Here is a 57,671-nt window from a genome sequence, read left to right on the forward strand (position 1 = left end):
TGTCCTTCGTCGCCCCGTCGCCGGTGCTGGCCGGCAAGGCCGACGACACGCTGAACATCGCCTGGGCCGGCGAACTGCCCACGCTCGACCGCTACTTCAACGTCCTGCGCGAAGGCGAACTCGTCGCCCGCATGGTCTTCGACTCGCTGCTGACCGTCGATCCGCAGACCTTCGACTACAAGCCGTTGCTGGCGTCCTCGTACCGCTTCGCCGACAACCGGACGATCGAGTTCGAACTGCGCCGGGACGTGCGCTTCCACGACGGCCAGCCGTTCGACGCCGACGACGTGGTCTACACGCTGAACCTGATGGCCGACCCGGCGACCAGGGTTCTCAGCCGCCAGAACGTCGACTGGATCGAGAAGGTCGAGAAGATCGACTCCCACAAGGTGCGCCTGATCATGAAGGCGCCGACGCCGCTGGCCCTGGAGTATCTGGCCGGGCCGCTGCTGATCTATCCGCACGGCTACTATTCCAAGGTCGGCAGCCAGGGCATGGGCCTGCGGCCGGTCGGCACCGGCCCCTACAAGGTGACCGCCTTCGATCCCGGCAAGCGCATCGTCTTCGAGGCCAACCGCGACTATTTCGACGGCAGCCCCAAGGGCCGCCCGGCCATCGGCCGCGTCGTCCAGCGCACCATTCCCGACCAGAACACCCAGATCGCCGAGCTGCTCAGCGGCGGCGTCGATTGGATCTGGAACGTGCCCAACGACCAGGCGGCCAAGCTCGCGGCGATGCCCAACGTCGTGGTGCAGAACGCGCAGACCATGCGCTTCGGCTATCTGGCGTTCGACGCCTCCAACCGCACCGGCCACGCCGCAGCGGTCAACGACGCCCGGGTCCGGCAGGCGATCGCCCATTCCATCGACCGCAAGACGATCGTCAAGCGGCTGGTCCGCGGCGCCTCGGAGGTTATCGACGCTGTCTGCTTCCCCACCCAGTTCGGCTGCACCCAGCAGGTCGCCACCTACGACTACGACCCTGCCAAGGCGAAGGCGCTGCTGGCCGAGGCCGGCTATCCCAACGGCCTCGACATCGAGTTCCACGCCTACCGCGACCGTCCCGTCGCCGAGGCGATGATCGGCTACATGAAGGCCGTCGGCATCAACGCCAAGCTCACCTACCTGCAGTACGAGGCGCTGCGGGACAAGGTTTTCAGCGGCGAGATCGACTTCACCTTCATGTCCTGGGGCTCCTATTCGATCAACGACGCGGCGGCCAGCGTCAGCCAGTTCTTCAAGGGCTCGAAGGACGACTACGCCCGCGACCCGCAGGTGATCGGCTGGCTGGAGGGTGCGGATTCCGCGGTGGACCCGGCGGTGCGCAAGGATCTCTACGGCAAGGCGCTGCGCCGCATCGCCGAACAGGCCTACTGGCTGCCGCTGTTCACCTACAACGTCAACTACGTCCACAGCAAGGACATCGCCTTTACCCCGACGGCGGACGAGATCCCGCGCTTCTATGCGGTGACCTGGAAGTAAACCGGGCACCCTCCGCCTTCATCTCCCTTCATTGGAGTCCGCCATGCTGGCCTACAGCTTGAAGCGTCTGCTTCTGGCCGTGCTGGTCGCCGTCACGGTTTCCGTCGGATCCTTCGTCCTGCTGCGCGCGGCGGGGGATCCGGCGGTGGCCATGGCCGGCCATTCCGCCACGGCGTCCGACATCGAGTTCATCCGCGAAACCTACGGCTTCAACCGGCCCCTGGCCGTCCAGTACGCCGACTGGCTGGTCAAGGCGCTGCAGGGCGATTTCGGGGAAAGCCTGTATTTCCGCATGCCGGTCAGCCGCATGCTGGCCGACAAGCTGCCGACCACCATGACGCTGGGCGGGCTGGCGCTGGCCTTCGCGCTGTGCGTCGGGCTGCCGCTCGGCATTGTCGCGGCGATCCGCCCCAACAGCTGGATCGACCGCACGGCGCTCCTGGTCTCCGTCGTCGGGCAGGCGATGCCGACCTTCTGGTTCGCCCTGGTGCTGGTGGTGCTGTTCAGCATCACCTTTCCGCTGCTGCCGCCGTCGGGCTCGGGAAGCTGGAAACACTTCGTCATGCCGACCGTGGTGCTCGGCTACTACGCCACCCCGGCGATCATGCGGCTGACGCGGGCGGGCATGCTGGAGGTGCTGGCCTCCGACTACATCCGCACGGCGCGGGCCAAGGGGCTGCACCCGGCGGTGGTCCTGCTCAAGCACGCCCTGCGCAACGCCGTCATCCCGGTGGTCAGCCTGTCGGCGGTGCAGTTCGGCTTCATGCTGGGCGGCTCGGTGGTGGTGGAGACGGTGTTCGCGCTGCACGGCACCGGCCAGCTCGCCTGGGAATCGATCAGCCGCTCGGACCTGCCGACGGTGCAGGCCATCGTGCTGGTGCTCTCCGGCCTCTACGTCGTCCTCAGCCTGATCGCCGACCTTCTCAACGCGTGGCTCGACCCGCGCATCCGGGTGGCTTGAATGACCATGACCGAAACCGTCCGGGCACCGGCCGCTCCGGCCGCCGCTCCGCCGCCGCCGACCCCCGGGCAGATCCTGCGCCGCCGCATCCTCGGCCACTGGAGTCTGCTGGGCGGGCTCGCCGTGCTCGGCCTGATCCTCCTGCTCGCCGTGCTGGCTCCCCTCGTCTCGCCCGACGATCCCTACCGGCAGGATCTCGTGGAGCGGCTGGTGCCGCCGGTGTGGAACGCCGAGGGAAGCTGGGCCCACCCGTTCGGCACCGACCACCTCGGCCGCGACTATCTCAGCCGGCTGCTGTACGGCGCCCGCGTGTCGCTGCTGATCGGCTTCGCCGCGGCGCTCGGCTCCGGGGTGATCGGCACGGCGCTCGGCATCTGCGCCGGCTATTTCCGCGGGCGCGTCGATATGCTGGTGACCTTTCTGGTGACCGTGCGGTTGTCCACCCCGGTGGTGCTGGTGGCGCTGGCGGTGGTGGCGCTGTTCGGCGGCTCGCTGGAGGTGGTCATCCTGGTGTTGAGCGCACTGCTGTGGGATCGCTTCGCCATCGTCATGCGCACCTCCACCATCCAGGCCACCAGCCAGGACTATGTGCTGGCGGCGCAGGCGGTGGGCTGCTCGGTGCCGCGCATCGTCTTCGGCGAGATCCTGCCGAACGTGCTCAACAACCTCATCATCGTCGCCACGCTGGAGATGGCGCACGCCATCCTGCTGGAAGCGGCGCTGTCGTTCCTCGGCCTGGGCGTGCAGCCGCCGCTGCCGTCCTGGGGCCTGATGGTCGCCGAGGGGCGCGCCAACCTCTTCTTCGAACCCTGGCTCATCGCCATTCCGGGCGTCGCCCTGTTCCTGCTGGTGCTGGCCATCAATCTGGTCGGCGACGGCATCCGCGACGTTACCGCCCCGGACGGCCGCACGTGAGGTCCCCGTCATGACCCCCATCCTCGACGTCGAAGGGCTGTGCGTCGATATCCCGACGCCGGCCGGAACCCTGCACGCCGTCCGCGATGTCTCCTTCCAGGTCGGCAAGGGCGAGATCCTCTGCATCGTCGGCGAGTCCGGCTGCGGAAAGTCGCTGACCTCGCTGGCTCTCATGGACCTGCTGCCGGCGCGCGCCCGGCGCGGTGCCCGGCGGCTGTCCTTCGCCGGCACCGACCTGGGCACCCTGTCGCCCCGGGCGATGCGCAGCCTGCGCGGCAACCGCATGGCGATGATCTTCCAGGAGCCGATGACCTCGCTCAACCCGGCCTTCACCATCGGCAACCAGATGGCCGAGGCGCTGCGCTGCCACGCCCGCGTCAGCACGGCCGAGGCGCGCGAGCGGGCGGCCGAGCTGCTGGCGCTGGTCGGCGTTCCCGCCGGGCGGGATCGGCTGAACCAGTACCCGCACCAGCTTTCCGGCGGCCTGCGGCAGCGGGTGATGATCGCCATGGCGCTGATGGGCTCGCCCGACCTGCTCATCGCCGACGAGCCGACGACCGCGCTGGACGTCACCATCCAGGCGCAGATCCTGCACCTGCTGGAGGAACTGCGCGACCGCACCGGGCTGTCGATCATCCTCATCACCCACGACCTCGGCGTCGTGGCCCAGCTCGCCGACCGGGTTGTCGTCATGTACGCCGGTTCGGTGGTGGAGGAGGGGCCGGTGGACGCGGTTTTCGGCCAGCCGGCCCATCCCTACACGCGGGGCCTGCTGGACTGCGTTCCGGTTCCCGGACGCACGCCGCCGGGCTCGCTCCTGGGCTCGATCCCCGGCGTCGTGCCGAGCCTGATCGGCGCGATCCCCGGCTGCCCCTTCGCGGCCCGGTGCGGCTTCGCCTCGGACGCCTGTCTGACCCGTCCCCCACCCCTGCGGCCGGCCGGCGCCGGCCGCAGCTTCCGTTGCGTCCTGGAGGGCTCGGCATGATCCCCGTCACCATTCCCGGCCCGGAGCGGGCCCTGTCCACCCAAGCCGTCCTCGAACTGCGGGGCGTCAGCCACACCTTTCAGGTCCGCCGCTCGCCGTTCCGCCGGAGCGTGCCGCTGCGCGCGGTGGACGACGTGTCGCTGTGCGTGCACCGGGGCGAGGTGCTGGGGCTGGTCGGCGAGTCCGGCTGCGGCAAGAGCACCTTGTCCAGGATCCTGCTGGGCCTCCTGCCGCCCAGCGCCGGCGAGGTGCTGCTCGACGGCGCCGCGGTGGCGGGGACCGGGCAGGCGGCGTTCGCCCGGCGGGTCCAGCCGGTGTTCCAGGATCCCTATTCGTCGCTGAACCCGCGCAAGACCGTCGCTCAGATCATCGGCCTGCCGCTGGCGGTGCACGGCATCGGCGACCGTGCGGGCCGGCGTCAGGCGGTCGCCGCCATGCTCGACCGCGTCGGGCTGCCGCGGCGCGTCCTGGACACCTACCCCAAGCAGCTTTCCGGCGGCCAGCGGCAGCGCGTCGCCATCGCCCGCGCCCTGATCATGCGCCCCGAGGTGGTGGTCTGCGACGAGCCGACCTCGGCCCTTGACGTCTCGGTGCAGGCACAGATCCTCAACCTGCTGATCGAGCTGCGCCGCGAGTTCGACCTCGGCATGCTGATGATCAGCCACAACCTCGCGGTCATCGAGCACATGGCGACCTGGATCGCCGTCATGTATCTCGGCCGCATCGTCGAATCCGGGCCGACCCGCGCGATCTTCGAGCAGCCGCGGCATCCCTACACGCGGGCGCTGCTCCAGTCGGTGCTGACGACCGTTCCCGGCCACGGCATCCCCGATCCGTTGCCGGGAACCGCGATCCCCAACCCGGTGGACCGCCCGTCCGGCTGCGCCTTCCACCCGCGCTGCCCGCTGGCGACCGACCAGTGCCGCACCGTCCCGCCGCCGCGCGCCGCCGGCGCCGGCCGCGGCGGGTTCGTCGAGTGCCATCTGTCCCCGGCCGGCGGCGCGGAGGCAACATGACCATGACTTGGGGCAACTACGGCGGTCCGCACGCCCTCGTCACCGACGAGCGCCACATCCCGGCCAAGGATGCCGGAATCCAGCTCTACCTGCGCAACAAGCGCCCCGCCGGCGCCGCGGCGTTCGGGCCGGAGCGCACGGTGCTGCTGGTGCACGGCTCCAGCTACCCGGCCCACACCGCCTTCGACCTGGCCCTCGACGGCATGTCGTGGATGGACTACATCGCCGGACGGGGCTTCGACGTCCATTGCCTGGACCTGCGCGGCTTCGGGCGCTCCACCCGCCCGCCGGAAATGGACCGCGCCGCCGCCGCGGGGGAGCCGGTCGTGGACACCCGCACCGCCCTGCGCGACGTCGCCGCCGCCGTGGAGCACATCCTGGAGAGCCGCTCCATCGACCGGCTCTGCCTGATCGGCTGGTCGTGGGGCGCCACGCTGGTCGGCGCCTACACCGCCGAGCACGGCGAGCGCGTGGAACGGCTGGTGCTCTACGCCCCGCAATGGCTGCGCGACACCCCGCACCCGGCGGGCGGCCGCACGCCGCTGGGCGCCTACCGCACCATCACGCGGGCGGACGCCCGGCAGCGCTGGCTGTCCGGCGTGCCGGAGGACCGGCGGGACGCGCTGGTGCCGCCGGCGTGGTTCGACGCCTGGGCCAGCGCGACTTTCGCCTCCGACGCCGTGGGCGCGGCGCAGGAGCCGCCGGTCATCCGCGCCCCGAACGGGAACATCGCGGACTCCATGACCTACTGGTGCTCCGGGCGGCCGCTCTACGACCCCGGGCGGATCCAGGCCCCCACGCTGGTGGTGGTCGGCGCCTGGGATGCCGACACCCCGGTCGCAATGGCCGAGCAGGTCTTCCGGGGGCTGGGGGCGTCCCATCGCCGCATGGTGGTGATCGGCGACGCCACCCATACCGTCCTGCTGGAGCGCAACCGCATGCAGCTGTTCGGCGAGACGCAACTTTTCCTCGAAGAGCAGGGGTGAGGCGATGAGGATCGTCGTCGCCCCGGACTCCTTCAAGGGATCGCTGAGCGCCGCCGGGGCGGCGGCGGCGATCGCCCGCGGCCTGGCCGCGGTGCTGCCCGACGCGGAGGTGGTCACGCTTCCCATGGCCGACGGCGGGGAGGGCACCGTCGATGCCTTTCTCGCTCTCCTCGGCGGCGTGCGGAAAGCCGTCACGGTGGGGGATCCCTTCGGCCGGCCGGTCGAGGCCGGTTTCGGCTGGATGCCCGACGCCCGGCTGGCGGTGATCGAGGTTGCTGCGGCATCCGGGCTGCCGTTGCTCGCCGGCGAGCGTTTGGATCCCTTGCGCGCCTCGACGTTCGGGACCGGGCAACTCGTCCGCGCGGCGCTCGATCTGGGCGCGCAGGCCATCATCATCGGTCTCGGCGGCAGCGCCACCGTCGATGGCGGCAGCGGTTTCCTGGAGGCGCTCGGCGCCCGCTTCCTCGATGCCGGCGGGCAGCCGCTGCGGGGATCCGGTGGCGCCCTGCCGCGCATCGCCCGCGTCGATCTCGCGGGCCTCGATGGCCGCCTGCATCAGGTGGCCATCACCTCGGCCTGTGATGTCACCAACCCACTCCTTGGGCCGGCGGGCGCGGTGCGGGTCTTCGGCCCGCAGAAGGGCGCCGATGCGGAAGCGCAGGACGCGCTGGAGGCCGGCATGGCCCGCTATGCGGACGCGGTGTGTGCGGCGGTCAGCCGCGACGCGCGCGCGATGGCAGGCGCCGGTGCGGCCGGCGGCCTCGGCTTCGCGCTTGCGGGGGTTCTGGGGGCGGACCTCGCCAGCGGCTTCACGCTCATCGCCGATCTCGGCCGCCTGCGCGCGGTGATCGCGTCCGCCGATCTGGTGGTGACGGGCGAGGGGCGGCTCGACACGCAATCGCTCGGCGGCAAGGTGCCGGTGGGCGTGGCGCGCCTCGCCGCGCCGGCTGGCGTGCCGGTGGTGGCCTTCGCCGGCAGCCTTGCCGGCGACGTGGACGCCTTCCGCGGGGAAGGCATCACGCTGGCGCTGCCCATCGTTGACGCCCCGATGCCCCTGGAGCGGGCCATGGCCGACGCCGAAGCCCTGCTGGAAAGGGCGGCCAGCCGTTTTGCCCGGGCGCTCGCGCTGGGGCATGGCCTGGGGCGTGCGCCATGATCCCCGGGCGGCGTTTCTGATGGCGCTTGTACCGCCACGCGGCGTACGGCGGTGGCCAGACGCATCGGCATCAAGAAAGCGAAGGTTGGACTTGCCCTGGAAAAGTGGAGAGCCATTTGCTCGCAGTCAGGCAAGCCGCCTCGAACTGGATGGGGCTTTTGTAACCCAAGGCAGTATGGCGCCGCTTGGGATTATCGAAACCGTCGATGAATATGCCAACCGCACATTCGGCTTGCCATCGTGACAGAAAAACCATTCTCCAGATCAGCTCAGATTTCAGGATTTTCTGATGCTCGTCCGAACAATATTGACTGCTCCCGTCGGAGTGATGCACCAGACCGGGTTCTGGCACGCAGCAAGGCTGTTATCGCCAGGTTCTTCTTCATATGGTCGCTGACCGCCCAGCCAACCACACGCCGTGAGTAGAGGTCGATCACCACGGCCAGGGACAGCCACCCCTGCGCCGCCCGCAGGACACACCCGCTGCTTTCAATTCAGCATTCAGGCGGGGGCTCCCGCAGGTCTCATGCGAAAGTTTGAAACGATGACGGATATGCGCCAGCAAAACCATGTCAGCATGGTGCCGAAGATTCCGACGTGATCTTCGTCGGCTTCACACCAACACCTCCATCAGACCAAAATTTTAGGCCGATGGCTCTCCACTTTTCCAGGGAAAGTCCATTCCGCGTCTTGGCGATCGCGCAGGCGGCGCAGCAGATCGGCCTGCTTTTCCTCGGGTGAGGTCCACATCCCGAGCTTTGCCGCCGTCAACTGCGCAAGGAGCTCGGCGAACTGCCCGGTCTTGATGCTGGACGTCATGCTATGCCAGAAAGCCGAAATTGGATGAGAGCGCCACACGATTTCTCCCGCTGGTAGGTTGGAGAGGTCATCCCCTTAAAGAAAGCGAAGTGATTACCATATTGTGCCCATGAAACGAGAGACGGGCCGGCAAGCCGACCCGTTTCCACGTTAGACATCCGAGAATGTGGCTGTTGATTTTCCTTGGGTTTCTTTGCGCCGGATTTAGCGTAAAACTCTAGCGCCCCCAACGAAATCAACAACTTACATCAAACGGAGTAATACATCTTGTACTCGATCGGGTGCGGCATGGTTTCGAAGGCCATCAGCTCTTCGGTGCGCAGGTCGATGTAGGACTCGATGAAGTCCTTCGTGAAGACATCGCCCTTCTGCAGGAAGGCGCTGTCGGCACGCAGGCTGTCGAGCGCTTCACGCAGCGAACCGCAGACGGTCGGAACCTGGGCCAGCTCTTCCGGCGGCAGGTCGTACAGGTTCTTGTCCATGGCATCGCCGGGATGGATCTTGTTCTGGATACCATCCAGGCCGGCCATCAGCATGGCGGCGAAGGCCAGATACGGGTTGGCCGACGGATCGGGGAAGCGGACTTCCACGCGCTTGCCCTTCGGCGAGGCCACGTACGGGATACGGCAGGAGGCCGAACGGTTGCGGGCCGAGTAGGCCAGCAGCACCGGGGCTTCATAGCCGGGGACCAGACGCTTGTAGCTGTTGGTCGAGGGGTTGGTGAAGGCGTTCAGCGCCTTGGCATGCTTGATGATGCCGCCGATGTAGTACAGCGCCAGCTCCGACAGGTCGGCGTACTGGTTGCCGGCGAACAGCGGCTGGCCGTCCTTCCAGATCGACTGGTGGCAGTGCATGCCCGAGCCGTTGTCGCCGAACACCGGCTTCGGCATGAAGGTCGCGGTCTTGCCGTACGCATGCGCGACGTTGTGCACGACGTACTTGTAGTACTGCATGTTGTCGGCGGTGCGGACCAGCGTGTCGAACTTGATGCCCAGTTCGTGCTGCGAGGCCGCCACTTCATGGTGGTGCTTTTCGACCGGCACGCCCATTTCGGCCAGCACGCTCAGCATTTCGGCGCGCAGGTCGTTGGCGCTGTCCACCGGCGGAACCGGGAAGTAGCCGCCCTTGATGCCCGGGCGGTGACCCAGGTTGCCTTCCGGATAGTCGCGGCCGGAGGTGTAGGGGCCTTCTTCCGAGTTGAACTCGTAGGAGACCTTGTGCATGTCCACCTGGAACTTCACGTCGTCGAAGACGAAGAATTCGGCTTCGGGACCGAAGAACACGGTGTCGCCGATGCCGGCGGAAGCGGTGTACTTCTCAGCGGCCTTGGCGATGCCGCGCGGGCAGCGGGCGTAGTTCTGGCCGGTGGAGGGTTCCAGCACGTCGCACAGGATGTTCAGCGTCGGCTGGGCGGCGAACGGGTCCATGATGGCGGTGGAGGCGTCGAGCTTCAGGATCATGTCCGACTCGTTGATCGCCTTCCAGCCGGCGATCGACGAACCGTCGAACATGATGCCGTCCTCGAAAACGTCCTCATCGATCGTCGAGACGTGCTGGGCGGTGTGATGCAGCTTGCCCCGCGGATCCGTGAAGCGGAGGTCCACGTACTTGACGTCGTGTTCCTTAATCAGGTCGAAGACCTTGCTGATGTCGGACATGTCTTATTTTCCACGCTGGTAAGGACGTTTTTGGTACCCGCCCGCGTCGCGTCCGCCCGCCGGTCCCGGCGGAATGCCGCGGGGCCTCAGTCGGGAACGGGTGACGGCGCGTGCGGGCGCTTTATGTCATGCCTTGCCCCGCCGTACAACGAGCCTTTGCCGGCCCGTGGAAAAAGCGGGGGAACCCGTGTGCATGCGGACGGGATGCCCGGCGGGGCGGGATCAGATGGCGTCGTTCCCCTTTTCGCCGGTGCGGATGCGGATCACCTCTTCAACCGGCGTCACGAAGATCTTGCCGTCACCGATGCGGCCCGTGTGGGCGGCCTGCTGGATCGCCTCGATCGCGCGCTCGACCAGGGTGTCTTCCATCACCACCTCGATCTTCACCTTCGGCAGAAAGTCCACGACGTATTCCGCGCCGCGGTAAAGCTCGGTGTGGCCCTTCTGGCGGCCGAAGCCCTTGGCCTCGGTGACGGTGATCCCCTTGATCCCGACTTCGTGAAGGGCCTCCTTCACCTCGTCGAGCTTGAACGGCTTGATGATGGCTTCGATCTTCTTCATGGGTCTCTCGTGTACGAGGTGCCAACGCCAGCGGGCGCCGTCCGCGCCGCGCCGGCATCCTGAACCGTTGCATGGATCGTGCCACATCGGGCCGTGGGGCGCGGTGCCAGCCCCAGGCCGTTTGTGGGTGTTCATGCCACCGGGATCGGCAGTCGTGTGCCGACGGATGAAGCGAAGTGAATATTATTTAGGCAAAAGACGCAAGCTGGCCGCACCGCCGCCCGAACAGAAAGTTAAACCGCCCAGACCCGCGCAAGCTCCGTTCCGGCGGAAAAAATGCGCCTTCGAAAAAACAGGGCTTGACCGCCCGGCGAAACTGTCGCATAAGCCCGCCCACGGCGGCGGTGGTAGCTCAGTTGGTAGAGCTCTCGGTTGTGGTCCGAGTGGTCGTGGGTTCGAGTCCCATCCATCGCCCCATCTTCTTCTGATTGCGGTTCGGCGCTTGGCGCATGAAACCGCAGGCACGGCCCTGGATAAGCGGTATTCCATCCGCAATCCGGGGTTTTTGTGTTTTTCACCTTGTGTTCCGCTATAGTCATTCATCCCGTTCCAACCGCAGGCAAAGGGGTGACCGTTGTTCCGAGAGAACAGGCTGAAGCGCACGCTGGCCGCCGGACGCCCGGCGCTGGGGTGCTGGCTGGACATGGCAAGCCCGGTCGCGGCGGAGATCATCGGGCTGGCCGGCTATGATTTCGTGGTGATCGACCACGAACACGGGCCGGGCACGCTGGCCGACGGGCAGCATCTGCTCCAGGCGCTGTCGGGCACCGCGGCCACGGCGGTGATGCGGGTGCCATCCAACGACCCCGTCTATCTCAAGCGCGCGCTCGATCTGGGGGTGGAGGGGATCATGGTCCCCTCGGTCAATTCCGCCGACGAGGCGCGGGCGGTGGTGGCCGCCTGCCGCTACCCGCCCGCCGGCATCCGCGGGGCGGCCTACGGCATGGCCCGCGGCGCCGATTACGGGCTGGCGGGCACCCGCTACCGCGACACAGCCGCCGACGAGTTGTTCATCATCTGCCAGATCGAAACCGCGGATGCGGTGGCGGCGGTGCCGGACATCGCCGCGGTGCCGGGGGTGGATTGCCTGTTCATCGGCCCCTACGACCTGTCGGGCAGCATCGGGCGGCTGGGCCGCTTCGACGAGCCCGAGGTGGCGGTCCTGCTGGACCGGGCGGAGCGGGCCATTCTGAACACCGGCACCGTTTACGGCACCATCCCGGTGCCGGGGCGGCCCATGGAAACCCTGCTGGAGCGCGGCTGCCGGCTGGTGGTGGCCGGCGGCGACATCGGGTTCGTGCGCCAGGGCGCCGTGGCGCAGGTGGAGGCGTTCCGCCGCGCCGTGGAGGAACGATGACGGGCGGAACGGAACTTCTGACCACCGGCCAGATGGGGCGGGCCGACGCGCTGGCCATGGAAAGCGGCGTGCCGGGGCCGGTGCTGATGGACAACGCCGGCACGGCGGTGGCCTCCGCCATCCTGGCGCGGTGGAGCCGGCGCCCGGTGGTGGTGCTGTGCGGTCCCGGCAACAACGGCGGCGACGGCTTCGTCATCGCCCGCCGGCTGACGGAGGCCGGGTGGCCGGTGCGGCTGGGTCTTCTGGGCGACCGCGGGCGGCTGGCCGGCGATGCCGCCGGGGCCGCGGCGCTGTGGACCGGCAGCGTGGAGGCCGCCACGCCGGCCCTGCTGGCCGCCGACCCGGCGGCGGGCGAGCCGCTGGTGGTGGACGCCCTGTTCGGGGCCGGGCTGTCGCGCCCGCTGGACGGCATGGCGCTGGGGCTGGTGCGGGCCATGGCCGGGCGCACGGTGGTGGCGGTGGATGTGCCCAGCGGCGTGCATGGCGACACGGGTGCGGTGCTGGGCGATGCGCCCACGGCGGCGCTGACCGTCACCTTCTTCCGGCCCAAGCCGGGGCACCGGCTGCTGCCGGGGCGGCTGCGCTGCGGCGAACTGGTGGTGGCCGACATCGGCATTCCGCCCGCCGTGCTCGATGTCATCGGCCCGCGGCAATGGGACAACGGCCCGGCCCTGTGGGGCGCGCGCTATCCCTGGCCGGCGCCCGACGGGCACAAATTCGCCCGCGGCCACGCGCTGGTGCTGGGCGGCGGGCGCATGACCGGCGCGGCGCGGCTGGCGGCGCGGGCCGCCTTGCGCGTGGGGGCCGGGCTGGTGACGGTGGCGTGCCCGGCGGCGGCGTTTCCCATCTATGCCGCCGGCTCCCCCAGCCTGCTGATCGAGCCCTTGGGGGAAGAGGGGGATTTCGCCGCCCTGCTGGCCGACACCCGCCGCAACGCCCTGCTGCTCGGCCCTGGTGCCGGGCGGACGCCGGCGGTGCGGCGGCAGGTGCTGGCGGCGGTGGGCAGCGGGCGGGGGTGCGTGCTGGACGCCGACGCGCTCAGCGTCTTCGCCCCCGATCCGGCGGCCCTGCTGAACCGGCTGCACGGGGCGTGCGTGCTGACGCCCCACGACGGCGAATACGCCCGCCTGTTCCCCGGAGTGACGGCGGACGGGCCGGCGGGCGACCGGCTGGCGCGGGCGCGGGCGGCGGCGGAGCGCTGCGGGGCGGTGGTCCTGCTCAAGGGGGCCGACACGGTGATTGCCGCCGCCGACGGGCGGGCGGCCATCAACGCCAACGCCCCCCCCGATCTGGCGACCGCCGGGGCGGGGGACGTGCTGGCCGGGCTGATCGCCGGGCTGCTGGCCCAGGGCATGGACGCCTTCGGCGCGGCGTGCGCCGGGGCGTGGCTGCATGGGGCGGCGGCGGCGGTCTTCGGCCCCGGCCTGATTGCCGAAGACCTGCCCGACACGCTGCCCGCCGTGCTGCGGGCGCTGAAGGCGGGAAAGCCGGTTCAGCCGGCCTGAACGGTGCAGGTCAGGCCCAGCATTTCCGCCGTGTTGGCCACCGCCGACAGGCAGGCGTCGGCGCGGTCCGGCGGCAACGACACCGCGAAGCGGATGACGTAGCGCCCGTCCTCGCCGCCGGGCAGGGTCTGGGCCTCCAGCCGCACGATGTTGGCGGTGGACTGGGTGAAGATCTCCGACAGGCGGGCGATCAGCCCCGGCTGGTCGCCGCCGCTCACCTCGATCCGGTGGGTGACCAGCCCCAGCGGGCCGGGGTTGGGGTCATAGGTGAAGGGGGTGACGGTCAGCCGCGCCCCGTCCAGTTCCGTCAGCGCCGACAGACTGTCGGTCAGCGCCGCCACCGTCAGCCCGTCCGGCAATTCGCACACCGCCGAGAAATCCGCCCCCTGGCCCAGGGCGGCGAAGCTGACGTCGCGCAGGTTCACCCCCTGCTCGAACAGAGCGCCGGTCACCGCCGACACCAGCCCCACCCGGTCGGGGCCCAGCACCGACACCAGAGCCACCGATTCCGTCGATTTGGTCATTCTCTTTTCCTCCCGTTGGCCGGTTTCAGGGCAGCGAGTATCCCCGATCCGGCGGCGGGAGGGGATAGGAATCCTTGCCGGCGGGGCATGGCTAGCATTGCCGTTCGACCGCCCGGGCGCAGTCGATGGCCATCGAGACGTCATAGCTTACAACGCTGAATTTCACGAAAGCCCCGATGATACGGGTGATGGGGTCATTGTCCTGATGAAGCATCGCGGTGCCGATGCCCGACAGGGCGCCACGAAATGCCGATCCCAGAACGGCGTCGAGATCGATGGTCCCGTTTTGCAGGCCGGACGACGCGGCGCTGCACACGGCCGCTGCCGCGCCGCCGGTCAAGATCACATTGCTTTCGGATTTCGTTTCCAAAAAGCTCTGGCACGCCGTTTCGCCCACCAGTGCGACGTAGCACAGGGCCTGCCGTTTGGATATTTCCGCTGGGGCGCATCGGTGGCTGACGGATGGCGGGCGATAGGACACGGCGGGTTGCACGGCCGGAGGCTGGACATGGGGTGGCTGTTCGACGCTCCGTGGTAACTCATCCTGGCTGTGGTACAGCCTCAGGGTGTAGCGGTCTCCCCGGGTGACTATAGGTTCTTCCGCCGCACTGTCCCGGGCTGCCGCCATGATGGCAGCGAGGACCACAGCGGCTTCGGAGGATGTGTAGGGGCCTGATGACACGGCATACCAGCCATTGAGCGCCAGCAGCACCAGATAGGGCTCGGGTTGCGGGGCCCTGTGTTGCAAGGACCGGGCAATTTCGACCGCATCGTCGGCGGATGACCGGCTGGCCACCTGTACCCAGCGCATGCCATCCCGTGCCCATGCGCCGGGTGTAAGGGGCAGGCTGGCAAGGGAGTCGAGCGCCGTCTTTCGTCCGCGGTAGGCGGATTCGATGCAGGACGCGTCCACCGAGCCGTAGCCGGTCCGGCATCGTGTGTTCCGGTCTTGAATCCAGCGGATCTGCCCCTTTTTCAACAGGTCGGCATCGCTGGGGGACAGGGTGCGGATGTAGCTGCGGTAGGACGCGCTCATCTCGCGGTCCAGAAAAGACAGATCCCGATTGTGACAGACGAACACTTCGACGGCATCGCTCACGGCGGTGCAATCGTAGCTGGGGGAATAGGTTTGGGCATGGGCCAGTCCGGCGATGCCCAGGAACAAGGCCGTCAAAAGGCAGAGGAAACCATACATGCGTCCGCCCCACGTTCTGAGAGTGCCATGGCGGAAGGTATCATTTTCAGAAGATGATATTAATGGTTAATATACTTTTGAGAGATGTTGTGGGCCAAGAAAAACCTTCCGGTATTCTCTTCTTCAAGCATCGAAACCAAAGGGGATGGATATCCTGACCGGGCGGCTGGGAACGAGAAAGGCCCACGCGTACCGCCACCGTGTGCAGGGAAACGGCAAAGGCCCCGGTGCTCTCCGCACCGGGGCCTTTGCCTGGGTTCACAATCACCCCTTGCCGCCCGCGGGCTCAGACCGCCGCCAGTTCCTTCTCGTCCGCCGGGACCGGCGTGCGGATCAGGTAGTCGAAGGCGGACAGGGCGGCCTTGGCCCCTTCGCCCATGGCGATGATGATCTGCTTGTACGGCACCGTGGTGGCGTCGCCCGCCGCGAACACACCGGGCGCGGAGGTCTGGCCGCGGGCGTCCACCTCGATCTCGCCGCGGGGCGACAGGGCCAGCGTGCCCTTCAGCCATTCGGTGTTGGGGACAAGGCCGATCTGGACGAAGATGCCTTCCAGGTCGATGCGCTTGACCGCGTCGGTGGTGCGGTCCTTGTACGACAGGCCGGTCACCCGGGTGCCGTCACCGTGGACCTCGGTGGTCAGGGCCGAGGTGATGACGGTGACGTTGGGCAGCGAGCGCAGCTTGGCCTGGAGCACCGCATCGGCGCGCAGCTGGCCGTCGAACTCGATCAGCGTCACCTGGGCGACGATGCCGGCCAGGTCGATGGCCGCCTCCACGCCGGAATTGCCGCCGCCGATCACCGCCACCCGTTTGCCCTTGAACAGCGGGCCGTCGCAGTGGGGGCAATAGGCCACACCCTTGTTGCGGTATTCCGCCTCGCCCGGGACGTTCATCTGCCGCCAGCGGGCGCCGGTGGACAGGATGACGGTGCGGGCGCGCAACGACGCACCATTCGCCAGCTGCACTTCGATCAGGCCGCCCGGCACCGCGGCGGGCACCAGCTTTTCGGCGCGCTGCAGGTTCATCACGTCAACCTCATACTCCTTGACGTGGTGTTCCAGGGCGGCGGCCAGCTTCGGCCCCTCGGTGTGGGCGACGGAGATGAAGTTCTCGATCGCCATGGTGTCCAGCACCTGCCCGCCGAAGCGTTCGGCGGCCACCCCGGTGCGGATGCCCTTGCGGGCGGCGTAGATGGCGGCGGCACCGCCGGCGGGACCGCCGCCGATCACCAGCACCTCGAACGGGGCCTTGGTCCTGATCTTCTCCGCCGCGCGGTCCGACGCGCCGGTGTCCAGCTTGGCGACGATCTGCTCCAGGCTCATGCGGCCCTGGGCGAACGGCTCGCCGTTGAGGAAGACCGAGGGCACGGCCATGATCTGGCGCGCCGTCACCTCGTCCTGGAACAGCGCGCCGTCGATGGCGACATGCTTGATCCGCGGGTTCAGCACGCTCATGGCGTTCAGCGCCTGCACCACGTCGGGGCAGTTCTGGCACGACAGCGAGAAATAGGTTTCGAAGAGGAAGTCGCCGTCCAGATCCTTGACCTGCTGGATGACCTCCTCCGACTCCTTGGGCGGGTTGCCGCCGACCTGCAGCAGAGCCAGGATCAGGGAGTTGAATTCGTGGCCCATGGGCAGGCCGGCGAACCGCACGCCGATGTCGGTGCCCACGCGGTTGATGGCGAACGAGGGCGTGCGCGCGTCGTCGCGGCGCACCAGCGTGATCTTGTCCGACAGCGATGCGATGTCGGTGAGCAGGCTCAGCAGTTCCTGGGACTTGGCGCCATCGTCGAGAGAGGCAGCCAGTTCCACCGGCTGGGTGATCCGTTCGAAATAGGCCCGCAACTGGCCCTTCACACCGTCGTCCAGCATAACGATGGCTCCTTTGATTTTCTGGTTTTTCGGCGTTGCCCGGCTCACATCACCGCCGCGCGGCAGGGGGCGCGTGCGGGTGCCGGGGATCGGCGGCCGGGTCTGGAAACAGCGGGTCCAGGGCCGGGGGCCGGACCCCGCGGGGGCCGCCAGGAGCGGCACCCGCGGGGGGTATCAGGCGATGTGGCCGGAAGGCCGGAGCGGCAGATTAGATCTTGCCGACCAGATCCAGCGACGGGGCGAGGGTCTTCTGACCTTCTTCCCACTTGGCCGGGCACACTTCGCCGGGGTGCGACGCGACGTACTGCGCGGCCTTGATCTTGCGCAGGAGTTCGGTGGCGCTGCGGCCCACGCCGCCGGCGTTGATTTCGACGATCTGGATCTTGCCGTCGGGATCGACAACGAAGGTGCCGCGGTCGGCCAGACCGGCTTCTTCGATCATCACGCCGAAATTGCGGGTGATGGCGCCGGTGGGGTCACCGACCATGGTGTATTCGATCTTGCTGATCGCGGCCGAGGTGTCGTGCCACGCCTTGTGGCAGAAATGGGTGTCGGTGGACACGCTGTAGATTTCGACGCCCAGCTTCTGGAATTCAGCGTAGTTGTCGGCCAGATCTTCGAGTTCGGTCGGGCAAACGAAGGTGAAGTCGGCGGGGTAGAAGAACACGACCGACCACTTGCCCTTCAGGTCGGCATCGCTCACGTCGATGAACTTGCCGCCCTTGAAGGCCTTGGCGGAAAACGGCTTCACTTCGGTGTTGATCAGCGACATTTCTCTAAACTCCACAAGCGGGTTGGCTTTGATATTTACGATCTTTTGGCGCCCGGCCCGCCGGCTGCGTTTCCGCCGCCGTCGCTGGCCGTCTGCCCGCAGTGAAGGTATGGGTATCCGCTCTCCGATAAAAGCAGAAAATTCAGATGGTCTTGATCGGAAAAACCGATTACACTCCGCGGTATGAAACCGATGCCCACCTTGCGCCAGTTGCGCTACCTCGTGGCGGTCGTTGACCGCTGCCATTTCGGGCAGGCGGCGGAAGCCTGCCTCGTCAGCCAGTCCACGCTCAGCGCCAGCATCCAGGAGTTGGAGGATCTGCTGGGGGCGCCGCTTCTGGAGCGGACGCGCCGGTCGGTCATGCCCACGCCGCTGGGACGCGAGGTGGCGGAGCGGGCGCGCGGCCTGTTGAAAGGGGCGGAGGATCTGGTGGACATCGCCCGCTCCTCCACCGATCCCATGGGCGGGCCGCTGCATCTGGGGGTGATTCCCACCATCGGGCCGTTCCTGATTCCCCGCATCATGCCGCGGCTGCGCGCCGCGTTTCCCAAGCTGAAGCTTTATCTGCGCGAGGATCAGACGGCGCGCCTGCTGGCCCGGCTGGACACCGGCGAGCTGGACGCGGCGATCCTGGCGCTGCCGTATCCCATGGGCGATCTGGAATCCGTGGACATCGCCGAGGACCGGTTCTGGGTGGTGTGCCCGCCCGACCACCGGCTGTGCGCCACGCCCACGGCCCAGCCGGCGGACGTGGCGATGGAAGACCTGATGCTGCTGGAGGACGGCCATTGCCTGCGCGAACACGCGCTGGCGGCCTGCGCGCTGGAGGAGGCGCCGCGCAACACCACCTTCCAGGGGACCAGCCTGCACACGCTGGTGCAGATGGTGGCCAACGGGCTGGGGGTGACGCTTTTGCCGCAGATGGCGGTGGATTCCGGCATCCTGCGCGGTCTCAACCTGGGGGTCCGGCCCCTGGACGGGCCGGTCCCGTACCGGCGAATCGGGCTGGTGTGGCGCCGCACCTCGGGGCGGAAGGAAACCTTCCGCCATCTGGCCGAAACCCTGCGGGAGGAAATCGCCTCTCCCATCCCGGTGGCGGCGTAAGGGGCGGGGTTTACCCGACGATGCGCCAGCTTCCGTCGGCCTGGCGGCAGGCGGTGCCGTTGGCGCGTTGAAGCTGGCCGCCCACCGAAATGGTGGTCTGGTATTCCCGGCAATAATCCCCGCTGCTGGCGTAGCCGTCGCGCAAGGGGGTGTAGCTGCCCCAGTTGCCGTTCTGCGGGTTGTTCCACCGCACGGTCTGGCCGATGGGGGCGCCGTAGGCCTGCATCTCGGCCTGACGGGCATAGGTGGCGTCGGCGCGGTCGAGAGAGGCGCCGGCGGCACTGCCCAGGGCCGCACCCAGCAGGGTGCCCACGCCCACCGCCACCAGCTTGCCCGCCCCGCCGCCGAAGCGCGACCCGGCCACGCCGCCGACGATGCCGCCCAGGACGGCGCCGCCGGTCTGCTTGCTGATGCCGGCGCTGCCGCCATAGGGGTCGTTGTAGCCGCCGGGGTTGGCGCAGCCGGCCAGCAGAGCGGTGGCGGCGACGGCGGCGATCAGGGGTTTGCGGGCTTTCATGATCGGATCATCCTTTCCGGCTCGGTGGGCCGTGATGTATGAGGAAACGCCGGATGCGGCGGGATTATTCCCATGATGGCGATTTCGGCGGGTGTCGCACCGCCGCCTGCGCTATAGATGGTGCCCTTTCTTAGAAACGGCAGAGACCCCGGTTTTCCGACGATGCTGACCATTTCCGATCTCGATCTGTGTTACGGCGACGCCCAGGCTCTGGACGGCGTATCCATCGCGGTGGGCGAGGGGGAGGTCACGGCCATCGTCGGCGCCAACGGGGCGGGCAAGACCTCGCTGATCCGCACCATCGCCGGCATCCTGCGCCCGGCGCGCGGGTCGATCCGCTTCCGCGGCCAGGAAATCGCCGGCCTGCCCAGCCATGTGGTGTGCAATCTGGGCGTCGGACAGGTGGCCGAGGGGCGGCAGATCTTCCCCACCCTGTCGGTGCGCGAGAATCTGGAGATGGGGGCGGTGATCCCGCGCGCCCGTGCCGGTGCTGCCGCCACCTTCGACCGGGTGCTGGGCATGTTCCCCCGGCTGCAGGAACGGCTGGGGCAGGCCGCCGGCACCCTGTCGGGCGGGGAGCAGCAGATGCTGGCCATCGGGCGCTGCCTGATGGGCAAGCCCGACCTCATCATGTTCGACGAGCCGTCGCTGGGCCTGTCGCCGGCCCTGGTGCAGGAGCTGTTCCGCATCATCCGCACCCTGGCCGACGAGGGCATGACCATCATCCTGGTGGAACAGAACGTCGCCGCCTCCCTGAAGCTGGCGGCCCGCGCCTATGTGCTGGAAAACGGGCGGATCGTGCTGTCGGGCACCGGGGCCGAGCTGCTGGCCGATCCGGCGGTGAAGCAGGCCTATCTGGGGCTCTGACCTCACGCCGCGGCGGACAGGGGAATGCCCATCCGCCGGGCCTCCAGCATGAAGGCGCGGGTCATCTGCACCAGGTCGGTGCGCCAGTAGAGCTGTTCCAGCGGGTTATCCAGGAAATCGGCGGGCAGCATGGCGTAGCAATAGGTCTCCACCATGCGCGCCTGCGGGTTCCACGGGTCGGTGCCGTCGCGCCAGCCGGTCAGCCACCCGGCGTGACCGGCGCCGATGCTCCACCGCTCGAACCGGGACGCCAGCGTGTCGGCGGTCACCAGAGCCCCGCCGCCGCCGGGGTCGGCCACCGGCACGCGGTAGACCGCCACGAAACGGCGGACGTTCAATTGCAGGCTCATCAGCAGCGCGTCCCCGAACGCCTCCACCCGGTACAGGCAATCGGCGGTGCCGGCAACATGGGACAGGCTGACCCGTGCCCGCGCCATGGCGCCGATGGCCGGGGTGCCGTCAAAGGGGCGGGGGGACAGCGGGGGTGTTTCATGCTCCACCGCCCGCAAGGCCTCGGCCATGTCCGTGGTCAGAAAGCGGGTGATGCGCCGTTCGGCGTCGGCCATGGCCGGGGCGGCGGTGCCGGGGGAAGCGGGGCTGTGATCCATGTCTCCAGACCGTTGGGTAAGCGTTGCAGAGGTAACGCGCCCGCCCGGCCATGGTTCACGGCCCCCCGTGGGGTCAGCCCTTCAGGAAGAAGATCACCGACATACCCAGCCCCACCAGCATGATGAAGGCGCGCAGGATGCGCTGGGGGATGCGGCGGGCCAGATGCGCCCCGGCGTAGCCGCCGGCCACCGACCCCGCCATCATCAGCACCGCCGCCGGCCAATACACCACCCCGCCCAGGGCATAGGTGCCGACCGACACCAGCGTCAGCACCGCCGACAGGGCGCTTTTCAGCCCGTTCATGCCGTTCAGGCTCTTCATGTTGAACAGGCTGAGGTGGGCCAGCAGCAGGATGCCCAGCCCGCCGTTGAAATAGCCGCCGTAGCACGACACGGCGAACAGCCCGCCCAGCATGGCGCCGCGCCCGTGGATGCCGCGGCCCTTCAGCCACACGGAAAACGGCTTGCCGAAGGCGAACAGCGCCGTCGCGGCCAGCAGCAGCCATGGCACGATGTGGCGGAACACGGCGTCGGGGGTGACCAGCAGCAGGCAGGCGCCCAGCACTCCGCCCACCAGGCTGACCCCGGCCAGGACGGGCAGCCCCACCCCTTCCACCGGTTCCAGGTCGTGGCGGAAGCCATAGGCGCTGCTGGCATAGCCCGGCAGCAAGGCGGCGGTGCCGGTGGCCGCCGCCGACACCGGCGGCACCCCGGCGAACACCAGCGCCGGCAGGGTGACGAAGCTGCCGCCGCCGGCCAGGGCGTTCATGCCCCCGGCGATGAACGCGGCGGCGGACAAAAGGGCGAACGTGGTCAGGTCCAACATTTCCAGGCCGAATCAGGGAAGCAATGTTTCCCTTTTACGCACGGCGGCGGGAGAGCGCCAGCACCGCGTTGCCGGGGGCTGGGTTGCTTGACCACGGGAAAGACAGGGGGAAAAACGGCAGCCGCGGAGGAATCAGAACGGCAGCAGGGGGCGCAGCACGCTGGCCAGCGCCGCCACGATCAGCAGATAGAGTGCCAGCCGGGCCAGCCGCCGCCGGATGGGCAGCCGGTTGTCGTTGGCCGGCGGGTGGTTGAGACGCACCCGCCAGGCCGGAACGATGGACGCACCCAGCGGCTGAGCGGCCCCGTTGCCGGGGCCGCCCTTGCCGAAGGAAGGATGCGACCGGTTAGCCACGCTCGGCGAGCGGGACGAAGGCGCGCTTCGTCTCGCCCTGGAAGAGCTGGCGCGGACGGCCGATCTTCTGGCTGGGGTCTTCGATCATTTCCTTCCACTGGGAGATCCAGCCGACGGTGCGGGCCAGCGCGAACAGCACGGTGAACATGCTGGTCGGGAAGCCCATGGCCTTCAGGATGATGCCCGAGTAGAAGTCCACGTTCGGGTACAGCTTCTTCTGCACGAAGTAATCGTCTTCCAGGGCGATCTTTTCCAGCTCCATGGCGATGTCCAGGAGCGGCTCGTCCTTGATGCCCAGTTCGCTGAGCACTTCGTGGCAGGTCTGGCGCATGACCTGGGCGCGCGGGTCGTAGTTCTTGTAGACCCGGTGGCCGAAGCCCATCAGGCGGAAGTTGTCGTTCTTGTCCTTCGCACGGCGGACGATTTCCGGGATGCGATCGACCGAGCCGATCTCTTCCAGCATCTTCAGCACGGCTTCATTGGCGCCGCCGTGGGCCGGACCCCACAGCGAGGCGATGCCGGCGGCGATGCACGCGAACGGGTTCGCACCCGACGAACCGGCCAGACGGACGGTGGAGGTGGAGGCGTTCTGCTCGTGGTCGGCGTGCAGGATGAAGATCTTGTCCATGGCCTTGGACAGGACCGGGTTCACCTTGTACGGCTCGCACGGGGTGCCGAAGGTCATGTACAGGAAGTTTTCCGCGTACGACAGGTCGTTGCGCGGATACATGAAGGGCTGGCCGGCCGAATACTTGTAGGCCATGGCGGCCATGGTCGGCATCTTGGCGATCAGGCGGTGGGCGGCGATCTTGCGCTGCACCGGATCGTCGATGTCCGTGGAATCGTGGTAGAAGGCCGACAGCGCGCCGGTCACGCCGCACAGCACCGCCATCGGGTGGGCGTCGCGGCGGAAGCCGCTGTAGAACTTGCTGAGCTGTTCGTGCACCATCGAGTGACGGCGCAGGATGTTTTCGAAATCTTCCTTTTCCCCGGCGTTCGGCAGGTGGCCGTTCAGCAGCAGGTAGCAGACTTCGGGGAAGTTGCAGTTCTCTGCCAGATCGTCGATGGCATAGCCGCGGTGCAGCAGGACGCCCTCATCGCCATCGATGTAGGTGATGGTCGATTCGCACGAACCCGTGGAGGTAAAGCCAGGATCGTAAGTGAAGTAGCCGGTTTCCGCGTAGAGCTTACGGATATCGATAACGCTGGGGCCGATGGTGCCGTGCAGCACAGGCAGAGTGACCTGCTTGCCGGTCCGGTTATCGGTCAGAGTGACGGTGTCGCTGGGCGACGACGCGTTCTGAGTCATCTCGGCACGTCCTTGGTTTGGGTGGGGGCCTTCCTGCCCTTCTGGAGTCGGCGCAGCATAATTGCAGCCGCGCCGTTTATCAACGCATCGAAATTATTGCGGCGCAGCATTTGACGCATCACCCATGCGCCCCAGGGTCTCGTCCCGTCCCAAAAGTTCCGCAACCTCGAAAATCGGCGGGGAAACGGTGGAACCCGACAGGGCGGCGCGCAGGGGCTGGGCCACCTTGCCCAGCTTTTCGCCCTTCGCTTCTGCAAAAGCGCGCACGCGCGCTTCCAGGGCTGCCGCCGTCCACACCGATTCCGCGGCGAACAGGGCGGCCAGCTCGCCCAGCAGGGCGCGGGCGTCGGCGTTCAGTTGCCCCCTGGCCTTGTCGTCCAGGGCCAGCGGGCGGGGGGCGATGTAGAAGGCAGCGCTGGCGGCCAGATCCACCACCGTACGGGCGCGCGCCTTCAGCCCCGGCATGGCGCGGGTCAGCAGGGCGGTCTCGGCCTCGGTCAAGGCGCTGCCGCGCGCCGACTCCAGCCGCGGGGCGATGAGCGCCACCAGCCGGCCATCGTCGGCCTGACGCATGTAATGGGCGTTGAGGTTTTCCAGCTTGGCGAAATCGAAGCGCGAGGGCGAGCGCCCGATCCCCTCCAGCCCGAACCATGCGATGGCCTGTTCGGTGGAGATGATCTCGTCGTCCCCGTGGCCCCAGCCGAGTCGCAGCAGGTAGTTGCGGATCGCCTCGGGCAGATAGCCCATGTCGCGGTAGGCATCGACGCCCAGCGCCCCGTGCCGCTTGGACAGCTTGGCCCCGTCCGGCCCGTGGATCAGCGGGATATGGGAGAAGCTGGGCAGATCCCAGCCCATGGCGTTGAAGATCTGGATCTGGCGGAAGGTGTTGGTCAGGTGGTCGTCGCCGCGGATGACGTGGGTCACGCCCATGTCGTGGTCGTCCACCACCACCGCCAGCAGATACGTCGGCGTGCCGTCGGCGCGCAGCAGGATCAGGTCGTCCAACTGGCTGTTCTGCACGGTGACGGTGCCCTGCACCTCGTCCTTCAGCACGGTCTCGCCGGTCTGGGGGGCCTTGAGCCGGATGACCGGCTTCACCCCTTCGGGCGCGTCGGAGGCCGGGCGGTCGCGCCAGCGCCCGTCATAGCGCACCGGCTGGCCGGCGGCCTTCTGGGCGGCGCGCATGGCGTCCAGCTCCTCGGGGCTGGCGTAGCAATGGTATGCCTTGCCCTCGGCCAGAAGCTGGCGGGCGACCTCCGCGTGGCGGTCCTTGCGGTCGAACTGCGACACCGGTTCGTTGTCGCCCATCAGGCCCAGCCACGACAGCCCGTCGAGAATGGCGTCCACCGCCGCCTGGGTCGAGCGGGCGCGGTCGGTGTCCTCGATGCGCAGAAGGAAGGTGCCCCCGTGGTGCCGGGCGTACAGCCAGTTGAACAGCGCGGTGCGGGCGCCGCCAATGTGCAGGAATCCGGTGGGCGAGGGGGCGAAACGGGTAACGACGGTCATCGGTTGACTCAATTCCACGCTGTGGCGCTGTTACACTGGCGAAAACCAGTCTTTAACATATCGGCGGCACGGGTGGCGGACCAGTTTTACGATGTCGATACCGGTCTGGAATCCCCGGACGGCATGGCAGCCCCCCGCCGCGGACGGCTGGCCCGTGCCGCCGACCTCCTCTGCGCGCCCGTGCTGGAGGAGCGGGACCGCTGGCCCCTGTGGGTGCCGGTGGGCATCGGCGCCGGGGTGGCGCTCTATTTCGCGCTGACCGCCGAACCGCCGCCGTGGCTGGGGGGTGCGGGGCTGGCCGCCGGCCTCGTGTCCGCGTGGCTGGGGCGCCGGTCCCTGGCGGTGCTGGCGCTGGCCTGTGCGCTGATGAGTCTGGCCGCCGGCTTCGCCGCCGCCCAGATCCGCACCCAGTGGGTGGCCGCACCCATGCTGACGCGGGAGGTGGGGCCGGCCCCGGTCACGGGCCGGGTGGTGGCGGTGGAGCGGCTGGCGGAGGGGGCGCGGGTGGTGCTGTCCGGCCTGTCCATCCCGCGGCTGGCGGCCAAGGCGACACCGGACCGGGTGCGCATCCGCCTGATCGCCCGCCATGGGGTGCCGCCGGTGGGGGCGGTGATCCGCATCACCGCCGTGCTGCACCCGCCCCAGGGACCGGGGGAGCCGGGGGCCTTCGATTTTCAGCGCCACGCCTTTTTCGCCGGGCTGGGGGCGGTGGGCTATGCCCTGAGCGCGCCCGAGGTGATGGCGGGGCCGCCCCCCGGCCCGGCGGACCGGGCCGGGGTGATGCTGGAGGCGCTGCGCGAACACATCGCCGACCGGGTGGCGGCATCGGTGGACGGGGCGGGGGAGGCGGCGGTCACCACCGCGCTCATGAACGGCGAGCAGACCGGCATCCCCGAACCGCTGATGCAGGCCATGCGCGGCAGCGGGCTGGCGCATCTGCTGTCCATTTCCGGTCTGCACATCGCGCTGGTGGCCGGCATCGTCATGATGACCGTGCGGGTTCTGCTGGCGCTGGTGCCGTATGTGGCGCTGCGCCTGCCGGTGAAGGAGATGGCGGCCTTTGCCGGGCTGCTGGCCGCGGTGGCCTACACCGGCGTGGTGGGGGCACCGGTGCCCACCCTGCGCTCGGTGCTGATGACCGGCATGGTTCTGGCGGCGGTGGTGGTGGGGCGCGATCCGCTGTCCATGCGGCTGGTGGCCTTCGCCGGGGTGGCGGTGATGCTGATGGCCCCCGACAGCCTGCTGGGCGCCAGTTTCCAGATGTCGTTCGCCGCCGTGGTGGCGCTGATTGCGGTGTATGAACGAATCAGCGCTCCCATCGCCCGGTTGCGGGCGGACCTGGGGTGGGTGGGCCGTGGGGTGCTGGGGCTGGCGGGCATCGCGCTGACCAGCGTGGTGGCGACCATCGCCACGCTGCCCTTCGGCCTCTACCACTTCCAGACCATCAGCCTGTACGGCGTGCTCTCCAACATGATCGCCATCCCGGTCACCTCGGCCCTGGTGATGCCGTGCAGCCTGGCGGCCTATGCCCTGATGCCGCTGGGGTGGGAGGGGCCGGCGCTCACCGCCATGGGCTGGGGGGTGTGGGTGGTCAACCGCACGGCGGAAACCGTGGCCGCCTTGCCCGGCGCCACCCTGACCGCGCCCGCCATGCCGGGGTGGGGGCTGGGGCTGGTGACGATGGGCGGGCTGTGGGCGGCGGTCTGGCAAGGCCCGTGGCGCTATGCCGGCCTGGCGGTGGCGGTGGTGGGGCTGGCCTCTCCCTTTGTGGTGGAACGGCCCGACGTGCTGGTGTCGGCGGAGGGAGAGGTGATGGCGGTGCGCGGGGCCGATGGCCGCCTGTATCCCTCGGGCCGCGGCGGGCGGCGGGTGGTGGACGGCTGGACCGCCCGTGACGGCCAGCGGACCCCCGGCGCCCCGTGGCCCAGGGCCGGGCGCGGGGCCGAGGGGCGGCTGACCTGCGATGCGGTGGGGTGCCTGTACCGCAAGGACGGGCATACCATCGCCCTGTCCCGCCTGGACACCGGGCTGGAGGAGGATTGCCGCACGGCGGATGCCGTGATCACCACGGCCCCCGTGCGCCGCTGTGCCGCCCCGGTGGTGATCGACCATTGGTCGCTGCACCGCCGGGGCGCCCACACCCTGACCGTGCGCCCGGACGGCATCCGGGTGGACAGCGTGGGGATGGTCCGCGGGCGGCGGCCCTGGACCATCCCCTGATGCGGGTGCCTGGGCATAAACAGGCCCTCTCCCGGGGTGGGAGAGGGGGAATCCATGGTCAGGCGGTGCGCACCGTGCGCAGGAACTCCGCGATCTGGCTGTTCAGCCGCTCCACATCCATGGACAGGGTGTCGGCGACCGATTGCGAGGTGCCGGCGTCGGAGCCGGTGCGCGTGGCGGCATCGCGGACCATGCCGATGTTGTCCGAGACGTCGCGGGTGCCGTTGGCCGCCTGCTGGATGTTCTGGGCGATGTTGCGGGTGGCCGCCGCCTGCTGTTCCACCGCCGAGGAGATGGAGAAGGAGGTCTGCTCCAGCCCCTCGATGGCCTGTCCGATGCCGCGGATGGTGCTGACCGCCTCGTGGATGGCGCGCTGGATGTCGGCCACCTGGGTGGCGATGTCCTGGCTGGCCGATGCCGCCTGTTCCGACAGAGCCTTCACCTCGCCGGCCACCACGGCGAAGCCCTTGCCGGCCTCGCCCGCGCGGGCCGCTTCGATGGTGGCGTTGAGCGCCAGCAGCTTGGTGCGGCCCGACACGTCGGTGATGACCCGCACCACGTCGTCGATGCGGGCGGTGGCGGCACCCAGGCTGTCCACCGTGGCGCTGGTGCGGCGGGCGGCTTCGGCGGCGCTGGCGGCGGCGGTGGCGGAATCCGACGCCTGCCGCCCGATCTCGTCCACCGAGGCGGTCAGTTCGGTGGCGGCGGCGGCGGCGGTTTCCACGTTCACCGACGCCTGGCCGGCGGCATCGGCGATCAGCGCCGACCGCTGGCTGGAATCGCCCGCCGACGACGCCATGGCGTGGGCGGCGGTGCGCATCTTCTGCGCCGATTCGCCCACCCGTTCCACCAGCCCCGACACCGAGGATTCGAACGCGGAGGCCAGACGGTTCAGGCCGGCGCGCCGCTCCTCCTCCGCCCGCTGGGTCATGCGCTGCTGTTCCTCGTGCAGGCGCGACACCTCGGCGGCGTTGGTGCGGAACACCTCCAGCGCACGGGCCATGGCGGCGATCTCGTCCGACCCGCGGTTGTCGATGGTAACGGACGAATCCCCGTCGGCCAGCCGCAGCATGGCCTTTTCCAGCGCCGTCAGGCGGGCGATCAGGCTGCGGCTGACATAGCGCCACACGATCAGCACCGTCACCAGGATGCTGACCGCCGCCACGGCGATCAGCACGGTGCGGCTGTCGCTGACGGTGGCGCGGGTGGCGTCGGTGTCGGCGCTGATGCTGCGGGATGCCGCCTGGGCGATCTCGCCGGCGGTCTGGGACACGCGCTCGGACGCCGCGGCGCTGGCGGCCAGACCGCCGTCGCGTTCGCGCTGGGTCTGGAGCATCTGGCGCTGCAGGGGGATCAGCCCCTCCGGCCCGGTCATCTGGGCTTCCAGCCGGTCCAGGACCGGACCCATGGCGGTGGCGAGCCGGGGGTCCACCTTCGACGCATCGCGAAGCGCGGTGATGGCGTTGCCGGCGCGCATGGCGGTGACGTCGATGGCGGCGGCGGCGGTGGCGCCCATGGCCTCCGGCACCAGACCCAGCATGGCGACGCTTTCCCGTTCGATCACGTCCAGCGGCTGCAGCCCGTCCATGGCCTGAAGCAGCATTTTCGCCAGCAGAACCTTGCGCGCCTCGTCGGTGTCGCTCTTGTTCAGGTCGGTGCGGGCGCGTCCGGCCACCGCCTGCCAGCGGGCGCGCATGGGTTCGGCGGTGCTGCGCACCTCGGCCACGGTGGCGGTGATGGCGGCGGCGGTCTTGCCGCTGCGCTCCGTCAGGGCCAGCACCCGTTCCACCACCCGCGTCACCGCCGCTTCCTGGTCACGCGCCGTGGTCAGGGCGCTGCGCAGGGCGTCGGTGTGCCCGCCGCCGCCGTCCAGCGCCTGAAGCAGCGATTCCATCTCGCCCATGGTCTTCAGAGCGGCGGCGTGGAACCGTTCCTTTTCCGCCGCCGTGTCGGCCTGGGCCAATTGCGGCATCTGGGCCATCAGCGTCTGACTGGCGCCGGCCAGCGATTTGGCGGCCAGGATGTGCGGAACGGCGCTGCCCGCGATGCGGTCCAGGGAGACGGCCGCCACCCCGAAGGCATAGATCGCAGCACCCGCCGACACCACCAGCATGGACAGCACCACCCCGAACGCCAGGATCAGGCGCGTCCCGATGCTTGAGCCGATCGTCATCTCGGCCTCCCTTCAATCCAACGGTGTGTGTGGGAAAGACGTGAAGGGGCCGGCTCAGGGCACCGCCTTCATCAACTCCAGGATCTGCGGCGCGTTGGGGGAGGATTTGGCGAAGGCGGGATAGGCCGTCCGCTCCGCATCCGCCTGCCAGGCGGCGAAGGCGGCGGCGTCCAGCGCGTTCACCGTCACGCCCGCCTTGGTGAAGACCTCGGCGGCCTGGGCGTTCATGCCGTCGATGCGCTTCTGGATCGCCACGGTGGCGGTGTGGGCGGCGGTGCGCACCGCATCGCGCTGCGCGTCGGTCAGCCCGGCCATCGTCGCCTTGGACATCACCAGCGGCGCATAGACGAAGAACAGCGTGCCGTCACCGGGCAGGGTCAGGCATTTCAGCTCGTCCCGGATCGTGCTGGACACGAACGACGCCACGGGGAAGGTCAGCCCGTCGAGCGCCCCGGTCTTCAGCCCCTTCTGCAGCTCCGAGCTGGGCAGGGAGACCGTCAGTGCGCCGGCCCCCTCGAACAGCGCGTCCAGCGCCTTGGACGAGGTGCGGACGGCCATGCCCATCAGGGCGGACGGGGTGGTGACGCACTCCTTGGCGCTGCCGACGCCGCCCGCCAGCCACACGCCCTCCAGCACCGTCACCCCTTGTCCCTCTTCGGTCAGGGCGCGCAGCCGGTCCATGAAGGGGGACGCGGCCAGACGGCGGGCGTGGTCGGCGTCGCGGATCAGGGCGGGCAGGCCCAGCGCATGCACCTCCGGGACGCCTTCGGCCAGTTCGGCCAGGGAGAACATGGACATGTCCACCGTTCCCTTGCCCAGCGCGCCCCACTGTTCCTTGACGCGCATCAGCGTCTGGTTGGGGAACAGCGTCACCTTCAGCCCGGCATTGGCCCCATTCAGGGCCTCGGCGAAGGCCAGGGCGTAACCGTGGCGCCAGTCGTCGGCGTTTTCGGGGAAATGGTGGGCGAAACGGATCTCTTTGGCCGCGGTCTGGGCCTGGGCCGGCGGGCCGGCCATGACGGCCCCGAACAGGGTCAGGGCCGCCACCGACGCGGCGGCCGCCCGGGCGATCCGGCCAAGCGACGGCCTGGACGACGGACCTGCAAAACGGGAAAGACCGGATGCGCGGAACGTGGGTGTCAGGCCAAAGAGAGACATAAGCATATTATAATCCTTTTTGCAATATTCGCTCGGAGCGAAATAAAGCGAACGGAACAGGCGTTTGTCTGTCTGTTCCGGGGATGCCTTCCAGCTTCTTCAGAAGCGATTGTTGCCTGTTTCTGTAGCATACTGGATTCGGAAAGTCATGGCGCCTGAGTTCGTCATCGGGAACTTTGGCAACCGCGCAAGAACGCGCATATTTTTACCGTAAATTGAAAATGCGGGTGGCATGATGGCCGATGTTGCCTCTTTTGCGGCTAAAAAGGGGGAAATTCAGGTTAAGATTTGTTAATAATGATGTTTTCGCCCTTTTTGGTTGCCGGTGCCGGCCGTTTTCCACCCCGTGCGGCGGAAGCGCGCGGGGGGCGCCGGTCTGAAAGGGCCATCGGGAGCGCTGAACGGGCAATCGTGCACGCCATCTTTACAATAAAATACAAATAAAAACTCCGCCGTCCTGCCGCCATACGGGATGGAGGAGGCTCCCCGGCCAGGACGGCGGCATCGGCCCGGTGCGCCCTGCCGCCTTGGCAGGGATGCGGATTCTCTGATATCCCTGTCCTTCCGAATCGGAAGGCCGCATGTCGATCACCACCTCCTCCCTCGCCGCACCCTCCGCCGCTGCGGCGCTCAGCTTCCTCAATATTTCCCATTCCTTTTCGGGGCGCCGCTGGCTGGCGCGGCCCTATGACGAGCGGCTGGCCCTGGCTCTGGCCCAGGGGCGCGGGCTGCCGGAGATCGTCGGGCGGGTGCTGGCGGCCCGCGGCGTGACGCCGGAGGCATGCGACAGCTTCCTCAACCCCACGCTCAAGGGGCTGATGCCCGACCCCTCCCGCTTTCACGACATGGACGCCGCCGCCGAGCGCATCGCGCGGGCGGTGATGGACGGGGAAACGGTGGCGGTGTTCGGGGACTATGACGTGGACGGCGCCACGTCGGCGGCGCTGCTGCGGCGGTTCTTCCGCGCCGTGGGGCGGGATCTGCGCATCTATGTCCCCGACCGCATCGCCGAGGGGTACGGCCCCAACGCCCCGGCCCTGCTGCGCCTGCGGCAGGAGGGGGTGAGCCTGGTCATCACCGTGGACTGCGGCATCGCCGCCTTCGCGCCTCTGGAAGCGGCGGCGGACGCCGGGCTCGACGTGGTGGTGCTCGATCACCACGCGGCGGAGCCGGCCCTGCCGCGGGCGGTGGCGGTGGTCAACCCTAACCGGCTGGACGAGGATGGGGAATACCGCACGCTGTGCGCCGCCGGGGTGGCGTTCCTGGCCGTAGTGGCCATCAACCGGGCGCTGCGCCGCGCCGGCTATTACAGCGGGCGGGGTGAGCCGGACCTGATGGAATGGCTGGATCTGGTGGCGCTCGGCACCGTGTGCGACGTGGTGCCGCTCACCGGGCTGAACCGGGCGCTGGTGTCCCAGGGGCTGAAGATCATGGCCCGGCGCACCAATCCGGGGCTTTCGGCCCTGGCCGACGTGGCGGGGATGAAGGACCGGCCCGATTCCTACCACGCCGGCTATGTGCTGGGGCCGCGGGTCAACGCCGGCGGGCGTGTCGGCGGGTCGGATCTGGGCGCCCGCCTGCTGTCCACCGACGACCCGGTGGAGGCGCGCGAACTGGCCCAGCGCCTGGAAGGCCACAACGCCGAACGCCGCGCCGTGGAACAGGCCGTGCTTCAGGAGGCCATGGCGGCGGTGGAGGCCATGGCCGACGAGGAGCGCGAGCTGATCTTCGCGGTGGGGGAGGGGTGGCACCCCGGCGTGGTCGGCATCGTCGCCAGCCGGCTGAAGGAACGCTACAACCGCCCCGCCTGCGTCGTCGCCATCGAGGAACGGCCCGACGGCACCCGTGTCGGCAAGGCGTCGGGCCGGTCGGTGCGCGGCGTCGATCTGGGGGCCGCCGTCATCGCCGCCCGGCAGGACGGGCTGCTGCTGGCCGGCGGCGGGCACCGCATGGCCGCCGGCTTCACGGTGGCGCTGGAGCGCATGGACGAGCTGCGCGCCTTCCTCACCCGCCGCGTGGCCGAACAGCTTGCCGCCGAACCGCTGCTGCCCACCCTGGAACTGGACGGCGCGGTCAGCGTCGGGGCGGCCAACCTGGACATGGTGCAGCGGCTGTCCATGCTGGGCCCCTTCGGCACCGGCAACCCCGAGCCGCGCTTCGCCATCGCCGACGCCCGCATCCTGCGGGCCGACGTGGTGGGGGCCAACCACGTGCGCTGCATCCTGACCGGGGCCGACGGCGGGCGGCTGAAGGCCATGGCCTTCCGCGCGCTGGAAACCGATCTGGGCCGGGGCCTGCTGACCTCCGCCGGGGCCACGCTGCACATTGCCGGCACTTTGCGCATCGACCGTTGGAACGGGCAGGAAAGCACCCAACTCTTTATCGACGACGCCGCGCGACCCCAGGGGTAAGCTCATAAGGGATAGGGCATGAGCGACAGCCGTTTCCAGCCGGTGCACCGGCCCTCGGCCCCTCCGGCCAGCCGGCGGCGGCGTTTCGCGCCGGGTGAGATCCTGATGCGCCAGGGCGACCCCGGCCATTCCGCCTGGCTTATCGAATCCGGGGACGTGGATGTCATTCTGGAGCGGCCGGGCGACAAGCCGGTCCGCCTCAGCCACCTGTCGCGCGGCGCGCTGGTGGGGGAAATGGCCCTGATCGACCAGGGGCCGCGCAGCGCCACCGTGCGGGCGGCCAACACCGTGGTTGCCACCGAACTGGGGCACGACACCTTCCGCCGCATGATCGACACCGCCCCGCCGCTGGCCAACTACATCCTGACCAGCCTGCTTGCGGCCATCCGCCGGCTGTACGGCATCCCGCCCTGCGAGCGGTCGGAAGGGTCGGGAAACATCCGCTCCCAGCATGACTACGCCCGTGTTCTCAACCGCCGCCCGTTCCGCGAGGGGCATTGTTTCTTCAAGGAAGGCGAACTCGCCTCCCACGTCTACCTGATCCAGAGCGGACGGGTCGGCATCATCCAGGGCGGCACCCGGATCGCCGAATTGGGGGCCGGGCGGCTGTTCGGGGAACTGGCGGTCCTGCTGAACGTGCCCCGTGCCGGCACCGCCATCGCCCTGGAGCAGACCACCTGCGAAATCATCCTGCGCAACGATGTGGAACAGGTGATGGGGTCTCTGCCGCCCATTCTGCGGACCCTCACCCGTTTCTACGCCGGGCAGGTGGCCCGCAGCCGGCCGGGGCATGCCGCCAAGCCCAAGGCGGGCGCCGCCGTGCCCCATGTCCCCGAAGGGGATATGCCGGGGGAGATGGACGACTTTCTGTAAGCCGGGGGTTTCACCCCCGGCACCCCTCACCAAGGGCCGGGAGGCCCTTGGAACCCGGCAAGAGGGCTCAGGCCCGTTTGCGGGTGGTGGTCTTGGCGGGCTTGGGCTCACCGTCCGTTTCGGCGGCGGCCTTCTTCTTCGGAGCGGCTTTCTTGGGGGCGGCTTCCGCCGTCTCGCCGTCCGCGGGGGCGGCCGTCTTCTTGGCGGCGGGCTTGCGGGTGGTCTTCTTCGGTGCTTCCTCGGCGGACTCGCCCTCGGCGGGGGCGGCCTTGGCCCCCTTCTTGGCGGCGTCCTTCGCAGCCTTGGCCTCCAGAAGCTCCAGGCCCTGCTCCAGCGTCACCGTCTCCGCGTCCATCGCCTTGGGGATGGAGGCATAGGTGGAGCCGTGCTTGACATAGGGGCCGAAGCGGCCAGCCCCCACCGTCACCGGCTTGCCGGTCTTGGGGTGGTCGCCCAGCGTGCGGCCCGGCGTGGCCGCGGCCTTCTTCGCCGCCTCGCCCAGCAGGGACACCGCCCGGTTGATGCCGATCTCCAGCACGTCGTCGTCGGGGGGCAGCGATTTATAGACCGGTCCGTGCTTGATGTAGGGGCCGAACCGCCCGATGCCCGCACTGATCTCCTGCCCGGTTTCCGGGTGGTTGCCGATGGTGCGCGGCAGAGCCAGCAGCTTCAGGGCCTTGTCCAGATCCAGGTCGGCCACCGTCATGCCCTTGGGCAACGACACCCGTTTGGGCTTGGGTGCTGCGTCCTTGGCCTTCTTCTTGCCCTTGGCCGGCTTTTCCGCCGGGGGGGCCTCCTCCTCCGCGCCGCGGGGCGGCCCGAGCTGGATGTAGGCACCGAAGGGACCGCGGCGCACCGACACCGGCAACCCGGTTTCGGGATCGTCGCCCAACTCCTTCGGCCCGTCCAGCGTGTCGGGGGCGTCGTCGTTGGCCACCGCCAGCGGGCGGGTGTAGCGGCATTCCGGGTAGTTGTTGCAGCCGATGAAGGCGCCCATCTTGCCCAGCTTCAGCCCCAGCCGCCCGGTGTGGCACTTGGGGCAGACCCGCGGGTCGCCGCCGTTCTCCCCCACCGCGGGGAAGAAATGCGCGCCCAGCTCTTCGTCCAGGGTGGTCAGCACCTGGGTGATGGTCAGATCCTTGGTGCCGTCCACCGCGGTGTGGAACGACCGCCAGAATTCCCGCAGCACCGCCTTCCAGTCCAGCCGCCCGTCGGAAATGTCGTCGAGCTGGTTTTCCAGATCGGCGGTGAAGGTGTATTCCACATAGCGGTTGAAGAAATTCTTCAAAAACGCCGTGACCAGCCGCCCGCGGTCTTCGGGAATGAAGCGCCGCTTGTCGAGGCGTACGTAATTGCGGTCCTGCAGAACCTGCAGGATTGAGGCATAGGTGGACGGGCGCCCGATGCCCAGCTCTTCCAGCTTCTTCACCAGCGACGCTTCGGAATAGCGCGGCGGCGGCTGGGTGAAGTGTTGGGCCGGGGTGACGGCGCCGCGGTCCAGCCCGTCGCCCTCGGCCATGGCCGGGAGGCGGCGTTCCTGTTCGTCCTCGGCGTCGTCCTTGTCTTCCTGATAGACGCGCATGAAGCCGTCGAACACCACGATGGAGCCGGTGGCACGCAGCACCGCCTCGCGGTTCGGCGACGCCACGTCAACCGCCACCTGATCCAGGACGGCGCTTTCCATCTGGCTGGCGACCGTGCGCTTCCAGATCAGCTCGTAGAGCTTGAGTTCTTCACCTTCCAGATAGGCCGCCACCTGCTCGGGCCGGCGGAACAGGTCGGTGGGGCGGATGGCCTCGTGGGCTTCCTGGGCGTTCTTGGCGGCGGTCTTGTAGATGCGCGGGCTGGTGGGGACGTAGGAATCCCCCCACAGCGACCCGATCAGCGAGCGGGACGCCTGGATCGCCTCCTGCGACAGCGACACGCCGTCGGTACGCATATAGGTGATGAGACCGACCGTCTCGCCGCCGATGTCCACGCCCTCGTACAGCTTCTGGGCCACGCGCATGGTGCGGGTGGCGCCGAAGCCCAGCTTGCGCGAGGCTTCCTGCTGCAGGGTCGAGGTGGTGAAGGGGGCATAGGGGTTGCGCCGCGCCTGCCGCCGCTCCACCGACGCCACCCGGTAGGGGTGGGCCACGATGGTGGCGACCGCACGGTCCGCCGCCGCCTGGTCGGGCAGGCCGAACTTGTCCAGCTTCCGGCCGTCCAGATGGGTCAACTGCGCGGTGAACCCGGCCCCGGCGGGGGTGGTCAGGCCCACGTCCACCGTCCAGTATTCCTGCGGGCGGAAGATCTCGATCTCGCTTTCCCGCTCGCAGATTAGGCGCAACGCCACCGACTGCACCCGGCCTGCCGACCGCGATCCCGGCAGCTTGCGCCACAGCACCGGCGACAGGGTGAAGCCCACCAGATAATCCAGCGCCCGGCGGGCGAGATAGGCGTCCACCAGTTCCTGGCTGACGTGCCGCGGCGCCTTGATGGCCGCCTGCACCGCCGACTTGGTGATTTCGTTGAAGGTGATTCGCTGGACATCGACCTTGTCCAGCAGGCGCTTGTCGCGAAGGACTTCCGTCAGGTGCCAGGCGATGGCTTCCCCTTCGCGATCCGGGTCGGTTGCGAGAAAGACGCGGTCCGCCCCCTTCACCGCCCGCGCGATGTCGTCGATGTGGCGGCGGGAGCGGTCGCCCAGCTCCCATTCCATGGCGAAATCTTCGTCCGGGCGCACCGATCCGTCACGCGGCGACAGGTCGCGCACATGGCCGAAGCTGGCGATGACGGTGTAATCCGCCCCGAGATATTTGTTGATCGTCTTGGCCTTCGCCGGCGATTCGACGATCACGACAGTGCTGCCCGGCACGAGTCCCACGCCCCCAGAAGTTCAAACGCCCGCCAACGGGTCCGGCCTGCTCCAGAACGCAAAACTGGCTCAGATCAGATTGACCCGGTTGCCCGGTTGGCGCTGGACGCGCCCCGCCAGTTCCAATTCCAGCACGGCGGCCAACACCACGGGTGCTGACAATTGGCAGCCCCGGACCAGTTCGTCAATGGTAACCGGGGTGGGAGAGAGGTTTTCCAGCACCAGTGTGCGGGCCATGTCCACCTCGTCCTCCGCCGGGACGGTGGGCGGGGGCGGGGACAGGGTGCTGTATGTATGCTCTTTCGCACCCGGAGGTTCCAGGTGGCGCAACGCTTCCAGAATGTCGTCCGCCGATTGCACCAAGGTTGCCCCCTGTTGGATCAGGGCGTTGGTGCCCTGGCAGCGCGGGTCCAGCGGCGAGCCGGGCACCGCGAGCACCTCCCGCCCCTGGTCCAGCGCCATTCGCGCGGTGATGAGGGAGCCGGACTTGGGCGCCGCCTCCACCACCACCACGCCCAGCGACAGGCCGGAGATGATGCGGTTGCGGCGGGGAAAATGGCGGGCCTGCGGCTGGGTGCCCAGGGGCGATTCGGCCACCAGCACCCCTTGGGCCGCAATGGCCTCGGCCAGATCCCGATTCTCGTCCGGGTACACCACGTCGATGCCGCCCGCCATCACCGCCGCGGTGCCGGTGCCAAGGCTGCCCTGGTGCGCCCCGGTGTCGATGCCGCGGGCCAGCCCCGACACCACCAGCAGCCCGGCGGCCCCCAGGTCGCGGGCCAGGGTCTGGGCGAACTTGCGTCCGTTGAGCGAGGCGTTGCGGGCGCCGACGATCGCCACCGCCCGCCGCGTCAGCAGATGGGCGTGGCCGACGGTGTTGAGCACCGGCGGAGCGTCGTCGATGGCGGCCAGCGCTTCCGGGTAATCCGGCTCGCACGCGCACAGGATGCGGGCGCCGAAACGCTGGACCGCCGTCAGCTCCCGTTCGGCCTCCGCCTTCGTCACCACGCGCAGGGGTTTCTGCCGCCCGCCGCGCCGGGCCAGATCGGGCAGGGCGTCGATGGCGGCCTTGGCGGTGCCGAACCGCTCCATCAGCTTGTGGAACGTCACCGGCCCGACGTTCTCCGTGCGGATGAGGCGGAGCCAGTCGATGCGGTCGGCGTCGGTCAGGGGGCGGCGTGGTTGCGGCATGACCCCAATATCCACAACCCGGAGGCGTTCGTCCAGCATTCATGTGTGTGCAAAGGCGAAATGCCGGGGGCTTTGCCCCGACACCCCCCGGCAAGGGCGTCAGCCCTTGCATCCCGAGGTTCAGGCGGGCTTCTTCTTGCCGATCTTCGGCTCCTCGCCCTTCAGCAGGCGGCGGATGTTGGCCTCGTGCCGGATGAAGACCAGCACGGCGATGAACAGGGCCAGCGCCGCCACCGGCGCCGTCGCCAGCCACAGGGATGTGAGCGGCGCCAGGGCCAGCGCCACCAGGGCCGACAGGGACGAGATGCGGAACAGCGCCGCCACCGCCAGCCACGTCAGGCAGGCGCCGGCGCCCACCGGCCACGCCACCGCCAGCAGCACGCCCAGCGCCGTCGCCACCCCCTTGCCGCCCTTGAACCCCAGCCACACGGGGAAGGTGTGGCCCAGCATGGCCCCGCCGGCGGCCAGCAGCGCCGCCTCCGGCCCGGCCACCCACAGGGCCAGCAAGGCGGCCAGCGCGCCCTTACCGCTGTCGAGCAGCAGGGTCGCCAGGGCCAGCGGCTTGTTGCCGGTGCGCAGCACGTTGGTGGCGCCGATGTTGCCGGACCCGATCTGGCGGATGTCGCCCAGCCCGGCCAGCCGCGTCAGCACCAGACCAAAGGGGATCGACCCCAGCAGATAACCCAGCAGGGCGGCGAGGATGAGGGGCAGGGCGTCCACGGGCTCAGCCTTCCTGGCGGGTCCAGACGGTGCGCCCGTCCACGATGGTGCGCACGGCGCGGCCCTGCACCGGGCGGTTGCCGAACGGGCTGTTCTTGGATTTGGACAGGAACGCGTCCTCGTCCACCGTCCACGGCACGTCCACGTCGATCACCACCAGATCGGCGGCGGCCCCCACCGCCAGCCGGCCCGCCGGCAGCGCCAGGATGTCCGCCGGGCGGCAGGTGACGCAGGCCAGCGCGTCCAGCAGGCTCACCGCCTTCTTGTGCGCCAGCTCCAGCGTCAGCGGCAGCAGGGTTTCCAGCCCGATCACCCCGAACGCGGCCTGGGCGAAGGGCACCCGCTTCTGGTCCTGGTCGCGGGGGGTGTGGTCCGACGCGATCACGTCGATGGTGCCGTCGGCCAGACCGGCGACGATGGCCCGGCGGTCCATCTCGTCGCGCAGGGGCGGCGACACCTTGGCGAAGGTGCGGTAATCGCCCACGTCGGTTTCGGTCAGGGCGAAGTAATGGGGGGCGGTGTCGCAGGTGATGGGCAGCCCGCGCGCCTTGGCCCGCCGGATGATATCCACCGATTCGGAGGTGGTGACGTGGGCGATGTGGTAATGGCCGCCGGTCATCTCCACCAGCCGCAGGTCGCGTTCGATCATGATGATCTCGGCTTCCCGCGGGATGCCGCCCAGGCCGAGCCGCGTGGCCCGCTCGCCGGCGTTCATGACGCCCGACGCCAGCGCCGGTTCCTCCGGGTGCTGGATGACGGGGCGGCCGAACACCTTGGCGTAGTTCAGCACCCGGCGCATGACACCGGCGTTGGCGATGGCCTTGGACCCGTCGGTGAAGCCCACGGCCCCGGCGTTGGCCAGCAGCCCCATTTCGGTGATCTCCCGCCCCTCGGTGCCGCGGGTGGCGGCGCCATAGGCGTAGATCTTGACCTGCTTGACGTCGCGGGCCTTGCGGTTGATGAACTCGATCCCCGCCACGTCGTCGATGACCGGATCGGTGTTGGGCAGGCACACCACGGTGGTGACGCCGCCCGCAGCCGCGGCGCGGGCCGCACTCTTCACCGTTTCGTTCTGTTCCCCGCCGGGTTCGGTGATGAGAACCCGCATATCGACCAGACCGGGGGCCAGCGCCTTGCCCGCCAGATCCACCACCTTGGCGTCCGACGGCACGCCGTCGGCGAACAGGCGGGGGCCGAAGTCGGCGATCTTCGCCCCTTCGGTCAGCAGGGCGCCCGGCTGGTCCAGCCCGGTGGCCGGGTCCAGCAGGCGGGCGTTGATGTAGGCGGTGCGGCCCGGAGGCGTGAGGGGTGCGGCGATCATGGCGCGTGATCCTTACAGGGCGGCAGAGGCGGCGCGGGCCGGGCGGGTCAGCAGGTCCAGAACCGCCATGCGCACCGCGACGCCCAGTTCCACCTGATCCAGCACCATCGAGCGCTTGTGGTCGTCGGCCACTTCCGAATCGATTTCCACCCCGCGGTTCATCGGGCCGGGGTGCATGATGAGGGCGCCGGGCTTGGCGACCTTCAGCTTGTCGTAATCAAGGCCGTAGAAATAGAAGTATTCGCGGATGGAGGGGACGAACTGTCCGCTCATCCGTTCGGTCTGCAGGCGCAGCATCATGATGATGTCGGCGTCCTTCAGCCCGGTCTTCATGGTGTGGTGCACCTCCACCCCCAGCCGGTCGATGGCCCGCGGCAGCAGGGTGGGCGGCGCCACCACGCGCACATGCGCGCCCATGGCGTTCAGCAGATGGATGTTCGACCGCGCCACGCGGCTGTGCAGGATGTCGCCACAGATGGCGACCACCAGCCCTTCCAGCCGGCCCAGGCGGCGGCGGATGGCCAGCGCGTCCAAGAGCGCCTGGGTCGGGTGTTCGTGGTGGCCGTCGCCGGCGTTCAGAACGGCGCAGTTCACCTTGTCGGACAGGAGCTTGACCGCGCCCGATTCGGCGTGCCGCACCACCAGCGCGTCCAGGTGCATGGCGTTCAGCGTCAGCGCGGTGTCGATCAGGGTTTCGCCCTTCTTCACCGAGCTGGCCTGCACCTCCATATTGATGACGTCGGCGCCCAGCCGCTTGCCGGCCAGTTCGAACGACGTGCGGGTGCGGGTGGAATTCTCGAAGAACAGGTTGACCACCGTGCGGCCGCGCAGCAGGTCGGATTTACGCTCCGGCTGGCGGCTGTGCTCGACATAGCCGTCGGCAAGGTCGAGAACCTGGGTGATCTGGGCCGCGGTCAACCCCTCGATCCCGAGCAGGTGACGGTGCGGAAACGATGGGGCGGGGGCGGATGTTCCGGTCATGGGCCGGGACTATAGAAGCGCCGTACCCCAGCCGCAAGAGTGTGCGCATACCCCCTTTGCATCCCGGTTCCGCAAGATTTCCGTGCGCAGTCTTTCCGCAAGGTGGGGCTTACGCCACCTGCCGGCTTTCCAGCAGGCCGCGCAGCACCTGGCTCAGCGCGTCGGCCAGCGAGAACCGCTCCTCGTCGGGCAGGCTGGCGATGACGGCCGCGAACCGCTTCATGGGGTCGTGCTGGAGCAGGTCGAGCGCCATCGGCGTGGGATGCAGGTGGATGACCCGGCGGTCTTCCGGCACCGGAACGCGCGTCAGCAGGCCCTTGCCCACCAGCACCTCCACCGTCTGGGACGCGGCCCCACGGGTGGTGGCGTGAAAATCGGCGAACGACGACACCGTGCGCTGGCTGGGGTTGGCGCTGGCGAAATAGCGCAGCGCCGTCCACTGGGACGGTTTCAGGCCGTGCGAATAGCCCATGCTGTCGGCGATATGGCCGATGTGGAGCATCACCTCGGCAATGGCCTGGGCGGACGCGAAGGATGGCGATGAAACGGAAGCCATGCGGGACGCCTTTTCAACAGCCGCCCGCCAGGGAAGGGCGTCGGCGGGTGCCATGGTGAGATTATCGGATTTTGTTGCGAATCGGTGGGGCCAATGGTTAAGTCACTGGACGTTCCGTTATCAAGAACCGCAAGGGCTGTCCAGCATCGTCGCTACCTATAAGCAATGTTTCCGTTAACATATGTTTAGGATATTATAGAGACTTCATCACGAAAATGCTTTAAAAGCGAAGAGGTTGTTTCCAATTGTCGCACCATCCAATCGTCGGGGTGGGTGCCGCGGGATGCGGGGCCGCATGGGTGTCCCGCCGGGCCGGACGGGCCGAAACGCTGGCGCGCGGGTGGGAAACATCTATATATCCGCGATGAAAAGCATCCCGGCGCCTCGTCACACGGACCCCCCATGAGCACATCCGCCCCCAAGCCCGCCCCGCGCGTGGGCATCGTCAGCCTTGGCTGCCCCAAGGCGCTGGTCGATTCCGAACGCATCCTGACCCGCCTGCGGGCCGAGGGGTACGAGATTTCCGGCAGCTACGACGGCGCCGACGCGGTGATCGTCAACACCTGCGGCTTCATCGACAGCGCCAAGAAGGAATCGCTGGACGCCATCGGCGAGGCGATCAAGGAAAACGGGCGGGTGATCGTCACCGGCTGCATGGGCGGCGACCCCGATGCCATCCGCAACGCCCACCCCGGCGTGATGGCCGTCACCGGCCCCCACCAGTACGAAGAGGTGGTGAAGGCGGTGCACGAGGCGGCCCCGCCGGCCCACGACCCCTTCGTCGATCTGGTGCCGCCCCAGGGCATCCGCCTGACCCCGCGCCACTATGCCTATCTGAAGATTTCCGAGGGCTGCCACAACCGCTGCACCTTCTGCATCATCCCGTCGCTGCGCGGCGATCTGGTCAGCCGCCCGGTGGACAAGGTGCTGCGCGAGGCGGAGAAGCTGGCGACCGCAGGCGTGAAGGAACTGCTGGTGATCTCCCAGGACACCAGCGCCTATGGCCAGGATCTGCGCTACGCCGAACGCCCGTGGTACGATCGTTCCGTGCGCACCCGCTTCGCCGACCTGTGCCGCGAACTGGCGAACTTCGACCTGTGGGTCCGGCTGCACTACGTCTACCCGTACCCCCATGTGGACGAGGTGATCCCGCTGATGGCGGAGGGGCGCATCCTTCCCTATCTCGACATCCCGTTCCAGCACGCCGCGCCCACTGTGCTGAAGGCCATGCGCCGTCCGGCGTCCCAGGAAAAGCAGCTCGACCGGATTCGGGGCTGGCGCGAGCAGTGTCCCGAACTGGCGCTGCGCTCCACCTTCATCGTCGGCTTCCCCGGCGAGACGGAGGAGGATTTCACCTTTCTGCTCGACTGGCTGAAGGAAGCCCAGCTGGACCGCGTCGGCTGCTTCAAGTACGAGCCGGTGGTGGGGGCCGAGGCCAACAACCTCCCCGGTGCCGTGCCGGAAGAGGTCAAGCAGGAACGCTGGGAACGCTTCATGGAAGCGCAGAAGGCGATCAGCGCCGAACGGCTGGCCAAGAAGGTCGGCTGGACGCTGGGCGTGCTGATCGACGAGGTGGACGAGGAAGGCGCCATCGGCCGCAGCTACGCCGACGCGCCCGAGATCGACGGCAATGTCTTCCTGAACGGCGAGACCAATGTGAAGCCCGGCGACATCGTGGACGTGGTGATCGAGCACGCCGACGAATACGACCTGTGGGGTTCGGTGGAGCGTGCCGAGTGACCGGCCCCGTCACCCCGGAGGATGCCCGTCTGATGGACATCCTTCAGGGTGGCCGCTGTTTCTATTGCGGCGAGCCGGTGGGGGCCAAGGCCACCTTCGACCACGTGATCCCGGTGGCCTATGGCGGCATCGGCACGCCGGGCAACGTGGTGCTGGCCCACCGCCGCTGCAACCAGTTGAAGGCCGGCCGGCTGCCCACGCCGGAAGAGATCGAACGGTTGATCCGCCAGCGCCGCGGCAGCCGTCTGGGCGTGTGGCCCCCCATCACCGCCCTGGCCGCCGCCGAACCGGGGGACGAGTGGATCGTGGTGGCCCGCGCGGTGGCGGTCCTGGGGCGGTTCTGAAACCCCCGGTCTGCACACCCTTGTGGGAGTGCCGCGCCTGCCTTATATTTGAGAGCGGAGCAGGGGAGGGGCTGCTACCCCCCTCTACCGCGCCGACCCCCCAGCGATGCGGCTTGCGCCTTGAATGCAATCGTATGGTGTAGGGCTGCGTCCTTTCGCACGCCGCGACGGTGCGCTTTTTTGCCGAAACCGAAGCGTGGCAGCGCAACCTTTGCCGCGCCGGGCTGTTACAGTGGTTTTCGTCGAACCATGAAACGGCCGCCATGATCGATCGCCAAGACCGCACCTGGTACAAGGATGCCGTCATCTATCAGCTTCATGTGAAAGCCTTTTTCGACGCCGACAACGACGGAACCGGCGATTTCGCAGGGCTGACGCAAAAGCTGGACTACATCCAGGATCTGGGCGTGACCACGCTGTGGCTGCTGCCCTTCTACCCCTCGCCCTTGCGCGACGACGGGTACGACATCGCCGATTACCGGCAGGTGAACCCACGCTACGGCACCATGGCCGATTTTCGCCGCTTCATGCGCGAATGCCATGCCCGCGGCCTGCGGGTCATCACCGAACTGGTCATCAACCACACCTCCGACCAGCATCCGTGGTTCCAGCGGGCACGCCGGGCACCACCGGGGTCGAAGCACCGCGATTACTACGTCTGGTCCGCCACCGACCAGAAATATCAGGGCACGCGGATCATCTTCTGCGACACGGAGAAGTCCAACTGGACCTGGGACGCCGAGGCACAGGCCTATTTCTGGCACCGTTTCTATTCCCACCAGCCCGACCTGAACTTCGACAACCCGCGGGTGTTGCAGGAGGTGCTGAACGTCATGCGCTTCTGGCTCGATGCCGGGGTGGACGGGCTGCGCCTCGACGCCGTGCCCTACCTCAAGGAGCGCGAGGGCACCAACAACGAGAACCTGCCCGAAACCCACGAGATCCTGAAGGTCATCCGCACCAAGATCGACCAGGGCTACAGCGACCGCATGCTGCTGGCCGAGGCCAACCAGTGGCCGGAAGACGTGCTGCCCTATTTCGGCGACCCGGCGGCGGGCGGCGACGAATGCCACATGGCGTTCCATTTCCCGCTGATGCCGCGCATCTACATGGCGGTGGCGCTGGAGGACCGGCACCCCATCGCCGACATCCTGCGCCAGACGCCGGACATTCCCGACCTGTGCCAGTGGGCCATCTTCCTGCGCAACCACGACGAACTGACGCTGGAGATGGTGACCGACCGCGAACGGGATTACCTGTGGAACTTCTACGCCGGCGACCGGCGGATGCGCATCAACCTGGGCATCCGCCGCCGTCTGGCCCCGCTGCTGGACAACGACCGCCGCAAGATCGAACTGCTGAACAGCCTTCTGATGTCCATGCCCGGCACGCCGGTGATCTATTACGGCGACGAGATCGGCATGGGCGACAACGTGTTCCTGGGCGACCGCGACGGTGTGCGCACGCCCATGCAATGGTCGCTGGACCGCAACGGCGGCTTTTCCCGCGCCGACCCGGCGGGGCTGTTCCTGCCCGCCATCATGGATCCCATCTACGGCTATCAGGCGGTGAACGTGGAGGCGCAGAGCCGCAGCCCGTCGTCGCTCCTGAACTGGATGAAGCGGCTGATCGCCGTGCGGCGGCAGCAGGCGGTGTTCGGGCGCGGCGCCTTCCGGCTGCTCTATCCCGGCAACCGCAAGGTGCTGGCCTATCTGCGCAGCCTGCCGGGGGAGGGCGGGGCGCCCGATCAGGCGGTGCTGTGCGTCGCCAACCTGTCCCGCTCGGCCCAGGCGGTGGAGCTGGACCTGAAGGCGTTCAAGGGCCGGGTGCCCATCGAACTGATGGGCCGCACCCCGTTCCCGCCCATCGGCGAGCTGCCCTATCTGCTGACCCTGCCGGCCTATGGCTTCTACTGGTTTGCTTTGGCGGCGGAGGCCGACCTGCCGCGCTGGCATGAAACCCTGCCCGAGGCTCTGCCCGATCTGATGACGCTGGTGGTGCGCAACGGCTGGTCCAGCCTGCCGCCCCGCGCGGTGCAGGATCTGGGCAACGACATCCTGCCGGCCTATCTGCCCAAGCAGCGCTGGTTCGGGGCCAAGGACCGCACGCTTGTGGCGTGCGAGGCGGGGCTGATGGTGGAGATGCCGGGGGCGGGCGACGGCTGGCTGCTGCTGCGGGTGGACGCCCGTTTTGGCGACGGCGGGCCGGATCTGTCCTATTTCCTCCCCCTCGCCATGAACTGGGACGAGAACGCCGGTCAGGCCGGGTGGCCGCTGCTGCCCTTCACGCTGGCCAAGATCCGGCGGGGGGCGAAGGTGGGGGCGGTTCACGACGCGGCACAGGCGGACGGCTTCATCGCCGGCCTGCTGTCGGCCATGGCTGCCGGGCGCACCCTGCCGGCGGGCGATGGGGAAATCCGCTTCACCGCCACCCCGGCCCTGGCCGGGGCCGCCGTGCCCGATCAGCCGTCGGTGCGCCGCATGGGGGTGGAGCAGTCCAACAGCTCCATCCTGGTGGGCGACGGGACCGAGGAGAAGGCGGTGGTGAAGATCCTGCGCCGCCTGCTGCCCGGCGCCCACCCGGAGCTGGAGGTCAGCCGTCACCTGTCGCGGGTGGGCTACGCCAACACCCCGCCGCTTCTGGGGGCGGTGGAGCATGTGGCAGCCGACGGCATGCCGACGGCGCTGGCCATCGTCCAGGGCTTCGTGCGCAACCAGGGCGACGGCTGGACCTCCATCGTCGAGCATCTGGAGCGGGAGCTGGACGACATCCGCCTGGGCACGCCGCAGGACGAAGCGGACGCCCGGTCTTTCGCCCTGTTCGTGCAGCTTGCCGCCACCTTGGGCCGGCGCACCGCCGAACTGCACCGGGCGCTGGCGGTGGAGACCGGTGACCCGGCCTTCGACCCGGAACCCATCGCCGCCGACGACCTGATCCGCTGGGCCGCGGGTGCGCAGGTGCAGGCCGATGCCGCCTTCGCCGCCCTGGCCGGCGCGCTCGACCGCCTGCCCGAGGAGGTGCAGGCCGACGCCCGCCGGCTGCTGGACCGGCGCGGCGAGGTGCACCAGCGCCTGTCCGACGCCGCCCGGACGCCCATGGGGGCGGTGAAGATCCGCATCCACGGCGACTATCACCTGGGGCAGGTACTGCGGGTCCAGAACGACTTCTTCATCATCGACTTCGAGGGCGAGCCGTCCAAGCCGCTGGAGCAGCGCCGCGCCAAGCGCTCGGCCCTGGTGGACGTGGCGGGGATGCTGCGCTCGTTCAACTACGCGGCGTGGGCGGCGCTGTTCCGTCTGTCGGAAAAGGATCTGGACGACCAGATCGCCCCCCGGCTGCGGGCCATGGCCGCCCAGTGGGAGGCGTGCAGCGCGCGGGCCTTCTACGACGCCTACCGCGCCGCCGCGGCCGGCTGTCCGGTGTGGCCGGAGGACGAGGAGGCCGCCGAACGGCTTCTCTCCCTGTTCCTTTTGGAAAAAGCGTTGTACGAGGTGGGGTACGAGGCGGCGAACCGCCCCGGCTGGATCGGAATTCCCGTCAAGGGGGTGCTGGCCCTGCTGGACGGGCATGGCCTGCCGCCCGCCGACGGTGCACAATGCCCGGCCCCTGCCTCCGCCCGCACAGGAGAAAGCACGACCGATGGCGCATGATCCCACGTCTTCCCCGGCTGCCGTCCCCCTGCCGCCCGATCTCGCCGCCGAAATCGACGCGGTGGTCCGTGCCGACCACGGCGACCCGTTCGGCTTCCTCGGCATGCACGAGACCGTGGACGGGATGACGGTGCGTGCCTTCATTCCCGGCGCCACCGCCGTGCGGGTGATCGACGCGGGCGACGGTTCCGTGGCCGCCCCCATGACCCGGGTCCACGGCGACGGCTTCTTCATCGCCGACTTGCCGGGATGGCGGCGCTTCCCCTACCGCCTGCAGGTGGATTTCCCCCTGGCGACGCAGGAGTTCGAGGATGTCTACCGCTTCGGCCCCGTGCTGGGCGAGCTGGACATGCACCTGCTGGCCGAAGGCAACCACCTGCGCAATTTCGAGCGCCTGGGGGCTCATCCCCGCACGCTGGAGGGGGTGGAGGGCGTCGCCTTCGCCGTCTGGGCGCCCAACGCCCGGCGGGTCAGCGTGGTGGGGGAATTCTGCGCGTGGGATGGCCGCCGCCTGCCCATGCGCCGCCGGACCGAGGCGGGGGTGTGGGAGATCTTCGTCCCCCACGCCACCGCCGGCCAGCGCTACAAGTTCGAGATCCAGGGGGCGGACGGCGCGCTGCTGCCGCTGAAGGCCGATCCCTTCGCGTTTGCGTGCGAGATGCGGCCCGCCAACGCCTCCGTCATCCATGGGCTGCAGGACTTCCCCTGGCAGGACGGGGGGTGGGAGAGCCGGCGCGAGCACAGCGCCAGCCGCTCCGCCCCCATCAGCATCTACGAGGTGCACCTGGGGTCGTGGGCGCGGGTGCCGGAGGAGGGGGACCGCTTCCTCACCTATGACGAACTGGCCGAGCGGCTGATCCCCTATGTGACGGAGATGGGCTTTACCCACATCGAACTGCTGCCCATCACCGAACACCCGTTCGACGGCTCGTGGGGGTATCAGCCCATCGGGCTCTACGCCCCCACCAGCCGCCACGGCGGCCCCGACGCCTTCAAGCGCTTCGTGGAGGCGTGCCACCGGGCCGGGCTGGGGGTGCTGCTGGACTGGGTGCCCGGCCATTTTCCCACCGATCCCCACGGTCTGGGCAGCTTCGACGGCACGCACCTGTACGAGCACGCCGACCCGCGCCAGGGTTTCCATCAGGACTGGAATACCCTGATCTACAATTTCGGCCGGCGGGAGGTGGCGAATTTCCTGCTGGGCAACGCGCTGTTCTGGCTGGAGCAGTACCGGCTGGACGGTCTTCGCGTCGATGCCGTGGCCTCCATGCTCTATCTCGACTATTCGCGGCGGGAAGGGGAGTGGGTGCCCAACCAGTACGGCGGGCGGGAGAATCTGGAATCCATCGCGTTCCTGAAGCGCATGAATGAACTCGTCTACGGCCACCACGCCGGGGCGATGACGGTGGCGGAGGAATCCACCTCGTGGCCGGCGGTGTCGCGGCCCACGTACCTGGGCGGCCTGGGCTTCGGGTACAAATGGAACATGGGGTGGATGCACGACACCCTGGAATACATGCGCAAGGAACCGGTCCACCGCCGGCATCATCACCACGCGATGACCTTCGGCATGGTCTACGCCTATTCGGAAAACTTCGTCCTGCCGCTCAGCCACGACGAGGTGGTGCATGGCAAGGGCTCGCTGATCAACAAGATGCCGGGCGATGCGTGGCAGAAGTTCGCCAACCTGCGCGCCTATTACGCCTTCATGTTCACCCATCCGGGCAAGAAGCTGCTGTTCATGGGCGGCGAGTTCGCCCAGTGGCGCGAATGGAGCGAGGCCCGCAGCCTGGACTGGCACCTGCTGGAGCAGGAGGAGCACCGCGGCATCCGCGATCTGGTGCGGGAGTTGAACGGCCTCTACCGCGGCCTGCCGGCACTGCACCAACTGGATTGCGACCCCGCCGGGTTCGAGTGGATCGAGGCCAACGACAGCGACTACAGCGTCTATGCCTATCTGCGCCGCGGCACGGACGGGGATGCGCCGGTGGTGGTGGTGTGCAATTTCACCCCCATCCCCCGCGACGGGTACGCGGTGGGGGTGCCGCTGCCGGGGGATTACCGCGTGCGCCTGAACACCGACGATCCCCGTTTCGGCGGCTCAGGCTATGGTGCCGTGCCCGCGGTGGTGACGGCGGAAGAGACGGCCCGGCACGGACGCCCACACTCCCTGACCCTGACCCTGCCGCCGCTGGCAGCTCTGGTGCTGGAGCGGGCCGGGTAGGGCGCGGCAACACCGGGTGCTGCGTGTCGATGCGCTGCCGTGGGGCCTGGGTGCCGATCCCCGCGGTGGCCCACCGCACCGTTTGGGAACCGGACGATGGTGTGCCGAAGAAAAAATTCGATGGGGAGGGAATTTTTCAAGATTTGGCCCCCTTCATAGGAAAGAATGTTTTCTTTCGAAGAAATTTTTTCCGGGCCTTGAATTTCCTGCCGGCAAAAAATACCGATTTTCTCAAATGATTCATGTCGATAAGCAAAGTTGAGGGCATGGACTGTTTGTTTTGGTGTGTCTTTTTCAAGAGCAATTTTTGAGATATTCCGCCCTGCTTTGAGAGGGGAGTGAGAAGGGGCACTAAGCTTACGGCTTTTTATTGAAATTATCATAGATAGACCCTCTCGAGGGGGACCATCCTGTTTCGCCATAACGTTCTTCAATAATGCCAGGTGCCCTTTTCATGAGCGCGCCGGCAATGAAATTTCGCTGCATTTCAGGAGGCAGGCCGCGAGCCTCATCCAGAACGCGCATAGCGACACCGTTGAGGTTATTGGTGAATATTGTTTGCCCATCCCTGAAGATGGCTCCTACAATGACGCCACCTTGCCGGAAAACAGTATGCGCCTTTACAGCACGGTATTCAGCCAACATATTAGGGTCATTGGCTTTTGCTTCATTCTCGGCTCGCTGAGCCTTTTCTTGGGTTTCTTTAAAAATTTCTTCTGGTGTTGATTTCCTCCAGCCAGACAGGTCAAATGTTTTGATATTTTCTTTTGAGAAATTAGGGATGACGAAACCACTGTTTCCTGAAGGTAACGATAATCCGGTGCTCATGTGTGTTTCCTCTGGCAATTGTACCGGATGAGGTTTCAGGCTTTGGAAGCGTTGGCTTCCTTATCGATGGCGCCCCGGTTCGGTGCCCAGCCGGTCTCGCCATAGCGTTCTTCAACGGCTCGGTTGCCGAGCTTCTTCATGATCGCGTTGACCATATAATCCCGGCCCTGCGGCCCCGCCAATTGATTGGCATAGGTTGCCGCGTCCAAACCGATGAAAGCCGCATTCCGGTGATAGTCGGCTGTGCCATCCCGGTAGGCTGCGGCAACAATTTCACCGTTCATTCGGACCACAGTATGAGCCTTTACAGACTTGTAAGCGGCAATCTTGGCCGGATCATTGGCCTCTGCCAATCCAGCCGCTTGCTTGGCGGCTTCTTGTTTTCTCTGGGAAATTTCTTCGGCTGTTGGAGCGCGGGACATGGACGGGTCGAATCTTCGGGCCACATAGCTTTGCCCTAATGAGAAACTGGATGTTGATAAGGAACTGGTCATGCTCATGATCCTTTGCCGTCACTTGCTTAATAGGCAAAAGCACCGGATTCTTTTCTTATTGCTCCGCGGTTTGGTGCATAGCCAGTCTCACCATAGCGTTCTTCGACGGCTCCGCTGCCGAGCTTCTTCATAAGGGCGTTGACAATATAGTCTCGCCCTTGAGGGCCGGGTAATCGACCGGCGTATTCTGCCACGTCCAGTCCAACAAAAGCCGAGTTCTTATAATATTCCGATGTGCCATCGCGGAACACGGCGGCAATAATCTCCCCATTGACCCGGACCACGGTATGAGCCTTTACAGCTTTATAAGCGGCAATCTTGGCCGGATCATTGGCTTCAGCCAATCCAGCCGCTTGCTTGGCTGCTTCCTGTTTATCCCGTGCAATTTCTTCGGCTGTTGGTGCTTTCCAGCCTGATAGGTCGAATGTTTTAATATTGTCTTTTGAGAAATTAGGAATGGCGTATCCGCTGTTCCCTACAGGTAACGATAATGTGGTGCTCATCATTGCCTCCTATTAACTCCATAGCAGGATATCGAGCAATAACGATGCCAAAACGCAAACGTGCACTGGTATGAGTGTGTAAGATTTGCGCAGGAGTTGAAGTTTTGGATATAATTAGATTTATAAATAAATTTATATGTAGGATCGTTTATTAACAAAAAGGGATTTGCCGCCATTGCGCAGCAAATCCCCATATTCTGTGCTGATAGCAACACGAGAGCATTGTTGCTATCATATATTATGATTGCAGATTACAGAAGGGTGGAAAGGTTGAATATAAGTCCATCAGAGGTCTTGAGACTTTCCACCACATAGTTGCCACCAAGATAAAAATTATCAATGATGACACCATCATCGAGATACCCATCGCTAAGGTCGGCAGTACTACTTAGAATAAGACTATTCCCACTGCGGTAGTAGGAAATATTAGCCTGAGTGACATTGGAAAAATAGATCATGTCGGCAGATCCGCCTCCATAACCATCATTCCCAGCCTCATTCTTGTTGTCATTGATAAGATCAACGCCTTCGTTGGCGCCATGATAATATACGTCGTTATCAAATCCTCCGTACATTGTATCGTTCCCGGCCCCGCCATACAGGTGGTCACTCCCGGCTCCGCCCAGCACGTAATCGTTGCCGTTGCCGCCGTACATCGTGTCATTGCCCGTCCCGCCGGCAATGGTATCGTTGCCGTCATAGCCGAGGAGGCTATCGTTGCCTGCATCCCCCGTCAGCAGATCCATAAAGCTGCTGCCGTGGATGGTATCGTTGCCGCCCTGTCCATAAGCCGCGTTTGAATTGCCACCGTTGTCGGGGGTTTTTCCGCGTAGATCAAGAACTTCGGACGTAGCATCACCCATGAGAACAGTCATCTTATACTCTCCTTCTGGAATCATTCTGTTCAGGTTTACACACACAAGCACAGCCGGGCCGACACCGTCGCCGCCGGGACTGTGCGGTCACTCGGCGAGACCGCTGCCGTTCGGAGGAAAGCTCCGGACGGCACGGCGTCGGCGAGGATCTCGTCGCATGAGGAGATGTCCGGCGGGCGGCGTGGTCAGTCCTCACGGAACGCCCTCCGGAACGAATCTTCGATGGGTTGCAGCAGGTAGCGCAGCAGCGTGCGCTCCCCGGTCAGGATCAGGGCTTCCGCCGGCATGCCGGGCTGCAGGCGCACGCCGTCCAGGGCGGCCAATTCACCCGCGTCCACCTCCACCCGCGCCAGGTAATAGGGGGCGCCGGTGCGGTCGTCGGTCAGGGCGTCCGCCGACACCCGCGTGACCGATCCGGCCAGTTGCGGCGTCGTCCGGCTCTTGAACGCGCTCAGCACCACCTTGGCCGGCAGGCCGGCGCGCACCACGTCGATGTCGGTGGGGCTGACGCGGGCGTCGATCACCAGCGGATCGTCCTGGGGCACCAGATCCAGGATGTCGCCACCCGGCGCCACCACCGCGCCCGGGGCGAAATGCCGCAGCTTCATCACCACGCCGGCCACCGGCGCCGCCACGTCGCGGCGGCCCTGGCGCACGGCGGCGGCGGAGCGTTTCTCGCGCGATTCGGCCAGCCGGACCTGAACGTCGCGCAGTTCGGTGGCGATCTCGCTCTGGCGGTCGTCGCGCAGGCCCAGGATTTCCAGCTCGGCCTGGGCAATGGCTTCGCGCGCCTGGGCGATGCGGTTGGCAAGGTCGCCCTGCTGTCCCTCCAGATCCACCCGCTGGCGCTGCAGCGCCAGCAGCCGCGGCTTGCGTTCCAGCCCCTGGCGGACCATGGCCTCCACCCCGGCGATTTCCTCGGCGATCAGCGCCAGTTGCCCGCGGCCGGCGGCCCGCTGGGCTTCCAGGGCGGCGATCTGGGCCTGTTGCTGGGCGATTCGCTGGCGGATCACCTCGGCCCGGCCCTCCAGGCTGGTGCGGCGGCTGGCGAAGATGCGCCGCTGTCCGGCCAGGATCTCCGCCACCGCCCGGTCGCCGGCACGGGCGGTCAGGTCATCGGGAAACGCCACCGCGTCCGCGCCGTCGCGCTCGGCGGCCAGCCGGGCCTCCTGCGCGGCCAGCGCCCAGACCTGCCCGTCAAGCAGGGCGATGGTGGAGCGGGTTTCCAGATCGTCCAGGCGCATCAGCGGCTGGCCCGCCGCCACCCGGTCGCCCTCGCGCACCAGGATCTCGGCGACGATGCCGCCGTCCAGGTGCTGCACGGTCTTGCGGTTGCCGTCCACGGTGACGGTGCCGGGGGCGATGGCGGCGCTGGCCAGCGGCGCCAGGGCCGCCCAGCCGCCGAAGCCGCCGAACCCCAGGGCCGCCGCCAGCGCCCCGGCGGCGATCAGGCGCGCGGCGGGGGGACGGGGGGGAAGGCCGGGCGTGGTGACGGCGCTCATGCCGTGGTCTCCTTCACGCCGGCCGATTCCGGCACAGGGGCCGGGCGCGGGCCGGATGGGGAGGGGCCGGATGGGGAAGGGACGGAGTGCAGGGTGCGGCGCTTCAGCGCCTCGATCACCTCGTTGCGCGGCCCCAGCAGATCGACCCGCCCGTCCCGCAGCACCAGGATGCGGTCCACCTGCCCCAGGGTGCTGGGCCGGTGGCCGATCAGCACCACCGAGGCGCCGCGTTCCTTCAGCCCGGCGACGGCGCGGTTCAGCGCCTCTTCCCCCTCCGGGTCCAGGCTGGCGTTGGGTTCGTCCAGCACCACCAGCCGGGGCGATCCATAGAGCGCGCGGGCCAGCGCCAGCCGCTGCCGCTGCCCGCCGGACAGAAAGGCCCCGCCCTCGCCGATGTCGGTGTCGTAGCCCCGGGGCAACCGCAGGATCATGCCGTGGCAATCGGCGGCCTGGGCCGCGGCCACCACCGCAGCCGGGTCGGGATCGCCCAGCCGGGCGATATTCTCCGCCACCGTTCCGCCGAACAGGGCCACATCCTGGGGCAGATACCCCAGATGCCGGGCCACGTCGTCGCGGCGCCATTGGAACAGGTCGGCGCCGTCGAGCCGCACCGCGCCGGCCAGCGGTGGGTGCAGCCCGACCAGCAGCCGCGCCAGGGTGGATTTGCCCGCCGCCGACGGGCCGACGACGGCCAGCGCCTCACCCGGACGAACCTCGAACGATACCCCCTGAAGGATCGGGCGGGGCGGCACCGGCCCGGCGGGATCACCCGCCCGGTACACCACGTTCTGCACCGTCAGATGCCCGGCCGGTTCGGGCAGGGGCAGGCCGGCGGCCCGGCGCATGGGCTGCGACAGCAACGTCCTGATCCGGCCCAGCGCCTCCCACCCCGCCATGGTCTGGCGCCAGCCGCCGATAGCCTGTTCCACCGGCGCCAAGGCCCGGCCAAGCACGATGGAAGCGGCGATCATCGCCCCGCCGGAGATTTCGTGCCGCACCGACAGCCACGCCCCCAGCCCCAGCACGGCCACCTGAACCACCTGGCGCAGGAACCTGGTGACCGCCAGCAGGACGGCGCTGCGCCGCTGCACCCGCTCGTTCCGGTCCAGGCAGTCGTCATGGTGGGTTTGCCATCGGCGCAGCAGGCCGGGCAGCAGGTGCAGGGCGTCCACCACCTCGGCGTTGCGCACGGCGGAGTCGGCGGCCATCAGCGCCCGGCGCCCCGCCGCCGCCGACACCGTGGCCCCCCGGCGGGTCACCCGGTCGTTGGCGATCACCAGGGCCGCCAGCACCGCCACCGACCCCACCGCCAGATGCCCGAGCACCGGGTGCAGCAGATAGACCACCGCCACATAGACCGGCACCCACGGGGTGTCGAACAGAAAGGCGGCACCCCCGGCCATGGTGCCGCGCAGGGCCGCCAGATCCCGCAGGGCCTCGGTGCGCCCGTCCCGTCCGGCCAGCACCCTGTCGGCCAGCCGTTCCAGAACCGTGGCGCCCAGCCGGCGCTTCAGCCAGTCGCCCGACACCGCGAGAATCCGTCCGCGGACATAATCGAGAAAAGCCATCAGCCCCAGGGCCGACACCGCCATCAGGGTCAGGAAGATCAGCGTGGACAGATGCCCCGACGGCACCACCCGGTCATAGACCTGCATCATGTAAAGGGAGGAGGTCAGCGCCAGGATGTTGATCAGCAGGCTGAACCCGCCCGTCCACACCAAAGCGGGGCGGCATTGGACGAGCACGCTTACGGATGTGTGTTCCGTCCCGATAAAACCTTCGCATGTTTCCGTGGTTGATCGAACGAATAGATGTCGAAATAATCGCTCTATAATCGTTTTTTCATAAATAGTTTCGAATACATAACAGATCCAGGTTATGATTTTATCAAGGATGGCGCGTCAACAAGAATACAGCCGCGAATTCTATTTGAAATATAACTAACGATAAGAATGCATCGTCTCGATGGTGAAGCGGGCCTGTGATCCCGGGGCCGCCGGACGCATGCCTTGCGGAAACCCCCGGCTTGACGCTGGCGGAGAGGAGATTTTATTGCTGTTTCGTGGCGGCTTGGCGCCTGCTCCGGCAGGCTCCCCGTCCGCCCCCCACGCCGTCAGCCGGAGTGATCCCTTGCCCATCCGCAGCACCGGGGCCGCACGGCCCGCCGTCCGTCCGGGGCGCCCCTATCCGCTGGGGGCCAGTTGGGACGGGCACGGGGTGAACTTCGCCCTGTTCTCCGCCCACGCGGAACGGGTGGAACTCTGCCTGTTCGACGCCACCGGGATGCGGGAGACCGACCGCATCACCCTGCCCGACTACACCGACGAGGTGTGGCACGGGTACCTGCCCGACGTGCAGCCGGGCCAGCTCTACGGCTACCGCGTCTACGGCCCCTACGAACCGTCCGCCGGTCACCGCTTCAACCCCAACAAGCTGCTGCTGGACCCCTACGCCAAGGCGCTGTTCGGCACCATCAAATGGTCGGATGCCCATTACGGCTACCGCGTCGGCACGGCGCGGGAGGATCTGTCGTTCGACCGGCGCGACAACGCCCGGTCCATGCCCAAATGCCGGGTGGTGGACAACGCCTTCACCTGGGGGCAGGAGCGGCGGCCCAACGTGCCGTGGTCCGACACCATCATCTACGAGGCCCACGCCCGCGGCTTCACCATGCGCCATCCGGGCGTGCCGCCCCAGGCGCGCGGCACCTTCGCCGGGCTGTCCATGCCGACGGTCATCGCGCATCTGAAGGCGCTGGGGATCACGGCGGTGGAACTGCTGCCGGTTCACGCCTTCACCGACGACCGCCATCTGGTGGGGCAGGGGCTGCACAATTACTGGGGCTACAACTCCATCGGTTTCTTCGCGCCGGAACCCCGCTACCTCGCCACCGGCGTGGTGTCGGAGTTCAAGACCATGGTCGCCCGCCTGCACGACGCCGGGATCGAGGTGATCCTGGACGTGGTCTACAACCACACGGGCGAGGGCAACCATCTGGGCCCCACCCTGTCGTTCAAGGGCATCGACAACGCCTCCTACTACCGGCTGCTGCCGGAGGACCGGCGCTATTACATCAACGACACCGGCACCGGCAACACGCTGAACCTGTCGCACCCGCGGGTGCTGCAGATGGTGATGGACAGCCTGCGCTATTGGGTGTCGGAGATGCATGTGGACGGGTTCCGCTTCGACCTCGCCACCATCCTGGGGCGCGAGCCCCATGGCTTCGACCAGGGCAGCGGTTTTCTGGATGCCGTGCGGCAAGACCCGGTGCTGGCCGGGGTCAAGCTGATCTCCGAGCCGTGGGACGTGGGGCCGGGCGGCTATCAGGTGGGCAACTTCCCCCCCGGCTGGTCGGAATGGAACGACCGCTACCGCGACACCGTGCGGCGGTTCTGGCGCGGCGACGACGGCATGCTGCCGGAACTGGCCGGGCGGGTGGCCGGGTCGTCGGACCTGTTCGACAAGCGCGGGCGGCGCCCGTGGGCGTCCATCAACTTCGTCACCGCCCACGACGGCTTCACGCTGGCCGATCTCGTCTCCTACAACAACAAGCACAATCTGGCCAACGGCGAGGACAACCGCGACGGCCATTCCGCCAATTACTCCAACAACCACGGGGCGGAGGGGCCGACCGACGACCCGGCCATCCGCACCGTGCGCGGCCGCCAGCGCCGCAACCTTCTCGCCACGCTGCTGCTGTCCCAGGGCACGCCCATGCTGCTGGCCGGCGACGAGCTGGGCCAGACCCAGCACGGCAACAACAACGCCTATTGCCAGGACAACGAGCTGACGTGGCTGGACTGGTCGCGGTTCGAAAAGGAAGAGACGCACCCCATGGCCACCTTCGTCCGCCGGCTGACCGCCATGCGGGCGATCCACCCGGTGCTGCGGCGTCCGGTGTTCCTGCACGGGCGGGTCACCTGCCCGGCGGGGCTGAAGGACATCGCGTGGTACGCCCCCGACGGGCGGGAAAAGACCGCCGAGCAATGGCGCACCCCCCACGCCCGCACGGTGGGGCTGCTGCTGAACGGCCACGCCGGGGATTATCAGGCACCGGACGGGCGCCCGCTCGACGATTCGGTGCTGCTGATCGTGCTGAACGCCCATCACGGCGTGGTTCCCTTCACCCTGCCGGCGGTGCCGGGGGGGCGGGGGTGGCGCTGCCTGCTCGACACCCGCGTCGAGGACGGGG

47 protein-coding genes, 1 tRNA gene and 1 pseudogene (2 of these 49 running past the window's edge) are annotated in these 57,671 nt (G+C 68.0%); 21 read left to right on the top strand and 28 right to left on the bottom strand.

Going from position 1 to position 57,671, the window contains the following annotated elements; genetic code table 11:
- The 7 genes in view from M2352_RS22015 to M2352_RS22045 are tightly spaced (at most 43 nt apart) and all read left to right on the top strand, a layout consistent with a single transcriptional unit that may run on beyond the window.
- Positions 1-1,481, top strand: the 3' portion of a protein-coding gene (locus M2352_RS22015; protein ID WP_264666678.1) for an ABC transporter substrate-binding protein. Its footprint begins 49 nt before the window's first position; the window shows 1,481 of its 1,530 coding nt (coding positions 50-1,530); its start codon lies beyond the left edge, outside the window; its stop codon occupies positions 1,479-1,481.
- Between the two features lie 43 nt (positions 1,482-1,524).
- Positions 1,525-2,442 carry an ABC transporter permease gene (locus M2352_RS22020; protein ID WP_264666679.1) on the top strand — a complete coding sequence of 306 codons (918 nt, stop codon included), beginning with the start codon at positions 1,525-1,527 and terminating at the stop codon, positions 2,440-2,442.
- On the top strand, positions 2,443-3,357 hold the full coding sequence (locus tag M2352_RS22025) for an ABC transporter permease (protein WP_264666680.1): 915 nt from the start codon (positions 2,443-2,445) through the stop codon (positions 3,355-3,357).
- 10 nt (positions 3,358-3,367) lie between these two features.
- Complete coding sequence (locus M2352_RS22030; RefSeq protein WP_264666681.1) at positions 3,368-4,342, top strand: ABC transporter ATP-binding protein; 975 nt, start codon at positions 3,368-3,370, stop codon at positions 4,340-4,342.
- Positions 4,339-5,358: an ABC transporter ATP-binding protein gene (locus M2352_RS22035; protein WP_264666682.1), complete on the top strand. Its 1,020-nt coding sequence runs from the start codon at positions 4,339-4,341 to the stop codon at positions 5,356-5,358. The genes M2352_RS22030 and M2352_RS22035 overlap by 4 nt, the downstream gene beginning before the upstream one ends.
- Positions 5,355-6,344: an alpha/beta hydrolase gene (locus M2352_RS22040; RefSeq protein ID WP_264666683.1), complete on the top strand. Its 990-nt coding sequence runs from the start codon at positions 5,355-5,357 to the stop codon at positions 6,342-6,344. Before M2352_RS22035 ends, M2352_RS22040 begins: the two co-directional genes overlap by 4 nt.
- Before the next feature lie 4 nt (positions 6,345-6,348).
- Positions 6,349-7,500 carry a glycerate kinase gene (locus M2352_RS22045; RefSeq protein WP_264666684.1) on the top strand — a complete coding sequence of 384 codons (1,152 nt, stop codon included), beginning with the start codon at positions 6,349-6,351 and terminating at the stop codon, positions 7,498-7,500.
- Positions 7,501-7,570: 70 nt separating this feature from the next.
- On the opposite strand, the pseudogene M2352_RS22050 reads toward M2352_RS22045, so the two are convergent.
- The 4 genes and pseudogenes from M2352_RS22050 to M2352_RS22065 all read right to left on the bottom strand — a co-directional run.
- Positions 7,571-8,086: pseudogene (locus M2352_RS22050) on the bottom strand (DDE-type integrase/transposase/recombinase); the annotation flags it as partial.
- 44 nt (positions 8,087-8,130) lie between these two features.
- Positions 8,131-8,319, bottom strand: a complete 189-nt coding sequence (locus M2352_RS22055) for a hypothetical protein (RefSeq protein ID WP_264666685.1) — start codon at positions 8,317-8,319, stop codon at positions 8,131-8,133.
- Between the two features lie 248 nt (positions 8,320-8,567).
- The gene (gene glnA / locus M2352_RS22060) at positions 8,568-9,977 is read right to left on the bottom strand and encodes a type I glutamate--ammonia ligase (RefSeq protein ID WP_264666686.1); all 1,410 of its coding nucleotides are present in this window, start codon (positions 9,975-9,977) and stop codon (positions 8,568-8,570) included.
- Positions 9,978-10,199: 222 nt separating this feature from the next.
- Complete coding sequence (locus M2352_RS22065) at positions 10,200-10,538, bottom strand: P-II family nitrogen regulator (RefSeq protein WP_264666687.1); 339 nt, start codon at positions 10,536-10,538, stop codon at positions 10,200-10,202.
- Between the two features lie 341 nt (positions 10,539-10,879).
- Between M2352_RS22065 and M2352_RS22070 the strand changes: the two genes are divergently transcribed.
- The 3 genes from M2352_RS22070 (at position 10,880) to M2352_RS22080 (ending at position 13,400) form a co-directional block, all read left to right on the top strand.
- Positions 10,880-10,955 (top strand) — tRNA-His (locus M2352_RS22070).
- 157 nt (positions 10,956-11,112) lie between these two features.
- Positions 11,113-11,895: an HpcH/HpaI aldolase family protein gene (locus M2352_RS22075; protein ID WP_264666688.1), complete on the top strand. Its 783-nt coding sequence runs from the start codon at positions 11,113-11,115 to the stop codon at positions 11,893-11,895.
- Positions 11,892-13,400 (top strand): NAD(P)H-hydrate dehydratase, encoded by a 1,509-nt coding sequence (locus tag M2352_RS22080; protein ID WP_264666689.1) that lies wholly within the window; start codon positions 11,892-11,894, stop codon positions 13,398-13,400. The genes M2352_RS22075 and M2352_RS22080 overlap by 4 nt, the downstream gene beginning before the upstream one ends.
- Here the strand turns inward: M2352_RS22080 and M2352_RS22085 are convergent.
- The 4 genes from M2352_RS22085 to ahpC all read right to left on the bottom strand — a co-directional run bounded on the left by M2352_RS22085 (position 13,388) and on the right by ahpC (position 17,764).
- Positions 13,388-13,924, bottom strand: coding sequence for a glycine cleavage system protein R (locus M2352_RS22085; protein ID WP_264666690.1), 537 nt, complete (start codon positions 13,922-13,924; stop codon positions 13,388-13,390). The two genes, M2352_RS22080 and M2352_RS22085, sit on opposite strands and share 13 nt — an antisense overlap.
- A 91-nt stretch (positions 13,925-14,015) precedes the next feature.
- A complete protein-coding gene (locus tag M2352_RS22090) occupies positions 14,016-15,119 on the bottom strand; it encodes a lysozyme inhibitor LprI family protein (RefSeq protein ID WP_264666691.1) in 1,104 nt (367 codons plus the stop codon).
- A 286-nt stretch (positions 15,120-15,405) separates the two neighbouring features.
- The gene (ahpF, locus tag M2352_RS22095; RefSeq protein ID WP_264666692.1) at positions 15,406-16,992 is read right to left on the bottom strand and encodes an alkyl hydroperoxide reductase subunit F; all 1,587 of its coding nucleotides are present in this window, start codon (positions 16,990-16,992) and stop codon (positions 15,406-15,408) included.
- Between the two features lie 208 nt (positions 16,993-17,200).
- A complete protein-coding gene (ahpC, locus tag M2352_RS22100; RefSeq protein ID WP_264666693.1) occupies positions 17,201-17,764 on the bottom strand; it encodes an alkyl hydroperoxide reductase subunit C in 564 nt (187 codons plus the stop codon).
- A gap of 183 nt (positions 17,765-17,947) precedes the next feature.
- Between ahpC and M2352_RS22105 the strand changes: the two genes are divergently transcribed.
- A complete protein-coding gene (locus tag M2352_RS22105) occupies positions 17,948-18,868 on the top strand; it encodes a hydrogen peroxide-inducible genes activator (RefSeq protein WP_264666694.1) in 921 nt (306 codons plus the stop codon).
- Positions 18,869-18,878: 10 nt separating this feature from the next.
- Here the strand turns inward: M2352_RS22105 and M2352_RS22110 are convergent, their stop codons facing one another.
- Positions 18,879-19,385, bottom strand: a complete 507-nt coding sequence (locus M2352_RS22110) for an RT0821/Lpp0805 family surface protein (RefSeq protein ID WP_264666695.1) — start codon at positions 19,383-19,385, stop codon at positions 18,879-18,881.
- A 162-nt stretch (positions 19,386-19,547) separates the two neighbouring features.
- Between M2352_RS22110 and M2352_RS22115 the strand changes: the two genes are divergently transcribed.
- A complete protein-coding gene (locus M2352_RS22115; protein WP_264666696.1) occupies positions 19,548-20,252 on the top strand; it encodes an ABC transporter ATP-binding protein in 705 nt (234 codons plus the stop codon).
- A gap of 2 nt (positions 20,253-20,254) precedes the next feature.
- Here the strand turns inward: M2352_RS22115 and M2352_RS22120 are convergent, their stop codons facing one another.
- The 5 genes from M2352_RS22120 to gltX all read right to left on the bottom strand — a co-directional run bounded on the left by M2352_RS22120 (position 20,255) and on the right by gltX (position 24,855).
- Positions 20,255-20,860, bottom strand: coding sequence for a hypothetical protein (locus M2352_RS22120; protein WP_264666697.1), 606 nt, complete (start codon positions 20,858-20,860; stop codon positions 20,255-20,257).
- A 73-nt stretch (positions 20,861-20,933) separates the two neighbouring features.
- On the bottom strand, positions 20,934-21,686 hold the full coding sequence (locus tag M2352_RS22125; protein WP_264666698.1) for a sulfite exporter TauE/SafE family protein: 753 nt from the start codon (positions 21,684-21,686) through the stop codon (positions 20,934-20,936).
- A gap of 132 nt (positions 21,687-21,818) precedes the next feature.
- Positions 21,819-22,040: a hypothetical protein gene (locus tag M2352_RS22130; RefSeq protein WP_264666699.1), complete on the bottom strand. Its 222-nt coding sequence runs from the start codon at positions 22,038-22,040 to the stop codon at positions 21,819-21,821.
- Complete coding sequence (gene gltA / locus M2352_RS22135) at positions 22,033-23,349, bottom strand: citrate synthase (protein ID WP_264666700.1); 1,317 nt, start codon at positions 23,347-23,349, stop codon at positions 22,033-22,035. The genes M2352_RS22130 and gltA overlap by 8 nt, the downstream gene beginning before the upstream one ends.
- A 93-nt stretch (positions 23,350-23,442) precedes the next feature.
- A complete protein-coding gene (gltX, locus tag M2352_RS22140; protein ID WP_264666701.1) occupies positions 23,443-24,855 on the bottom strand; it encodes a glutamate--tRNA ligase in 1,413 nt (470 codons plus the stop codon).
- Positions 24,856-24,927: 72 nt separating this feature from the next.
- Here gltX and M2352_RS22145 point away from each other — a divergent pair, with 72 nt between their 5' ends.
- Positions 24,928-27,075, top strand: coding sequence for a ComEC/Rec2 family competence protein (locus M2352_RS22145; RefSeq protein WP_264666702.1), 2,148 nt, complete (start codon positions 24,928-24,930; stop codon positions 27,073-27,075).
- Positions 27,076-27,133: 58 nt separating this feature from the next.
- Here M2352_RS22145 and M2352_RS22150 read toward each other — a convergent pair whose 3' ends face one another.
- Together M2352_RS22150 and M2352_RS22155 are read right to left on the bottom strand one after the other, a co-directional pair.
- Positions 27,134-29,248: a methyl-accepting chemotaxis protein gene (locus M2352_RS22150; protein ID WP_264666703.1), complete on the bottom strand. Its 2,115-nt coding sequence runs from the start codon at positions 29,246-29,248 to the stop codon at positions 27,134-27,136.
- Positions 29,249-29,302: 54 nt separating this feature from the next.
- A complete protein-coding gene (locus tag M2352_RS22155; RefSeq protein WP_264666704.1) occupies positions 29,303-30,412 on the bottom strand; it encodes a TRAP transporter substrate-binding protein in 1,110 nt (369 codons plus the stop codon).
- A 575-nt stretch (positions 30,413-30,987) separates the two neighbouring features.
- Between M2352_RS22155 and recJ the strand changes: the two genes are divergently transcribed.
- Both recJ and M2352_RS22165 read left to right on the top strand, forming a co-directional pair.
- Positions 30,988-32,817 carry a single-stranded-DNA-specific exonuclease RecJ gene (recJ, locus tag M2352_RS22160; RefSeq protein ID WP_264666705.1) on the top strand — a complete coding sequence of 610 codons (1,830 nt, stop codon included), beginning with the start codon at positions 30,988-30,990 and terminating at the stop codon, positions 32,815-32,817.
- Between the two features lie 18 nt (positions 32,818-32,835).
- Positions 32,836-33,690 (top strand): cyclic nucleotide-binding domain-containing protein, encoded by an 855-nt coding sequence (locus M2352_RS22165; protein WP_264666706.1) that lies wholly within the window; start codon positions 32,836-32,838, stop codon positions 33,688-33,690.
- Positions 33,691-33,757: 67 nt separating this feature from the next.
- Here M2352_RS22165 and topA read toward each other — a convergent pair whose 3' ends face one another.
- The 6 genes from topA to M2352_RS22195 all read right to left on the bottom strand — a co-directional run bounded on the left by topA (position 33,758) and on the right by M2352_RS22195 (position 41,316).
- Positions 33,758-36,547, bottom strand: a complete 2,790-nt coding sequence (topA, locus tag M2352_RS22170; protein WP_264666707.1) for a type I DNA topoisomerase — start codon at positions 36,545-36,547, stop codon at positions 33,758-33,760.
- A 69-nt stretch (positions 36,548-36,616) separates the two neighbouring features.
- The gene (gene dprA / locus M2352_RS22175) at positions 36,617-37,738 is read right to left on the bottom strand and encodes a DNA-processing protein DprA (protein WP_264666708.1); all 1,122 of its coding nucleotides are present in this window, start codon (positions 37,736-37,738) and stop codon (positions 36,617-36,619) included.
- A gap of 120 nt (positions 37,739-37,858) precedes the next feature.
- The gene (gene plsY, locus M2352_RS22180) at positions 37,859-38,458 is read right to left on the bottom strand and encodes a glycerol-3-phosphate 1-O-acyltransferase PlsY (protein ID WP_264666709.1); all 600 of its coding nucleotides are present in this window, start codon (positions 38,456-38,458) and stop codon (positions 37,859-37,861) included.
- Between the two features lie 4 nt (positions 38,459-38,462).
- Positions 38,463-39,779, bottom strand: coding sequence for a dihydroorotase (pyrC, locus tag M2352_RS22185; RefSeq protein ID WP_264666710.1), 1,317 nt, complete (start codon positions 39,777-39,779; stop codon positions 38,463-38,465).
- Between the two features lie 12 nt (positions 39,780-39,791).
- Positions 39,792-40,760 (bottom strand): aspartate carbamoyltransferase catalytic subunit, encoded by a 969-nt coding sequence (locus M2352_RS22190; RefSeq protein ID WP_264666711.1) that lies wholly within the window; start codon positions 40,758-40,760, stop codon positions 39,792-39,794.
- A gap of 109 nt (positions 40,761-40,869) precedes the next feature.
- Positions 40,870-41,316, bottom strand: coding sequence for a MarR family winged helix-turn-helix transcriptional regulator (locus tag M2352_RS22195; protein ID WP_264666712.1), 447 nt, complete (start codon positions 41,314-41,316; stop codon positions 40,870-40,872).
- 402 nt (positions 41,317-41,718) lie between these two features.
- On the opposite strand from M2352_RS22195, the gene rimO reads away from it, so the two are divergent.
- The 5 genes from rimO to M2352_RS22220 all read left to right on the top strand — a co-directional run bounded on the left by rimO (position 41,719) and on the right by M2352_RS22220 (position 49,536).
- The gene (gene rimO / locus M2352_RS22200) at positions 41,719-43,056 is read left to right on the top strand and encodes a 30S ribosomal protein S12 methylthiotransferase RimO (protein ID WP_264666713.1); all 1,338 of its coding nucleotides are present in this window, start codon (positions 41,719-41,721) and stop codon (positions 43,054-43,056) included.
- The gene (locus tag M2352_RS22205; protein WP_264666714.1) at positions 43,053-43,400 is read left to right on the top strand and encodes an HNH endonuclease; all 348 of its coding nucleotides are present in this window, start codon (positions 43,053-43,055) and stop codon (positions 43,398-43,400) included. Before rimO ends, M2352_RS22205 begins: the two co-directional genes overlap by 4 nt.
- Before the next feature lie 263 nt (positions 43,401-43,663).
- Positions 43,664-47,050 (top strand): maltose alpha-D-glucosyltransferase, encoded by a 3,387-nt coding sequence (treS, locus tag M2352_RS22210; protein ID WP_264666715.1) that lies wholly within the window; start codon positions 43,664-43,666, stop codon positions 47,048-47,050.
- Positions 47,051-47,078: 28 nt separating this feature from the next.
- Complete coding sequence (gene glgB / locus M2352_RS22215; RefSeq protein ID WP_406567320.1) at positions 47,079-49,274, top strand: 1,4-alpha-glucan branching protein GlgB; 2,196 nt, start codon at positions 47,079-47,081, stop codon at positions 49,272-49,274.
- 16 nt (positions 49,275-49,290) lie between these two features.
- Positions 49,291-49,536, top strand: coding sequence for a hypothetical protein (locus M2352_RS22220; RefSeq protein WP_264666717.1), 246 nt, complete (start codon positions 49,291-49,293; stop codon positions 49,534-49,536).
- Positions 49,537-49,631: 95 nt separating this feature from the next.
- Here M2352_RS22220 and M2352_RS22225 read toward each other — a convergent pair whose 3' ends face one another.
- From M2352_RS22225 to M2352_RS22250, 6 genes are all read right to left on the bottom strand, one after another.
- Entirely contained in the window at positions 49,632-50,102 is a 471-nt protein-coding gene (locus M2352_RS22225; protein ID WP_264666718.1) for a hypothetical protein, read from the bottom strand.
- Between the two features lie 35 nt (positions 50,103-50,137).
- Complete coding sequence (locus M2352_RS22230) at positions 50,138-50,602, bottom strand: hypothetical protein (RefSeq protein WP_264666719.1); 465 nt, start codon at positions 50,600-50,602, stop codon at positions 50,138-50,140.
- 20 nt (positions 50,603-50,622) lie between these two features.
- Entirely contained in the window at positions 50,623-51,102 is a 480-nt protein-coding gene (locus M2352_RS22235) for a hypothetical protein (RefSeq protein ID WP_264666720.1), read from the bottom strand.
- A 248-nt stretch (positions 51,103-51,350) separates the two neighbouring features.
- The gene (locus M2352_RS22240) at positions 51,351-51,974 is read right to left on the bottom strand and encodes a calcium-binding protein (RefSeq protein ID WP_264666721.1); all 624 of its coding nucleotides are present in this window, start codon (positions 51,972-51,974) and stop codon (positions 51,351-51,353) included.
- 185 nt (positions 51,975-52,159) lie between these two features.
- Positions 52,160-53,476, bottom strand: a complete 1,317-nt coding sequence (locus M2352_RS22245) for an HlyD family type I secretion periplasmic adaptor subunit (protein WP_264666722.1) — start codon at positions 53,474-53,476, stop codon at positions 52,160-52,162.
- Positions 53,473-55,221, bottom strand: a complete 1,749-nt coding sequence (locus M2352_RS22250) for a type I secretion system permease/ATPase (RefSeq protein WP_264666723.1) — start codon at positions 55,219-55,221, stop codon at positions 53,473-53,475. Before M2352_RS22250 ends, M2352_RS22245 begins: the two co-directional genes overlap by 4 nt.
- 391 nt (positions 55,222-55,612) lie before the next feature.
- Here M2352_RS22250 and glgX point away from each other — a divergent pair, with 391 nt between their 5' ends.
- A protein-coding gene (gene glgX, locus M2352_RS22255) for a glycogen debranching protein GlgX (RefSeq protein WP_264667348.1) crosses the window boundary here: on the top strand, positions 55,613-57,671 show its 5' portion. Its footprint extends 98 nt past the window's final position; 2,059 of the gene's 2,157 nt are visible here — the first part of the coding sequence; the start codon lies at positions 55,613-55,615; the stop codon falls past the right edge of the window.

Origin of the sequence: Azospirillum fermentarium, from assembly GCF_025961205.1 — a bacterium.
In the GTDB taxonomy this organism is placed as follows: Bacteria; Pseudomonadota; Alphaproteobacteria; order Azospirillales; family Azospirillaceae; genus Azospirillum; species Azospirillum fermentarium.

Excerpts from the sequence above, each read along its gene's own strand:
- M2352_RS22230 (WP_264666719.1), bottom strand. The coding sequence starts at position 50,602 with ATGAGCATGACCAGTTCCTTATCAACATCCAGTTTCTCATTAGGGCAA.
- M2352_RS22065 (WP_264666687.1), bottom strand. The coding sequence starts at position 10,538 with ATGAAGAAGATCGAAGCCATCATCAAGCCGTTCAAGCTCGACGAGGTG.
- M2352_RS22045 (WP_264666684.1), top strand. The coding sequence starts at position 6,349 with ATGAGGATCGTCGTCGCCCCGGACTCCTTCAAGGGATCGCTGAGCGCC.
- M2352_RS22105 (WP_264666694.1), top strand. The coding sequence starts at position 17,948 with ATGAAACCGATGCCCACCTTGCGCCAGTTGCGCTACCTCGTGGCGGTC.
- glnA (WP_264666686.1), bottom strand. The coding sequence starts at position 9,977 with ATGTCCGACATCAGCAAGGTCTTCGACCTGATTAAGGAACACGACGTC.
- M2352_RS22025 (WP_264666680.1), top strand. The coding sequence starts at position 2,443 with ATGACCATGACCGAAACCGTCCGGGCACCGGCCGCTCCGGCCGCCGCT.
- M2352_RS22190 (WP_264666711.1), bottom strand. The coding sequence starts at position 40,760 with ATGACCGGAACATCCGCCCCCGCCCCATCGTTTCCGCACCGTCACCTG.
- M2352_RS22055 (WP_264666685.1), bottom strand. The coding sequence starts at position 8,319 with ATGACGTCCAGCATCAAGACCGGGCAGTTCGCCGAGCTCCTTGCGCAG.
- M2352_RS22020 (WP_264666679.1), top strand. The coding sequence starts at position 1,525 with ATGCTGGCCTACAGCTTGAAGCGTCTGCTTCTGGCCGTGCTGGTCGCC.
- M2352_RS22235 (WP_264666720.1), bottom strand. The coding sequence starts at position 51,102 with ATGATGAGCACCACATTATCGTTACCTGTAGGGAACAGCGGATACGCC.
- M2352_RS22110 (WP_264666695.1), bottom strand. The coding sequence starts at position 19,385 with ATGAAAGCCCGCAAACCCCTGATCGCCGCCGTCGCCGCCACCGCTCTG.
- rimO (WP_264666713.1), top strand. The coding sequence starts at position 41,719 with ATGAGCACATCCGCCCCCAAGCCCGCCCCGCGCGTGGGCATCGTCAGC.
- M2352_RS22115 (WP_264666696.1), top strand. The coding sequence starts at position 19,548 with ATGCTGACCATTTCCGATCTCGATCTGTGTTACGGCGACGCCCAGGCT.
- M2352_RS22195 (WP_264666712.1), bottom strand. The coding sequence starts at position 41,316 with ATGGCTTCCGTTTCATCGCCATCCTTCGCGTCCGCCCAGGCCATTGCC.
- M2352_RS22120 (WP_264666697.1), bottom strand. The coding sequence starts at position 20,860 with ATGGATCACAGCCCCGCTTCCCCCGGCACCGCCGCCCCGGCCATGGCC.
- M2352_RS22245 (WP_264666722.1), bottom strand. The coding sequence starts at position 53,476 with ATGAGCGCCGTCACCACGCCCGGCCTTCCCCCCCGTCCCCCCGCCGCG.
- M2352_RS22030 (WP_264666681.1), top strand. The coding sequence starts at position 3,368 with ATGACCCCCATCCTCGACGTCGAAGGGCTGTGCGTCGATATCCCGACG.
- M2352_RS22090 (WP_264666691.1), bottom strand. The coding sequence starts at position 15,119 with ATGTATGGTTTCCTCTGCCTTTTGACGGCCTTGTTCCTGGGCATCGCC.
- M2352_RS22240 (WP_264666721.1), bottom strand. The coding sequence starts at position 51,974 with ATGACTGTTCTCATGGGTGATGCTACGTCCGAAGTTCTTGATCTACGC.
- treS (WP_264666715.1), top strand. The coding sequence starts at position 43,664 with ATGATCGATCGCCAAGACCGCACCTGGTACAAGGATGCCGTCATCTAT.
- M2352_RS22085 (WP_264666690.1), bottom strand. The coding sequence starts at position 13,924 with ATGACCAAATCGACGGAATCGGTGGCTCTGGTGTCGGTGCTGGGCCCC.
- M2352_RS22165 (WP_264666706.1), top strand. The coding sequence starts at position 32,836 with ATGAGCGACAGCCGTTTCCAGCCGGTGCACCGGCCCTCGGCCCCTCCG.
- recJ (WP_264666705.1), top strand. The coding sequence starts at position 30,988 with ATGTCGATCACCACCTCCTCCCTCGCCGCACCCTCCGCCGCTGCGGCG.
- M2352_RS22035 (WP_264666682.1), top strand. The coding sequence starts at position 4,339 with ATGATCCCCGTCACCATTCCCGGCCCGGAGCGGGCCCTGTCCACCCAA.
- gltX (WP_264666701.1), bottom strand. The coding sequence starts at position 24,855 with ATGACCGTCGTTACCCGTTTCGCCCCCTCGCCCACCGGATTCCTGCAC.
- M2352_RS22155 (WP_264666704.1), bottom strand. The coding sequence starts at position 30,412 with ATGCTTATGTCTCTCTTTGGCCTGACACCCACGTTCCGCGCATCCGGT.
- pyrC (WP_264666710.1), bottom strand. The coding sequence starts at position 39,779 with ATGATCGCCGCACCCCTCACGCCTCCGGGCCGCACCGCCTACATCAAC.
- M2352_RS22225 (WP_264666718.1), bottom strand. The coding sequence starts at position 50,102 with ATGAGCACCGGATTATCGTTACCTTCAGGAAACAGTGGTTTCGTCATC.
- M2352_RS22150 (WP_264666703.1), bottom strand. The coding sequence starts at position 29,248 with ATGACGATCGGCTCAAGCATCGGGACGCGCCTGATCCTGGCGTTCGGG.
- M2352_RS22125 (WP_264666698.1), bottom strand. The coding sequence starts at position 21,686 with ATGTTGGACCTGACCACGTTCGCCCTTTTGTCCGCCGCCGCGTTCATC.
- dprA (WP_264666708.1), bottom strand. The coding sequence starts at position 37,738 with ATGCCGCAACCACGCCGCCCCCTGACCGACGCCGACCGCATCGACTGG.
- M2352_RS22080 (WP_264666689.1), top strand. The coding sequence starts at position 11,892 with ATGACGGGCGGAACGGAACTTCTGACCACCGGCCAGATGGGGCGGGCC.
- gltA (WP_264666700.1), bottom strand. The coding sequence starts at position 23,349 with ATGACTCAGAACGCGTCGTCGCCCAGCGACACCGTCACTCTGACCGAT.
- M2352_RS22040 (WP_264666683.1), top strand. The coding sequence starts at position 5,355 with ATGACCATGACTTGGGGCAACTACGGCGGTCCGCACGCCCTCGTCACC.
- ahpF (WP_264666692.1), bottom strand. The coding sequence starts at position 16,992 with ATGCTGGACGACGGTGTGAAGGGCCAGTTGCGGGCCTATTTCGAACGG.
- ahpC (WP_264666693.1), bottom strand. The coding sequence starts at position 17,764 with ATGTCGCTGATCAACACCGAAGTGAAGCCGTTTTCCGCCAAGGCCTTC.